Below are 46,842 nucleotides of genomic sequence, written 5' to 3'. Positions count from 1 at the left end.
GGGTGGGAGGGGGTCGACGAGATCCTCGCCGACGGGGTGGACACGTTCTTGCGCGCTTATGCCTGAGCGCGGCACGGCGGCCCGCCGTCCCCGTCGATCAAAGAAGCTCGACGATGGTGGCGTTCGCGGTGCCGCCGCCCTCGCACATGGTCTGCAGGCCGTAGCGGATGCCCTTGTCCCGCATGTGATGCAGCATCCGCGTCATCAGGATCGTGCCGGACGCGCCCAGGGGATGGCCGACGGCGATCGCCCCGCCGAGCGGGTTGAGGACCGCCTCGTCGACGCCCAGCTCGTCCTGCCAGGCCAGCGGGACCGGGGCGAACGCCTCATTGACCTCGAAGACCCCGATGTCGGAGACCGAGAGCCCGGACCTGCCCAGTACCTTCCGGGTGGCCGGAATCGGGCCGGTGAGCATCATCAGCGGATCGGCGCCGCAGACCGCACCGGAGTGGTAGCGGGCGATGGGGGTGAGCCCGAGTTCCCGCGCCCTCTCCGGGGTGGTGATCAGCGCGGCCGAGGCGCCGTCGGAGATCTGTGAGGCGTTGCCCGCGTGGATCAGCCCGTCCTCGTGGAAGGACGGCTTGAGCACCGCCAGCGTCTCGGCCGTGGTCCCACGGCGCAGGCCCTCGTCCGCGGTGAACTCCGGCTTGCCCGGGATCGGGGCGAGCTGCCCGTCGAACGCGCCCGCGTCGATCGCGGCGGCCGTGAGTTCGTGGGAGCGCGCGGCGTACTCGTCGAGCCGCCGCCGGGACAGGCCCCACCGGTGGGCGATCAGCTCGGCGCCGATGCCCTGGTGGAAATCCTCGTTCGGGAAGTCGCCGCCGGTCAGGTCCGCCGCGTACCGGGCGCGGGCCAGCGGGCCGAACGGCCGGCCGAGATCGCGGCCGGCGCCGAGCGGCACCCTGGTCATCGTCTCCACGCCGCCGGCCACCACGGCGTCGTACTGTCCGGCGATCACCATGCCGGCCGCGAAGTCGAGGGCCGACTGGCTCGACCCGCACGCGCGGTTCAGCGTGACGCCCGGTACGGTCTCCGGCCAGCCCGCCGCCAGTACGGCGTAACGGCCCACCTGCGCGGCCTGGTCGCCGACCTGGTTCACACAGCCCCAGACGACGTCGTCGATCACCTCGGGATCGATCCCGGTGCGCTTTTGCAGCGACCGGAGCACGTACGCGGACAGGTCGACGGGGTGGACGTCGGCGAGCGATCCCTTGCGCTTGCCGATAGGGGTGCGGACGGCGTCCACGATGACGGCTTCGGGCATGGTTCCTCCAGATTCATTTCATCGGCTGAGCAAATGTACGTCAATGTGAACCACCGGCCTTTCGGAGACACCGGAACGGCAGGGTGGCAGTACGGGTAATGGCATCCGTTGAATCTGTTCGGAAACGTGATCGTCCGCTAATACTTGGGTCAGTTCCGACGGAGGCTGGTGTTTATGAACGGCAGCGGACCACCCGTGCTGCTCGTCGAAGGCGACGGCCCGATACGAACGGTGACGATGAATCGTCCCGCCCGGCTCAACGCCGTCGACGAGGAGATGCACGCGGAGCTGGCGAAGGTATGGGGCCGGCTGCGCGATGACGAAGAGGTCCGGGCGGTGGTCTTCACCGGTGCGGGAAAGGCCTTCGCCGCCGGGGGCGACATGGAGTTCCTCGCCCGGGTCTCCAGCGACCCCCGGTACCGCTATCGGACGATGGCGGAGGCGCGGCGCATCGTCACCGAAATGCTGGCCTTTCCCAAGCCGATCATCGCCGCCGTCAACGGCCCGGCGGTCGGCCTGGGATGCAGTCTGGCCGTGATGTCGGACGTCGTCTACATGAGCGAGCGGGCCTTCATGGCCGATCCGCACGTGAGCCTGGGCGTCGTCGCGGCCGACGGCGGGGTGCTGGCCTGGCCTCTCATGATGAGCGTCCTTCGCGCGAAGGAGTACCTGTTCACGGGCGACCGCATCGACGCGGTCACCGCCGAGCGCATCGGCCTGGCGAACCACGTCGTGGCGGCCGGCGAAGTGCTACCGCGGGCGCATGCGCTGGCCGAGCGGCTGGTGCGGCAACCGCAACAGGCGCTCGCCGACACCAAACGCGCCATCAACATCCACATGAGCAGGGCGATCGCGAGCGTGATCGACTTCGCGTTCGCGTCCGAGAGCGAAACGTTCGCGCTACCGCAGTTCCGGGACTCGCTCGACGCCTACGTCGCCCAACGCGGCATCAGCACGCCCACCGCGACGGCACGGACGTCGTGACCACACGAATGGAGGCGATCATGGAGATTTCGCTCGACTGGCTGGTCTCTGTCGACGACCACGTGCTCGAACCACCGCATGTCTGGCAGGACCGGCTGCCGGCCGGGCTCAAGGAGGCCGGCCCGCGGATCGTGCGGGACGATCAGGGCGAGGCGTGGGTCTTCGAGGGCAAGCGGATGCCGACCACGGGGCTGTCCGCCGCCGCGGGCAAGAAGCGGGAGGAGTTCAGTCCGCTTCCGGTGACCTACGAGGACATGCGACCGGGCTGCTATGAACCGGCCGCCCGGATCGAGGACATGAACCGTGCCGGGGTGCTGGCCTCGCTGTCGTTCCCGTCGTTTCCGAGGTTCTGCGGCCAGGCGTTCACCGAGGCCGACGACCGCGAACTCGGCCTCGCGTGCGTCAAGGCCTACAACGACTGGATGATCGAGGAATGGTGCGCCACCGCGCCGGGCCGGCTGATCCCGATGATCATCCTCCCGCTCTGGGACCCGCGCCTGGCGGCCGAGGAGATCGAGCGCACCGCGGCGATGGGCGCGCGGGCGATCGCCTTCAGCGAGAATCCGTACCAGCTGGGCCTGCCGTCCATCCATGACCCGAGCGGTCACTGGGAGCCGATGATCGCCGCGGCGGCCGAGACGGGGATGCCGATTTGCATGCATCTCGGCTCGTCCTCGCGGCTGCCGGCCACGTCCCCCGACATGCCGATGGCCGGGGTCATCGCGCTGACGCCGGTCGCCAGCACGGCCGCCGCGTGCATCGACTGGCTCTTCAGCCCGTGGCTGCCGCGGTACCCCGACCTCAAGCTGTGCCTCTCCGAAGGCGGTATCGGCTGGATCCCCTACGTGCTGGAGCGCTGCGACCACGTGGTCGAGGTGCACCGGGCCTGGGCGGCCAAGGGCGACTTCGGCGGCGGTGACCTCACCACGGGCTCCGTCGGCGACCGCAGTGACCTCGGCGGCCTCGACCTGTCCGTCCTGCCGTCGGAACGGTTCCGGCAGCACATCTTCGGCTGCTTCATCGAGGACCCCTTCGGTGTCGGCGCCATCGAGAAGATCGGCGTGGACAACGTGATGATCGAGACCGACTACCCGCACACCGACTCGACGTGGCCGAACTCGATCGAGGTGGCGCACAAGGAGCTCGCGGGCCTCTCGGACGAGGTGAAGCGCAAGGTCATGCAGACCAACGCCGCGCGGGTGTTCAACCTGGAGCTGCCCGAGCCGCCCGCGACGAGGCAGTGACCGCACCGGCACGTGGGGCCGTCCGGACGGCCATGCAGGTCTGGCTCTCGCTGCCTTTCCTGCCCGCGGACGGTCTGCGGCGGCTGTCGCTCGCCGCCGAGGAGGCCGGTGTCACCGGTCTCGCGCTCTCGGATCACCCCTGTGTGCCGGGCACCTTCGCATCGCCGTATCCCTACGGTGGCGCGAAGCCGGTCACCTTGCCACCCGAGGTGTCGCTTCCCGATCCGCTCGTCGTCGCCGCCGCGCTCGCCGCCGCCACGACCCGCGCCCGGTTCATGACCGCGGTCCTCATCGCGCCGCTGCGGCACCCGGTGCCCCTGGCGAAGGGGGCGGCGACGGTGGCGGCGATGAGCGGCGGGCGTTTCGACCTGGGTGTGGGCGCCGGCTGGCTCCGCGAGGAGTTCGAGGCTCTGGGGCAGGAGAACTTCGGCAGGCGGGGCGCCGTCCTGAACGAGATGCTGCCGCTGCTGCGGCGGCTGTGGAGCGGCGATCTCGTCGCCCATGACGGCGAGCATTTCTCCTTCGCCCCGGTCGCGGTGAACCCGCCCCCGCCGGGCGCCCTCCCGATCTTCGTCGGCGGGACGTCCGATGCCGCTCTGCGGCGCTGCGCGGCGTACGCGGACGGCTGGGTCGGCGCGAACCACTCGGTGGAAGAGCTCGCCGGAATCCTCGCGCGGCTCGCCGAGGCACGCGCCGAGGCGGGCACCGAGGACCGTCCGTTCGAGATCCGGACGGGAATCCGGGGCACGGTGACACGCGCCCGGATGACCGCTCTCCGCGAGCTGGGTGTGGACTCCTTCCTGCTCGCGCCGTGGCAGATCGGGGAACGGCGCGAGTCGGTCTACGACCTTCCCGTGGACGACATCGCCGCCGCGCTCCCCGACATCGTCGAGTCGATCAGGACGGCGTAGGAGCCGCATACCCGAGGAGACCAGCCATTTTCCATGACGATCGCGACCTCTTCCGGACGTCGGTCCGCTCCTTCATCGCCCGGGAGATCACCCCTTACTTCGAAAAGTGGGAACGCGCCGGCGTCACCGACAAGGCCGTCTTCCGCAAGGCCGGGGAGGCGGGACTGCTGGCACTCGGCGTGCCGGAGGAGTTCGGCGGGGCCGGCCGCCCGGACTTCCGTTTCAACGCCATCGTGCTTGAGGAGATGTGCCGGGCCGGTGTCCTGAACGCCGGTCTCGGGATCTCCACGCACGCCGACGTCGTCGTGCCGTACTTCGTCCGATACGGGACGCCGGCTCAGCGGGAACGGTGGCTGCCCGGCCTGTGCTCCGGAGAACTCGTCGGCGCGATCGCGATGACCGAGCCGGATACCGGGTCGGATCTGGCCGCGATCGCCACACGCGCCGTGCGGGACGGCGACGACTACATCGTCCGGGGCAGCAAGGTCTTCATCTCGAACGGCATCAACAGCGACCTGGTGATCCTCGTCTGCCGCACCGGGGACCGCGAGACCGCCCGGCGCGACCTCAGCCTCCTCGTCGTCGAGTCCGGCCGGGCGGGATTCGGCCGGGGACGCAATCTCGACAAGCTCGGCCAGCACGCGGCCGACACGGCCGAGCTGTTCTTCGACGACGTGGTCGTCCCGGCCGGGAATCTCCTCGGCGAGGAGGGCCGCGGGTTCTACCACCTGATGGCGATGCTCCCACAGGAACGCCTGTCGATCGCGGTGATGGCCCTCGCGCATGCGCGGACCGCCTTCGAGCAGACCCTGGCCTACTGCAAGGAGCGCCATGCCTTCGGACGGCCCATCGGCTCCTTCCAGAACTCCCGCTTCCAGCTCGCCACGATGCGCACCGAACTGGATGTCACCCAGGCCTTCATCGACGCGCAGATCGCGGCCCATGCCGAGGGCGGGCTGTCCGCGGAGGAGGCCGCGCAGGCCAAGTGGTGGTGTGCGGACCTGAACTCCCGCGTGCTGACCGCGTGCGTCCAACTGCACGGCGCGTACGGGTACATGGAGGAGTGCGCGGTCGGGCGGGCCTGGCGGGACGGGCGCGCGATGTCGATCTACGGCGGCACCAACGAGATCATGAAGGACATCATCGGCCGCCGGATGCTGGGGGTCTGATGGACCTCGGCACACCGAACCTCCGATTCGAGCGGCAGGGCCCGATCGCCTGGTGCACGGTCGACAACCCAGCGCGACGCAACTCCCTGTCGATGGAGATGTATCTCGGTCTCGGTCGCGCGATCCGCGGTGTCGCACGTGATCCCCGGCTCGAGGCGCTCATCGTCACGGGCGTCGACGACGTCTTCATCGTCGGTGGCGACTTGGCGTCCCATGGTCCCGGCGACACGCCCCTCCGGGACGAGGACCTGCCGTTCTCGCCGCTGCGGCGGGGCGATGTCCCCGTCGTCGCCGCGGTCAACGGCCACTGCCAGGCGAGCGGTCTGTGGCTCGCCGTCCTTGCTGATGTGGCGGTCGTGAGCGAACGGGCCCGCTTCCGGCTGCCGGAACTTCGGCTCGGCGTGGCGGCGCCCTGGAGTTCGGCATTGCTGCCCTCGGTGATCGGCCTCGCGCGGGCGAAGGAGCTGGCGTTGACGTCGCGTCAATTCGACGCCGCGGAGGCGCGGGCCATGGGCCTCGTCGCACGGGTGGTCCCGCACGATGATCTTCACGACGCGGCCGAGCGCACCGCATACGAGCTGCTTGAGGCCGGCCCGCAAGCGCGGGCCGCGTGGAAGCGAGCGGTGCACGAACATCTCCCACCGGTCGACGAACGATCCGTCGCCACGTCGATCGGCACGGCCGAGGCGAAAGAGGGCTTCGCCGCATTCGCCGAGCGGCGGCTTCCGCCGTGGTCGCGCGGCGTCGGACGAGTTGAGGACAGGAGGAGCGATGAGTGACTGGGGGACCAGCTCGGTCGAGGGGCTGACGGCCGTCGGCCTCCTGCGCGACTGCGCCGAGGAGGTCGGCGACCGGCCGTTCCTGGACTTCGGCGGCGAGTCTTTCACCTACCGGGCGCTGTGGGACCGGGCGACCTCGTACGCGGAAGGGCTGCGCAAGGCGGGGCTCCGGCCCGACCAGACCGTCGTCACAATGCTCGACAACCACGCGGACGCGGTCTCGCTGTGGTTCGCGACGAACCTTCTCGGCGGTATCTGGGTGCCCGTCAACACCGCGTTGAAAGGCGGCTTCCTGTCGCATGTCGTGGCGGACTCCGCCGCTCGCGTGGTGGTGTGCGAGGCCGATTTCGTCGACCGGTTCCGAGCGGAGATCACGCGGATGCCGGACGTCGAGCGCATCCTCGTCCGCGGGCTGCGCTCGGCCGGCCACATCGGCGACGTCCCGGTCGAGCCCTTGGAGGAGTACCTCGTCGAGGGCGGCGAACGGGTCTGGTTCGACCGCGGCTCCGACGACACGGCCTTGATCATCTACACCGGCGGGACGACCGGTCCGTCCAAGGGCTGTGTCATCTCGAACGGCTATGTGTTCAGCGCCGCCCGGGGGTTCCTGGTACAGAGCGGGCGCACGAAGGACGAGCTGAACTGGAGCCCGCTGCCGATCTACCACTTCAACCTCGTGAGCGGAACGATTCTCGGCACCATGCTGCTGCGGAGCTCGGCGTCGATCGCCCCCCGTTTCTCGGTGTCGAAGTTCTGGCCCGATGTGGAGCGAACCGGTGCCGCGATGGTCAACCTGCTCGGCTCCATGGGATCGCTCATCGCGCAAATGGACGAGACGCCGGAGATGGCGCGCTGCCATGGGCGGATTCGTGTCGTCCACGGTGCGCCGTTTCCACCGGAACTACAGGAGGTGTGGCGCACCCGCTTCGGTGTGGAGCGCGTGGGCGGCAACACCTACGGGCTCACCGAGTGCTTCCCCTTGACGACGCTCGGGGCCGGCGTCCCGGCTCCTCCTGGCAGCTCGGGGAAGGCGAACTCGGCGGACTTCGATGTGAGGATCTTCGACGACGACGACCGGGAAGTGCCGGTCGGCGAGGTCGGCGAGGTCGTGTGCCGGCCCCGGCGGCCAGGGGTGATGTTCCAGGGATACTGGCGGCGACCGGCGGCGTTCGCCGAGGTCACCCGCGACCTGTGGTTCCACACCGGGGACCTCGGCCGCTTCGATGACGACGGGTTCTTCTACTTCGTCGACCGGAAGAAGGACTACCTCAGGCGCCGCGGCGAGAACATCTCCAGCCAGGAGGTGGAGCAGGCGATGCTCGCCCATCCGGCCTTGGTCGAGGCGGCCGTGCACGCGGTGCCGTCCGAGCTGACCGAGGACGACCTCAAGGTCACCGCGGTCCTGGCACCGGGCGCCGTCATGACGGAGCCCGAGCTCTTCGAATGGATGAAGGAGCGCGTCCCCTACTTCGCCCTGCCGCGGTACATCGAGTTCCGTGAGGCGCTGCCCACCAGCCCCGTCGGCCGGGTGCACAAGTACAGGCTGCGCGACGAGGGATGCACCCCCGCCACCTGGGACCGCGAGAAGAGCGACGTCGAGTGGGACCGGCGATAGTCCGTCGCCGGTCGGTACCGAGCTGCAAGGGAGAACCATGACGCGGCGATCGTTCGTCATCGGCGTCGGGATGACCAGGTTCGAGAAGCCGGGGTCGCGCCCCGGCTGGGACTACCCCGACATCGGACGGGAGGCGGCGGCGAACGCGCTCGCCGACGCGGGCGTTCCCTATCGGGCCGTCGACCACGCGTTCCTCGCCTACTGCTACGGGGATTCGACCTCCGGGCAGCGGGCCTTGTACGAAGTGGGGCTGACCGGCATTCCGATGGTGAACGTCAACAACAACTGCTCCACGGGGTCGTCGGCGCTGTATCTCGCCAACCAGTTCGTACGGGCGGGGCTCGCCGAATGCGTGCTGGCGCTCGGCTTCGAGAAGATGGAACGCGGCAGCCTGCGGGAGTACTGGAGCGACCGTGCCGCACCGACCGGACGGCACATCGAGGCGATGGCCGCCCGGCGGGGTCTCACCGAGGCGCCGGCCGCGGCGCAGATCTTCGGCAACGCCGGCCGCGAGTACATGGAGCGGTACGGGGTCAGCCGGGAGACCATCGCCAGGATCGCCGAGAAGAACCACCGCCACTCGGTGAACAACCCGTATTCGCAGTTCCGGGACGAGTACTCGCTCGCCGACATCCTCGCCTCGCCCACGGTGCACGATCCGCTCACGAAGCTCCAGTGCTGCCCGACCTCGGACGGCGGCGCGGCGGCCGTGGTGGCGAGCGAATCCTTTGTCGAGCGCCGCGACCTCGGTGCGCGGGCGGTGGAGATCGCCGGGCAGGCACTCACCACCGACACCGAGTCCACCTTCGACGGCGGTGATGCCGGACTCGTCGGATTTCACATGACCAGGGACGCCGCTCGCGCGGTGTACGACCGATCGGGCCTCGGGCCCGAGGACGTCCAGGTGATCGAGTTGCACGACTGCTTCAGCACGAACGAGCTCATCACCTACGAAGCCCTGGGGCTGTGCGAGGCGGGCGGCGCCGGCGAGCTGATCGACAAGGGCGCCGTCGACTACGGCGGCAGGTGGGTCGTGAACCCGTCCGGCGGCCTCATCTCGAAGGGGCATCCGCTAGGGGCGACGGGCCTGGCCCAGTGCGCCGAGCTCTGCTGGCAGCTCCGCGGCGAGGCGGAGGCGAGGCAGGTCACCGGCGCGGACACCGCGCTTCAGCACAACATCGGCCTCGGCGGCGCCGCGGTCGTCACGATGTACCGCGCGCCCGCATGAGGACCTGGTGATGGCACCGGCTCCGAGGGGGCCCGGAACCGGTGCCGTCATGCTGCGCCGATCGCGGCGCCTCAATGAGGGATGGGGGTACGCGGATCGGTCTTCACATCGATCAGGAGAGGCCCGCGACGGTTTTCGACCGCCTCCGCGATGCGGGGCAGGTCGTCCGGGCGCGCGATGGTCACGCCCGAGGCGCCCATCGCCCGGGCGATCGCCGCGAAGTCGGTATAGGGCAGGGCGGCGAGGTCGTGCGCCTTTCCGAGCCGGTCGGTGATCGACACCTCCGCCCCGTAGGCGCTGTCGTTGTAGACCACGAGGACGAGGTCGAGCCCGTATCTGACGGCGGTGAGCAGCTCGGGCAGCTCCATGGCGAGCCCACCGTCGCCCGCGGTGAGCAGGACGGGCCGTTCGGGCCGTCCCACGGCCGCGCCGATCGCGGTCGCGAGGCCGAGCCCGATGGAGCCGAAGTCCACGGTCTCGATGAAGGCCGACGGCTCGGGCACGTGCATCCAGGCATATCCCGGAAGCATGAACCGGCCGGAGTCGGAGACGTAGGTCCGCTGCCGGGGGAACACCCGGTCGAGGAGAAGCGTCAGCTCGCGGCCGTCGACGGAGTCGCCGTCGTGAGGCGCGAATTCCGACCGCGGATCGAACCCGGAGAGACGGGCCCGCAGCTCCTCGGTGCAGAGCGTGCTCGTGTGCGGAAGGTCGAGCTCGCCGAGATATTCGAGCAGGGTATCGGCGGCGCGTCCGGCGTCGGCCTGGACGCCGACCGTGACCTCGGTTCGCAGCCCGAGGCGGCCCGGGTCCACGTCGATGTGAACGACGCGCTTCTCCTCGACCAGTGACCCGCCGGCCGTGGTGTCGGAGTTGAGGCCGGCGCCGAAGACCAGGAGGCAGTCGGCGGCCAGGATCGTCTCGGTCGCCGGAGCGTGCGACAGCGTGCCGCAGATTCCGAGATCGAACGGCTCCCCGCGGAACAGATCCTTGGCGCGCAGCGTCGTGGCCACGGGGGCCCCGATCTTCGCGGCCAGGGCGAGAATGGACTTCGCCGCGCCGGCCAGGACGGCGCCGCGCCCGGCGATGATGACCGGCCGCCGCGCCGTGGCGATCACCCCGGCGGCCCGGTCGAGCGCGTCGAGGTCCGGTGCGACCGCCTGAGGCGCGGGCGGGCCGGCCTTCGCCGGCGCGTAGGCGACCGTGCCGCCCTGAACGTCGACCGGGGCATTGAGCACGATCGGGCGCCGTTCCGCGCGGGCGCGGCCGACCGCCCGCACGACGTCCTGGACGGCCGTGACCGGTGAGGCGATCGGCTGGAAGCCCGCCCCGGTCGGCGCCACCAGGGCCGCCTGGTCGATCCGCTGACGCCCGTGCGGCCGCGCCGCGTCGGTGTCGCCGGCGAGCAGCACGACCGGCAGGCCGGCGCGGGCGGCCTGAGTGAGCGCGGTGGTGGTGTTGGTCAGGCCCGGGCCGTGGGTCACGGTCGCGAAGCCCACCTCACCCGTCACCGACGCGTAACCGCTCGCCATGAGGACGGCACCGTCCTCGCGCGCCGCCTTCACGTAACGGACGCCGTGGTCCTCGACGAGGTCGGCGAGCACGTGAATGTTGCCTTCTCCCACGACCCCGAAGAGCGTCGTCATGCCCTGCGCGGTGAGCGCCCGGGCGATAGCTGAGTGAACGAGAACATCGGAGCTGAACATCGGGCCCATGAAATCAGGCTTACGCGGGCGTGCACTGCTTCTCGGGTGGTTCAACGAATAACAGCATAAGGAGTCCCTTGTACCGATCTATGTGGTGACGGAATATCGCCTGACAAACGGCCTGGAGGAGGAGCCCGTGACCGCAGTATTGGACGTCGACAGCCACGAGATGGCGCCGCTGGAGCTCTGGGGTGAGCTCTTCGGCGAGGAGATCGCCCGCCGCGTCGACGAGGTCGGCTTCGAAATCCACAGCCGCGCCCGCGCGAATCCGCTCTCGGTCCCCGGCCTGGTCGCCGACACCACGCCCATCACGCAGGAGACGGTATGGCGGCTGAAGGGGGCGAGCGCCCCGTCGGCCATCGACCTGCGCCGGCGCCCTGACGTCCTCGACGAGATGGGCATCACCCGGCAGCTGGTCTTCCCGACCTTCGGGCTGTTCGCGCTCATCCTCGTCAACGACCCCGACGCGCATGCCTGGCTCGGATTCGACCCGGGCCGGGTTGACGGCAGGCAACTCGGGCGCATGGCCGTCGCCGCGCACAACGACTGGGCGGCCGATATCACCAGGTCGACGTCGGACCGGGTCCGACCGGTCGGCATCGTGCTGACCGACACCTCCGTGGCGGAGATGGTGCGGCAGGCCCGTTCCATGGTCGAGCGCGGCATCAGGGCGTTGATGATCCCGGCGAACGTCCCACCGGCGGGCGCATCGCCGGCGAACCCGGACCTCGATCCGTTCTGGCGGTTCGCGGCCGAGGCCGACGTGCCGGTCACGATCCACCTCGGGACCGACTTCGGCTTTCTCGCCTCGTCTGCGTGGTCAAAGGGCGTGGAGGTGTTCCACCCCTCGGACAAGTCCACGGTCGAGCTGCCCATCGAGCCCTACCGGGCCACGACGATCCATTTCTGCGCCGAGAACCTGATCTCGACGATGGTGCTCGGCGGCGTCTTCGAACGGCACCCCACGCTGCGGTTCGGGGCGATCGAGCTGGCCGCCGGCTGGGTCGGCCCGCTGGCCGAACGGCTCGACTGCTGGGCCGAGGGCCAGTTCCGGTCGAGGCTGGACGGCACGCTGAGCATGCGTCCCTCCGAGTACCTCGCCCGCAACGTCCGCGTGACGCCCTTCTACTTCGAGCCGATCGCCCGCTATTTCGAGCGCCATCGCGAACTGTCATCCGTCTACTGCTATTCCACGGACTACCCGCACGTGGAAGGCGGCAAGGACTCCCGTGCCCTGCAGGAGGCCGCGCTGGCGCAGGCGCCGAGCGGCGCCAAGGAGCAGTTCTTCGTCACTAACGGTGAATTGCTTTTGCCCGCGTAACCAAGGGATACAAGGAAACTGGAGCGTCGCCATGCCGGAGTACTACCGTTTCGACGACCCCGACTTCTTCACGGTGATGACGCCGCCGGAAAGGAGATGGGCCGGAGAGGTCACCCGCGAGGTGATGCCCGGATGGGACCTCGGAAGCGTCTTCATGGGCGACGACCTGGACGACCCGCAGGTCCCGGTCGCGTCGCTGCTGCAGATCGCCCCCGGGGACACGCTGCCTCGGCACGCCCACGACTGCTTCCGGGTCGAGGTCATGGTGCGGGGGTCCCTCCAGGTGCCCGGCGGGCGGACGCTCGTCCCCGGCGACGTGATGGTGTCGCGGCCGGGTGAGTTCTACGGGCCGCACGTCGCCGGGCCCGAGGGGTCGCTGTCGGTGGAGATCTTCTCGGCGGCCCGCGGCGTCAACCCGATCAGTGACCCGGACGCGGAGCCGGACGAGCGGTCCGCCGCCGTCGCCGATCGCGTCAACGAGGCGATCGCCCGGCGGCAGGCGGGGCAGGCGCCATGACGAAGGACGTCCTCGCCCGGCTCGACTCCGACCAGCGCGCCCTCCGCGAGATGGTCGCGGCACTGGCCGCCGAACGATTCGCCCCGCACGCGCGGAAATGGGACTCCGGCCGCACACCGCTACCGGCGGCGGAGCGGCGCCGGCTGGCCGAACTCGGGCTGCTGGGCATCACCATCCCGGAGAAGTACGGGGGTGAGGGCCGGCCGCTGCTGGACGCGCTCATCGTGCTGGAGGAACTGGCCAAGTCCTCACCCGTCGCGGCCTGGCCCGTTTTCGAGGCGTGCACCGGCCCGGCCCGGGTGATCGAGCTGTTCGGCACCGAGGAGCAGAAGGCGCGCCTGCTGCCGCCGATCGCGGCCGGGGAGAAGACGCTCGCGGTGTCGATCTCCGAACCGGACGCGGGTTCGGCCGCGACCGACATGACCACCAGGGGGCGGATCGACGGGGACGAGATCGTCCTCGACGGCGTCAAGCGGTGGTGTTCGGGCGCCGGGCACTCCGAGTGTTATCTGGTCTACGTGCGGCTGGACGACCGGCCGGGCGCGAAGGGAATCGGTGCGGTCGTCGTCGAAGGCGACACCCCCGGGTTGACGTTCGGGCCGCAGGAGCGGCTCATGGGGTTCCGGGGGATCTGCTCGGCGGACATCGTCCTCACCGGCGCACGGGTTCCCCTCGACAACCTGATCGTTCCGGCCGGCGGGTTCTCGAAGCTGTTCACCGCGTTCTCGATCGAGCGGCTGGGGAACGCGACGATGTCGCTCGCCGTCGGCCAGTCCGCGTTGGATCGCGCCGCCCGGCACGTCGCCGAGCGCGAACAGTTCGGTCGCCGGATCGCGGACTTCCAGCTCGTCCAAGGAGCGATCGCCGACATGGTGATGCGCGTCGAGGCGGCCCGGCTGCTGATCTACGCCGCGGCCTCGGACGCCGGCCGGGCGGCGCCCAGCCCGTTGGCCGCGTCCATCGCGAAATGCACGGCGAACGAGATGGCCAAGGTGGTCTCCGATCTGTCGATCCAGCTGCACGGGGGATACGGCTATTCGGAGGAGTACGAGGTCGAGCGGCTGCATCGGGACGCGCACGGCTGGTCGCTGGCCGGGGGCACGCCGAATGTCCAGCGTGTGCGAATCGCATCGGAATACCTCGGCCTGCGCTTCGATCAACGCGCCGGCAGAACGGCGTGAACGCCGAATGCGAGCACTATTGCCACCACCCACTACGCCTTGACGCGGATTGTCGCCGATAGAGAAGCTGTGGGCAGTTATCTGAAGCGGGTCAGGGGCAGGGACTGCAAATGCAGAGCAATACCGAAAAGCGTAATGATGCGGAAGTCGACCGGCTTGCCGCCGACTTCGACCACCACGATGAAGCGCTCGACCACGAGGTTCTGACGCAGGTTTACGACCGCCTTCTCGCGGGCTGCCCGGTCGCCAGGACCACGGCGCACGACGGATTCGCGCTCATCACCCGGCATGCGGACGTCGTCGAAGTCGAGAAGGACGGCAGGAGGTTCTCCTGCGCTCAGGGCGTCGTCCACCCGCGGCACGCCGGACAGCCGCCCAACATCCCCATCGAGTTCGACGGCCCGCTCCACACCGCGTACCGCAAGCTGTTCATGGAGGTGCTCAAGGCGCCGCGGGTGCGCAGGATCGAGCCGTATCTGCGCGACCTGACCGAGCGCGTCCTCGACTCGTTCGCCGGGGGCGACGACGCCGACTTCGTGCAGAATGTCGCGGTCCAGATTCCGGTGCGGGCCGTGGGACACCTGCTGGGGTTCGGCGAGGACGCGAACGAGCAGCTCCAGGAGTTCGCGACGGCGATTCTCGAACACGCCGGCACGCCGGCGATGGCCGATGCGGTGCAGAAGCTCGGCGCTCTCACGAGCACCCACCTGAACCAGCGCCGGGAGGAGCCTCGCGGGGACTACCTCAGCACGCTCGTCCAGGCGGACTTCGGCGACCGGCCGCTCACCGATGACGAACTGCTCGGGATCATCCGGTCCTTCGTCTTCGCGGGATTCGAGACGACGTCACGGTCCATCGCGAGCCTCGTCCACCACCTGGTGACACATCCCGAGCTCCAGACCCGGATGCGGTCGGACACCGCGTTGATCGAAGGGATCGTGGAGGAGGGGCTGCGCCTTTTCCCACCCGTCCACACCATGTTCCGGACCGTGACGGAGCCGACGGAACTCCGCGACGCCCCACTGGCGGAGGGAGAGCGGCTGGTGTTGCTTTACGGGGCCGCGAACCGCGATCCCGAGCAGTTCGAGGATCCCACGACATTCAGGGTGGATCGGGCGAACGCCCGGCAGCACCTCGCATTCGGCATCGGCGCGCACTTTTGTGCCGGTGCGCCACTGGCGCGAGCCGAGATGCGCATTCTCATGGAAGCTCTCGTCGAACGGCCGCCGCTGGAGCTGGTGGGAGTCCCGCGGCACCTCCCGCACCTGATGATGGGTCAGATGATGGGCATTGATTATCTTCCGCTCCGATTCCAAGGAGACGATTGATGCGTTCCGCCGTGCTCGTGGAATTCGGAAAGGACCTCGCGGTCGAATCGCTCGAACCGCTCGCGCCCGGCCCGCGCGACGTCGTCGTCGCCGTGGGCGCGAGCGGCATTTGCCACACCGATCTCTCGGTGCGCAACGGACTGTTCCCCAGTATGGTCTCCGGGCCGATGATCGGAGGTCACGAGGGGGCCGGAACGGTCGTCGAGGTCGGGAAGCAGGTGAACCGAGTCGCCGTCGGCGACCGGGTGATCGCGTCCTTCCGCCCGGCCTGCGGCGCCTGTTCGTACTGTGCGCGCGACAGTTCGCACCTGTGCGACGCGCTGGGCCCGTTCCTGCGGAAACCGCGCGCCACCCGGCGCGACGGATCCCAGGCCGTCGCGATGAGCGGTATCGGTACGTTCAGCGACACCTTGACGTGCGATGAGGCATCGGTCGTCCGCATCGACTCGGATCTGCCCGATGCTCATCTGGCGCTGCTCGGCTGCGGCATGACCACGGGCGTCGGCGCGGCCCTGTTCACCGCGCGGGTGCGACCCGGATCGACCGTCGCCGTGGTCGGGTGCGGCGGTGTCGGCCAATCGGTGATCCAGGGCGCGGCCGTCGCCGGCGCCGCCCGGATCATCGCCGTCGACCCGGTCGCGTCCAAGCGCGAGGTCGCCGTCCGCCTCGGGGCCACCGACACCGTCGATCCGGCGACCGCGCCGCCGGAGGAGCAGGTGAAGGAACTGCTCCGGGGAAAGGGCGCCGACTGCGCCTTCGATGTCGTCGGCACGCCCGAGATCGTCGCGTCCACGTACCGCATGATCGGCAAGGGCGGAACACTGGTGCTCGTCGGCTATGGGCCGATGGACAGCGAGTTCCGGGTCCCCGCATTCGACCTGCAGGCGCAGGAGAAGACGGTGAAGGGGTGCGTGGCCGGTTCGGCGCAGATCCGGCGCGATTACCAAGTGCTCGTCGATCTGATCGAGAGCGGCCGGCTCACCACCGACGCACTCGTCTCGCAGCAGGTCGGCCTGGACGAGATCAATGTCGCCATGCAGGCGATGCTTTCAGGTGAGGTGATCCGCAGTGTCGTCACAACGTTCTGAATTCGCGGATCGCCGGCGCGAGGCGATATATGTCAACGGCGAGTGGGTGAAGTCGACAGGGCCGCTGCGCGACATCGTCTCACCGGCGTCCCTGGAGGTCATCGGATGCGCCCCGGACGGCACCGCCGACGACATGGACCGTGCCGTGGCGGCGGCTCGCCATGCCTTCGACGAAGGAACCTGGTCAGGCCTGCCGGCCGCCGAGCGGATCCGCCACCTTGAGCGGGCGGGTGAGATCTACGCCGAGCGCGCCGGAGAGCTCGCCGAACTCATCACCGCCGAGATGGGCAGCCCGATCACGTTCTCACGACGGGCCCAGGGACCCATCGCGCAGCACGTTCTCGCGTACTTCATCGAGCTCGGCAAACGGTTCGAGTTCGAGCAGGTACGCGAGGGGCTCAGCCTGCCCGCCCGCGTGGTCCACGATCCGTCGGGCGTCGTCGCCGCCATCGCGCCGTGGAACTACCCGCAGGCCCTCCTGCTGATGAAGATCGCGCCGGCTCTGGTCACCGGCTGCACCGTCGTGGCGAAACCGTCGCCCGAGACGGCGATCGACGGACTCGTCCTGGCGGAGATCTTCGACGAGGCCGGCATTCCGCCGGGAGTGCTCAACGTGGTCCCCGCCGATCGTGAGGCGGGTGAGCACCTCATCGGCCACCCCGGCGTCGACCGCGTGGCGTTCACCGGCTCCACCGCGGCCGGTCGCCGGATCGCCGAGATCTGCGGCCGCGACCTGCGGCGCTGCACGCTCGAACTGGGCGGGAAATCGGCCGCGCTCATCCTGGACGACGCGGACGTAGCGCAGACGATGGAGGGCCTGCGGGACTACGCCTTCCGCAACAGCGGGCAGACCTGCACCAACCAGACACGAATCCTGGTTCCCCGGTCGAGGCAGCGGCAGTTCACCGACGCCCTGTGCGAGATGGTGGCGTCGATGCGGGTGGGCGACCCGGTGGACCCGGCCACCGAGATCGGCCCGCTGGTCTCCGAGCGTCAGCGGGACAGGGTGGAGGGCTACGTCGGCATCGGCCGGGACGAAGGGGCGACGGTCGCCTACGGCGGCGGTCGCCCGGCGGGCCTGGACGCGGGCTGGTACGTCGAACCGACCGTCTTCGCCGGTGTCGACAACTCGATGCGCATCGCCCGTGAGGAGATCTTCGGCCCGGTCGTCGGGGTCATCCCGTACGACGACGAGGCCGACGCCGTCGCCATCGCCAACGACTCGGAGTACGGGCTCGCCGCGAGCGTGTGGAGCCTCGACGCCGAGCACGCTTCCTACGTGGCGAAGCGGATCAGGGCCGGCCTGCTCCTCGTCAACGGCCAGGGCGGCAGCTTCGACGCGCCCTTCGGCGGCTTCGGGCAGAGCGGGATCGGACGCGAATGCGGTGTCGAAGGGCTCCTCGCCTTCACCGAGACGAAGCAGCTGCCCCTCCTTCCCTGACCTGAGCGACGGTGACACGGGCGGTTCCCATCGCCGATCCGACGATCGGCTCCCCACCCACGAGGTTCACGTTGAGGCCGCATCGCGGCGGAAAGACACGGAGGACGAACCATGCCCAAGGACCTCGAAGACGCGCTGTCCCGCGACGACGTCTTCTCCGTCGGCCCCGGCGACGAGCTGCTGTTCCTCCCCGAGCCGGAGCCGAGGGACGTCTGGTGCCCGGTGATCTCGGTCGACGACCACGCGTTCGAGCCCACGACCCTCTTCGACCGGGTGCCCGCCAGGTTGCGCCAGGACGCGCCGCAGGCGGTCGAGGTCGACGGCCGGCCCGCGTGGCGGATCGGCGGGAAGGACCACTTCTTCACCGGCATGGACGGCGCGGCCAACCGGCCCATCAACCAGTGGCGGTCGATGAAGATGCGCAGGGAGGACTACCGGCGATCGGTGTACGACACCGACGCCCGCGTCCTGGACATGGACCTGGCCGGAGTGTGGGCTTCGCTGTGCTTCCCGTCCGTCACCTGGGGGTTCTCCGGCACGACGCTGTCGCGCCTGCCCGACCCGGAGGTGGCGTACGCCTGCGTGCAGGCCTACAACGACTGGGTGGTGGAGGAATGGGCCGGCTCCCATCCCGACCGGTTCATCCCGTGCCAGCTCACCTATCTGGAGAACCCGGAACTGGCCGCCAAGGAAGTCCGCCGCAACGCCGAGCGGGGTGTGCACGCCGTCTCCTTTACCGAGAACCCCGCGGCGCTCGGGTATCCCAGCGTCCACTCCGACCACTGGGAGCCGTTCTGGCGCGCCTGCGCCGAGACCGAGACGGCGATCAACCTCCATGTCGGTTCGTCGGGCCGGATCAGCTGCCCTTCTCCCGACTCGCCCGTGCCGGTGCAGGTGGCGCTGTTCCCGCTGAACGGGATCGAGACGGTCGTCGACTGGATCTTCTCCGGTGTTCCGGAGCGGTACCCCGATATCCGCATCGTGCTGTCGGAGGCCGGGATCTCCTGGGTGCCGATGGTGGTCGAGCGCCTCCACCGGGCCTACCGCCAGCGGGAGGCGGAGCCCAAGGTGTGGGCCGCGCTCCCCACGCATCCCGTCGACGTCCTGCACCGCAACTTCTGGTTCACCTCGATCGAGGACCCGTCGGCGTTCCGCCGCCTCGATGTCATCAGCGAGGACCGCATGATGCTGGAGGTCGACTTCCCGCATACGGACAGCACATGGCCCGACAGCCAGGCGCTCTTCCGCTCGGAGCTGGAGCAGCTCCCCACGGAGACCGTCAAGAAGATCTGCTTCGGGAACGCCGCCGCCCTGTACCACCACCCGGAGCCCCCGGCCCCGGTCCAGGCGGCCTCGACGCTGCTGGGGGCCTCGTAACCGACCGGGATGCCGGTCTACGAGCCGGCGTCCCCGTCGCCCTTCACGGCATGGAGAGCTTTCACCGCATGGGGAGAAGAAGACGATGACGGACGCGGTGCTCACCGAGGTGGTGAACGAGAACACCCTCGTGATCACGCTCAACCGGCCGGAGGTGAAGAACGCGATCAACTCCGACGTATCGCTGGGGCTGCGTGCCGCCTTCAAGGAACTGGACCGGGACGACGCGCTCCGTGTCGGAGTGCTCACCGGATCCGGCGGGACGTTCTGCGCCGGGATGGATCTCAAGGAGTTCGCCCGCACCGGTAAGCCGCGGGGCGTGCAAGTGCTCCTCCGGGAAGGTACGAAAAAGCCTCTGATCGCAGCCCTCGAAGGGGTCACGCTCGGCGGTGGCCTCGAACTGGCTCTCGTCGCGGACATCCTGGTCGCGGCGTCCGACGCCGCACTCGGCCTGCCGGAGGTCCGGGTGGGACTGTTCCCCAGCGGCGGCGCGCTCTACCGGCTGCCGGGCATTCTGCCCAGACCGCTGATCGCCGAGATGGCCTTCACCGGTGAGCGCATCAGCGCCGAGCGAGCCCATCATTTCGGTCTCGTCTCGCGGCTGGCGGCGCCCGGGGCCGCCCTGGACGAGGCGCTCACCATGGCGGAGATGATCACCCGCTGCGCGCCGCTCGGGGTGGCCGCGAGCAAGAACCTGCTCCGCGGCTGCCAGGGGCCGGCGGCCGACGGTTTCTGGATGCGCCAGCGGGAACTGGTCCACGCCGTGTTCTGGTCCGGGGACGCCGCCGAAGGTGTCGCCGCCTTCGCCGAGCGGCGGCGACCCCGCTGGCGCAATCGCTGAGCAGGCCGGAGGTACCGCGATGGACATGGAGTATCCGCCGGAGGCCGAAGAGTTCCGGGCGGAAGTGAAGGCCGTGCTGGCTGAGGAACTGCCGGACGGGTGGGCGGGGACCGGGGCCATCCCGACGACCGAGGAGACCCGGAGGTTCGTCCGCGAATGGCGCCGGACGATGTACCGCCGCGGACTGCTCGGGGTCGCGTGGCCCGCCGAGTACGGAGGACGCGGTCTCACCATGGTGCACCAGGTGGTGCTGGTCGAGGAGCTGACCAAGGCAGGTCTCCCGTTCGGGGAACAGCCCGCGGACTCGACGGGCGTGAAGATGCTCGGCAGCACGCTCCTGCGGTTCGGCACGGAGAAGCAGAAGCGCTCGATTCTGCCCGCGCTGCTGTCCGGTGAGCAGCGCTGGTGCCAGGGCTTCTCGGAGCCCGGTGCCGGGTCCGACCTGGCGTCGGTGAACACGCGGGCCCGCCTGGAATCGGAGGAGTGGGTGGTCGACGGCCAGAAGCTCTGGACGTCGGGAGCGCACACGGCCACCGGGATCTTCGTGCTGGCCCGCACCGACGCGGCGGCGGGTAAGCACGCCGGCCTGTCCTTCCTGTTGATTCCGCTGGACCAGCCGGGGGTCGAGGTCCGTCCGATCCGGCACGCCACCGGGGGCACCGACTTCTGCGAGGTGTTCTTCGACGGCGCCCGCACCCCGGCCGACATGATCGTCGGCAGGCCGGGCGACGGCTGGAAGGTCGCCTCGACGCTGCTCACGTTCGAGCGGGGCGAGGAGGCCGCGACCAACCCGATCCTCTTTCGGGCGGAGCTGGACCGGCTGTTCGAACTCGCCCGCCGCACGGGCCGGGACCGCGACCCGGTGATCCGGCAGCGGCTCGGCCGCGCGCGCGTCCGTGTCGAGGTGATGCACTCCCTGGGCCTTCGCATCCTGTCGGACGTGCTGGCGGGCGCCGAGCTGGGGCCCGCGTCCTCGGTCTCGAAGCTGTACTGGAGCGAGTACCACCGCGAGGTCACCGACCTGGCCCTGGACGTCCAGGGCCTCGACGGCCTGGCGCCGGCGGGGAAGGACTCCTCGCGCCCGCTGCGAACCGACGACCCCGGTGCGGACCCGTCGTCGTCACGGAGCTGGTGGAGCGTCTCCCTCAACGCGCGGGCCGGGACGATCTACGCGGGGACCTCGGAGATCCAGCGCGACATCCTGGCCGAACACTCCCTCGGCCTTCCCCGGGAGCCGCGGCCGGCCGGCTGAGCCGGATCCGGGCGATCGTCCGGCCGGGCGAACCATCACCTGACGGGACCTTCGAGAGCGAGACCACGATGCGGTTCAGATACGACCCCGAACACGAGGACCTACGCGCGAGCGTGCGGGCCGTCCTCACCGGCGCCGAGGGCTCGGCCGGGCACGACCTGGAGACGGACCGCGGCTGGTCGCCGCGCACGTGGAGCCGGCTCTGCGACGAGCTCGAGCTGCCGGCGCTGGCCGTGCCCGAGGCGAACGGCGGCACCGGTGCCGGCGTAATCGAGCTCGGTATCGTTCTCGGGGAGGCGGGCCGCAGTCTGCTCCGCGCGCCGCTTCTCTCGACCAGCCTGGCGATTCAGGCGCTGCTGCGAACACGGCCCGGCGCGGGCGTCGCGCAGTTGGCGGCCGGCCGGCGGACCGGGACGCTGGCACTGCGCGAGCCGGGCCGCGGCTGGGACGCGGAGCCGCACACCCGGGCCGCGGCCGGCCGGGACGCCTGGCGGATCACCGGCACGAAGAACTGGGTGCTCGACGGGACCACCGCGGACCTGTTCGTCGTGAGCGCGAGAACACCGTCCGGTACCTCGTTGTTCCTCGTGGAGTCCCAGAACGTGGGGGTGAAGGTCGAGGCGACCGAGACCGTCGACCCCACCCGCCGTGTCGCGCACGTGACCTTCGACGCGGCCCCCGCCGTCCTGCTCGGCCGCGACGGTGCGGCCCCGGTCGCGTCGATCCTCGACACCGCGGTGGTCCTCCTCGCGGCGGAGCAGGTCGGCGTCGCCGAGCGCTGTCTGGAGATGGCGGTCGAGTACGCGTGCCGGCGCACCCAGTTCGGCCGTCCCATCGGCTCGTTTCAGGCCGTCAAGCACAAGCTCGCCGACGTCCTGCTGGAGGTCGAGGCCGCCCGGTCGGCCGCGCTCCACGCCGCGTACGTCGCCGACCGGCGCCCGGACGACGAGCTGGGCGAGGCCGCCGCCGTCGCCGGGGTCACCTGCTCGGAGGCCGCTCTGCTCGCGGCGGGCGAGAACATCCAGGTGCATGGCGGGATCGGGATGACATGGGAGCATCCCGCGCACCTCTTCCTGAAGCGCGCCACCGTCAGCCGCATGCTGTTGCGGCACCCCCAGGACCATCTGGAGCGTGTGCTGGAACTGGCCGGGCTCTCCGCGGTGGCCGGCGAGCGGGGACGGTGATGGCCGGTCTCGATGACGAACTGGCCCGCCTCGTGAAGCCCGGGGCGCGCGTCGCGCTCGCGGACGGTCCGGGGACCCCGCGCATCCTGCACGGTCCGCTGAGCCGTGCCGCGGCGGGCCGGGGGGTGCGGCTGGTTCTCGGCTGGATGCCGTTGCCCGCCCCAGAGCTGGACCCGGGCGCGTTCGCCGACGTGCGTGTCCTCATCGGAGGCGCCGGCACACGCGCGATGGTGGAGGCGGGCCGCGCCCACGCCGTCCCCGCCCGGCTGTCGGCCGTGCCCGCGCTCCTGCGCGGGCCGCTTCGGCCGGACCTGCTGGTGGCGGCCGTCGTCCAGCGTCCGGACGGCCTGCGCTTCGGCGCCGAGGTCGGGTGGTTGCGCGGCCTGGTGGACGCCGGTGTGCCGATGGCCGCGGTCGTCTCGTCCGGCTCCCCCTGCGCGGACGCCGGGCCGCCGTTGCGCGACGCGATGGTCACCGTCATCGGTGAGACCGGCGACGGACCAGGCGAGGTGGCCGCCCCCGCACCGACCGACGCGGACATGGCGATCGCCGGACGGATCGCCCGGCTCGTGCCGGAGGGCGCACGCGTGCAGGTCGGCCCCGGGCGGCTCGCGCAGGCGATGGTGTCGGCGCTCGCGGTACCCGTCCGGATCGACTCCGGCCTGCTGCCGGATCCGGTGGTGGATCTCGACGCGAAGGGGCTGCTGTTGGACGAGCCCATCGCCGCTTACCTGAGCGGTACGCACCGGCTCCACGACTGGGCGGACGGGCGGCCGATCCTGCATCCGGTCGAGGTGACCCACGACATGACCCGGCTGTCGTCACCGGACCTCCCACCGTTGATCGCGCTCAACTCGGCGCTGGAGATCGACGTGGAAGGACAGGTGAACGTCGAGGGGGTGGGACCCGCGGCCGCCGGCATGGTCGGGGGCCACCCTGACTTCGCCGCCGCCGGGGTGTGCGGCCGCGGCCTGTCGGTGATCGCGACCGCGTCGGCGCACCGCGGCCGTTCGACGCTGGTGGAGAGGCTCTCGCGGCCCGTGACGACCGGTTCCCACGACATCGACGTCGTCGTCACCGACCGGGGGATCGCGGACCTGCGAGGCCTCGACCGTCCCGAACGGAGACGGGCGTTGCTCGACCTCTGGAACGGCGAGATCGCCCGTGTTCCCGAATGACCGTGGCGCGACGCCGCCACCCCGACCGCCCGGTGACGGGCGTTCCGCCGCGGCCAGTCGGCGCGGTCGCGACCTACGAGCGAGGAGTGTTCAGATGATGGCGATGGAGCCGGTGGGCGCCGACGACCAGATGCTGAAACAGGCCTTCGGCTGCTTCCCGTCCGGGGTGGCCGCGGTCTGCGCCCTGGCCGGGGGCGAACCCGTCGGCATGGTCGCGAGTTCGTTCACCTCGGTCTCGATGCGGCCGCCGCTCGTGTCCGTGTGCATGCAGGACACGTCCGCGACCTGGCCGCGGCTACGCGGCCTGCCGAGGCTCGGTTTGAGCATTTTGGCCGAGGACCACGAAGAAGCGTGCCTGCGGCTCGCGAGCACAGGGGGCGATCGCTTCGGTGACGTGCGCTGGGAAGCGGGACCCGAGGGAGGAGTGTTCCTTCCCGGCGCCAGCGCCTGGCTGGACTGCTCGCTGTACGCGGAACATCCCGCGGGCGACCACTCGATCGCGCTCTTGAAGATCCACCGGCTGCGGTCGGAGCCCGGTAGGCCGCCGCTGGTCTTCCACGGCAGCCGGTTCCGGCGCCTCATGGCGGTGTGAACCCGGGTGGACGTCGCCGCAGAACACCTAAGCGAAGGACAGGTAAGGGGCTGTGAATGGCTGTTGACGTGGCGGGCATCGATATCGCGTCTTTCGTCCTGCGGGTTTCCCTGGGCGGGACGCTGATCGCGCACGGCTGGAACCACGCTTTCGGCGGCGGGAAGATCGAGGGCACGGCGGGCTGGTTCGAATCGATGGGCCTGCGGCCCGGCAGGCTGCACGCGCTGATGGCGACCGGCACCGAACTCGGCGCGGGCCTCCTGCTGCTGCTCGGCCTGCTCACCCCGCTGGCCGCCGCCGGCGCGGTCGGCACCATGGTGGTCGCGTTCATCACCGCCCACCTGCGCAACGGCTTCTTCATCTTCCGTCCCGGCCAGGGCTACGAGTACGTCCTCATGATCATCCTGGTGGCGTGCGCACTCGGCGCGCTGGGGGGCGCCGGCGCGTCCCTCGACGGCGCCCTCGGGATCTCCGACGACCTGTCCGGCTGGACGGGCCTGACCATCACCGCTCTGGCCGGCGGCCTCGGCGCGGCCCTCCTCCTGGCCGCCTTCTGGCGTCCCGCCCGCCCCGAAGCGTCATAGACCTCCTGGCGACATCGGCCCTGAACCGTTTACGAGCATGGAAGGCATCGCATGCGTTTGGAAGGTGTTTCCACCGCCGTCACCGGAGGGGCCCGCGGCCTCGGCCTGGCCACGGCACGGTCGCTGGTGGCGGCGGGCGCCATGGTGACGATCATCGATCTGCCGGATTCGGGTGGCGAGGCCGTGGCAGCGGATCTGGGCGACGCGGCCCGGTTCGTCACCGCGGACGTCACCGACGCCGAGCAGTTCGCCGCCGCGCTGGACGTCGCCGAGGAGCGCGGCGGCCTGCGGGGACTCGTGCACTGCGCCGGCGCCGCCCGCAAGGTCCGGCTGCTGGACCGCGCCGGTGAGCCCGCGTCGCTGGAGGACTTCGAGTGGACCGTGCGCCTCAACCTGTTCGGCTCGTTCAACGCGCTGCGGCTGGGCGCGGCGCGCATCGCGCGGCGGGACGAGGAGGACGGCGAGCGCGGCGCGATCGTCCTGACCGCGTCGGTCGCCGCCTATGAGGGGCAGATCGGGCAGATCGCCTACACGGCGGGGAAGGCCGGCATCGTCGGCATGACGATCACCGCTGCGCGTGATCTGGCGAGCCGGTCCATCCGGGTCTGCACGATCGCCCCGGGGATCATGGACACCCGCCTTCTGTCCCGGATGCGCGACGACGTGCGGGCCGCGTTGCACGCCAGCGTCCCGCAGCCGTCCCGCCTCGGGCACGGTGACGAGTTCGCGTCGCTGGCGCTGGAGATCCTGCGGAACGGCTACCTCAACGGCGAGACGCTGCGGCTGGACGGGGCCCTGCGGATGGCGCCCCGTTAGCGTCGATCTTCACCAGCTCGAGTATTTCCTCGCGGTCGTCGACCACAGGGGAGTGAACGCGGCCGCCGCGTCGCTGGGGTGGCGCAGCCGACGATCTCGCAGGACTTGCCCAAGCTGCAACGTAAGACCTTCCCGCCAGGCTCGCCGCTACCGCCGGACGATCCGCTGTCGTTGGCTGCGCTGCCCGACCTGCCGATGGTGGTCGTCCCGCGCGGAAGGTCACAGGCCGGGGAGATCGAGCAGGTTGCTCTGGGGCTGGGAGGAGGCGCGACAGCTTGCAGTCACATCACGGTCGTGGGCAAGGCGACGCCTGAGCGTGTCCGGAACTGCCAAAGGTCTTGCTCGCCCCCGTGGTGGAATGGGGCTCAGGGCCCTGCCGCCGGTCCGTGGTCGAAGGTGTAACGCGGTCCGGGAAGCCCGCTGGGCGTAGCCGGGAAGCTCTGCGTTACACGCCGTTGGCCCAGGCGGTCGGCGACCTGGTTGCGCAACTCCGGCAGTAGCGCATACAGCACGTCGCCGGGGCAGGCGGTGGCGTTGTAGTCACGGTGTCCGACGATCGCTGCGTGCGGATCGAGCTGGTAGGTACCACATAGCCACGCACAGGTCGCGACGAGTTGCACCCACAGTTCTTCGGTGGGCTTCTCGGTCATGTAGGTGCCCTCGTTCTCGATGCCGATGGTGTGGTCGTTGTGGCTGAGGGTGTGGGCGCCCATGACGTGGTGGCCGGCGTTGAGGGCTTCCAGGGTGCGGTTGCGTCCTTCCATGAGGTGGCCGCCGCGGCTGATGGTGAGCTGCTGGCCGATGTCGTCCCAGCCCTTGTCGTCCATGTGGAAGGTCTGGATCGCGCGGGACAGTTCGAAGGCGTGTTCCAGCGACTGGTCGGTGGAGTTCGCCGAGGCGGTGTGGTGCACGACGATGTGGTCGGGGGCCCGGTCCAGCACGGTCGCTTCCACCTTGGGCGGACGGGCCTGCCACTGGTGGCGCGTGTGGATAAGGGGTGCGGCCCACGTTGAAGCCTGCGTCGGGGCCACGATGGGGTCGACGAGGAGGCCGAGCAGCGCTCCCCCCATGACCACTGCGGTATTCCCCAGCACGCCACGGCGGGTGAGGCGGATATCTGCGGGCACGAGCAGCTCCCTTCAGCCGCATATCAACCGACGATGATCTCGAGAAAAGCACTGATAGCGCGGGTGGTCGTTTTGCTCCGCCCTGCCTGACTCGTCGTCGTACATCTCGCCCTTGCGAACGGAGCCGACCTCGGCGAGACACGTTTTTCACCAGGGCTTCGTTGTCACCTGGGCCGCAGGTGGAGGACTGCGACCAACTCTTATGCACGGTCTACAGCCCTGGCTAGAGTGCGTCGCGCCCGGCCTTCAAGAACGGGTCAGCCCGGAATGCGCGCGAGGGGCGTTGATTTGTAGTCCAGCCCATGGCTCGCCATAGCCTCATGTGTCTGCGAACGAGTCGGTCTGGTGTACTGTCTCCCCCTCATCGGCGTGTGGGGCGGGCCATACGCAGATGAGGTGGTGTTCGGGCGGTTCCTGGTCGCCGGGGAACTGCCCTTCTGCGAGGTGGCCGGCGCTGCGGCCCCGCGCGTGTGCCCGAATTTTGTACTTGCCGGGCACTCCCCGCATGGGGCTGCGGCCACGCAGGTCAGGGTGCTCCTCGCCTCCAGACTTGATGATCACTGCTTCTCCCCGCGGGCTGATGTAGGTGAGGTCGACCACGATGTCCCAGTCGCTGAGGTTGAGGGGCGGCTCGCTGTCGGATGCAGTGAGTGTGAGGATGATGTCTCCGGTGTGCGTTCCGGCCATGAAGGCGGCATGGCCCTCGCCGGTGACGGTGCCGAGGGTGTTGGTGTTGAAGATCTGTTCCACTCCATTGTCTTCCAGAGGGCTTTCCTCCTCGGCGAGGAAGTAGGTGCCGAAGCTGACTGGGAGACGGACCGTGATCTGGAAGGGCGGGGGCCTCATATCGGTCAAAGATAACGAGGACCGCCCCGCTTCGCTAGAAGCGGGACGGCCCGCTTTGCCCACTCAGTGGCTCAGCCGATCATGGGTCGATGCGTACCCAGAACCAGTCGCTGTCCAGAATGTGGTCGTCCCTCATCCAATTTTTGTAGGCATTTCCTGCGCTGCGATTCTGGCTGCGGTTCAGGGGCCTGGCCGAGTACCACCGTCCCGTTGAACCGATTGTGGCCGCGTTCTGGTAGGTGGCGGCCATCGGATATTCGTCGCAGTCTCTGGCCTCACCGTTTGGTCCGGTGGTGTAGGGCTGTGTGTAGTACTGCGGGTCGGAGCAGATCCTCACCACCTGTGCCCGGGACTTGTCCTCTAGGCTGCCGTTCCCTGCGACATCGTGTGTCTGGTAGTAGTTGCGTGAGAGTTGCTGTCCGGATTTCTTCCCGCCGGGGATGATCACACCCACTGCGGGTGGCTTGGTCTTGGAACCTTGGCCGGTCTGCGCATCTTCGATGTGCTGGATCACCTCGGAGATGTTGGCGTGGGCGGTGCGGGACAGGGCGAACGTGGCGGGCACTTCGTGATAGATGCAGCCGTAAGGCTTCTTGGTTGAACCACCGCCGACGTAGACGTAGCTGGCGCGGTCGCATCGGAACGGTACTTTGTATCCGTTCCTGTTAGTCGGCCGTAGCCCGTCGGGCAGGTTGATTGACGGGGATGCCTCGTAGTAAGAGACGGCGTCCTTGTCGTTGTGCTTCCCATCGCCGCCGCCGGTCGCCTTTGAGGTATCGAAGGTCCATGTCAGCGGCTTGTTGTTGTAGGTGGACTTCCACTCCTTGCGTGGGTGGGATTCCCATCTGCTGTTTGGCTGGCAGTTGGCCCGTGGTAGCGCGAAGCAGAAGATGTCCAGTTGGAACCGGTAGTCGTTCCATGCTCCGGGGTGGGAGGTCCATTTGTCGACCGCAGCCCAGAACTTCATCTTCTGGTCGCCAGTGATGCCCTCGCCGGTGATGGTGAGCCGGAAGGTGTCGACGCCCAGCGTAATGACGTTGCCGTCTTTGTCGCGGCCCCAGTCGGTGATGGATCCGGTGCCGACGTAGCAGTAGGCGAAGTGATTCTTGTACTTCTGGAAGTCGATGTTGTCGCCCTGCAGTGCGCGGCAGGTGTCGAGGGTGTAGTAGTCGTAATTGGGTGCGAACTGCCTGGCGCCGGGACGGGTGTCGACCGGCATCGGCGTGGGATTCGCCGCTGGATTGGCGGGATCGTCGCTGTTGGCGTTGCGCTTGGTCGCCTCGGCTGATTGCGCGGCGTACTGCTTGAGGTCCGTGCCGGGCTTGACGGTTTTAGGGAGCGCTGACCAGCTTTTCAGCTCCAGCGTGGACCAGCCTTGTACCGGGTCGACCGGCGCGGCCAGGGCGGGGGTGGTGAGGCCGGCGGTGGCCACCGCGAGAATGGCGGTCGTGCCGATCGCTGCGAATGCGCGGGTGATGCGGGAGCGGATCACGGGTGCCTCCTCAGCCGCATTCGGTGTAGAACAGGTCGGCTCTGTTATCGGCGGAGGCGCCGACGTAGGAGGAGCTGGAGCGTGCTGTCATGACCCACAGCGTCGTCCAGGGGTCGGTGTCGCGATCGTAGACAGTTACCTTGTGCCTGGAGTTGTTGTGCCGGGAGCTTGCCTGGTTTTTGAATCCGTAATCTTCGAGTGACTGGGAGCCGCCGCAGTCCTGGAACTGCAGTCGCCGACCGTCCCAGTTCTTCTCTTGATAGAAGCAGTACCAGCCGCTTGGGCAGTTTGGTGTTCCTGCGACGTTGGTCTGGAAGACGACCTTGGCGGTTCCGCCGCCATAGGAGACTTCCGCTGGACCGGTCTGCACGCCACCGAAGCGGTTGATTTGGTCATTGACCTGGTTTTGCGCGGACGTGTCAGGCGCCGCCGATGCGGAGCCGGCCAAGGCCGTGCCGGCCACTAGCGCCCCGAGCGCCATACAGGTGACAGTTAGTGCACGGTCGGTTCTCATGCGCGGTCCTTTCGTAGGACTCGAACGGATGTACTAACCGCGGGGTGCGATCAAGACCGTAATCCGGCACGAAAGCCGCATCGAGAAATTGAGAGTAAAAGAAGATTTACCTAGTCCCTTGCCAGGGCTGACAATATGTGGTCATCATCGAATGTAAACCTTGGGGTGGGTGCACGCGTCGACAGATCTCATCAGCACTCTGTGCTACAAGATGCAGCTCAACGCACTGGATAGGGATTGTTTCGCCGGCCAATTCGCGGCCGGCCGGGCGCCCGGATGGTGCGGCCGGGCCTCGCGACGTGGTGGCCGCTTCGACCGCCGGCTTGATCTCCCTGGGCCACGGACGGCTGGCCGCCGGCGGACGACTGAGGCCGCCTTCGCGGGCTTCTGCAGGCGGCGCTGCGATGTGATCGCGGCACGGGAACTGGATCCTGGGAGGTGATCCAGGATCTGGTCGAGCTGCGGCAACGGCCAGCCGATGCAGCGTCAGGGCCGCTACACCTCCGAGTCGATGCGCCACCCCGGCAATACGCTGCCGCCATCGCCGCGACCGTCATCGACGCCTTCACCCGCCCCGGCGACCTGGTCGTCGACCTGATGTGCGGGACGGGCACCACGCTGATCGAAGCCGTGCATCTGGCCGCGACGCCGCCGGGGTGGAGGACGAACTCAACTTCGTCCATCTCACCGTGGGTAACCTGCGGTACGCCCGCCCGCCTGTCACCCTGTCGTCTGCCCGCCCGGAGACCCTCGATCGCCGCCACGGCGATCTCCACAACGGTCGACGCATCCGCAGCCTTGTTCTTGAGCCTGAAGGTGTGGAGCCCTACCTGGACTGGCCGTGTATCGGTCCCGACACCTCTGATTCCCAGTTGATTGGGGCTGGACGATCGGCACTTGCGCGAACACGAGGCGCACGTCACGGCCCTGGAAACCAAGATCGCGGATCTGGCTCGGCGCCGGGCGCGAGTGCTGAACTGCTTGAACAACTGGATGAGCCGAGCCAGGCGTTCGTTCAGAACGTCAACGAACGTGCCGCACAGATCGCTGGCGACCTGGAAGCTGCGCAGGCCAAGCTACAGGACGTGCGGAGTACGGCACCGTCGCGTCCGTATCCCGAACTGCTGGATCTGCTGCCGGTCGGGACGATCGATCTAGAGCGCGTTCCCGGGCCGATGCTGCGGCGGCTGCTGGACGTGTCCCGGCTGCGGATGGGCTACACCCGGAACGCCAACGAGGTGGAATGCGAAGTCACGATCACGTCCGAGATCGTGGGAACCCAGCAGGACGCGGCGGCTGCGGCGATCGGTGGTGATGGAACAGAATCGCGCGCCGGTCTGCGTGGTACCCCCTACGGGGTCCGCCGCAGACCGGCGCTCACGGTCGCCCTATCGGGCGCCCGCCTAACGATCCCGTCGCGGTTCACAGTCTTCTGATCGTCTGGATCCGTGGCCGAGGTTCTTTGAGGCGCTGGATCGGGAGAACGGCAACATCTCCCCCCGGATGTTCCATGTACGGCCTCGACTCATGGGACCCGCGGGGCGGGGCAGCGCCGACTCGGCCTTCTGGGGGTCGCTCTTTCAGCGGTAGTGCAGCGCCGGACGTTCGGAAACGAGGCAACGGTGCAGATCCCGCTCAGGCCCATTGAAAGCGGCCGGGAGTGAGCGAGTGTTGGTCACACCACTACTCGTCCTCGCGGCCTAGCTCGTCCTGGACGGGCGGACGCCGGCTATCGCGCATGTGCTCGGCGAGACCGGGCCTGCTGTGGTGACGGCGCTGGTAGTCCTGCTCGGCCGGGCTGCGCCCGGGGTCCGGTTCGAGCGGGACCGAGCGGACGACTTCAGCCACGTTGCCGTAGGTGCCGAGAGGAAGGGACGACAACGCGCGCTCCGCCTCCGTCTCCGGTCCCCTGTTATGCGCGTGCTCGACGATCTCTTGCTTGCTCGCCGGGAACGCCAGGTCCCCCAGCAACTCCTCGATCTCCCGGGTGTCTGCGAGTCTCATGATGTGCTCTCCGTGGCTTCGATGCGCGCCGTACGTGCTTCTGCGGCGGAACCGCCCGGCGCGCCACCCTCCAAACGGCCGCAGATCCCGGTTGAGCTGGGAGCCGACGGGTATGGGGCGTTCTTGGCCGGATCTGAAGACGTGGAGGTGAGCACGCATGTCAGGCAAGAAGATGGAGGGGAACGAGGCCCAGCGCAGGGCGAAGGCGCGCGAGGCTCGGGCCGCCGGGTCGACGCCGAGCGGCGAGCACGCGACCACGGGCGCGTCCAAGCAGCCGCACACCCGGCCCGAGCACGAGCCGCACCATCACGCCGAACGGCTGGAAGACATCCACAAGGGCAAGCAACAAGACGCCTCTCCCGAGCCGAAGCCCGGTTACGGTGTGGCCGGTTCCAAGCGCCACCGTGACGACTGACTGGCGCAGCCAGACGGGCAGACTGCAACGCCGGCCAGCATGCAGGAACCGGATTGGCAGCCAGCCTGCCGATCCGCGACCGCCATGAAGCATGGCCTGCCAGGTGGCTGTGCCTGGTGCGCGGAGGACCCGCTAAGGCGTTGAAGAGTCATTTGCGCGCGGGGCCTGATCTGTGAACGCGGGTTCGGTTCCGCGCTGAAACAGCGCCCCGCAGAGTCCCCGTGTGTGCGTCCATCGGATGCCCGTGCGCCGGGCCAATGAGAAACCATGCGATGGACGTCATGCTCCCGTTCAGACGGCCCGCCGTGGCCTGCCATGCCGCCAGGTGGCGGGACGACCCGGGGTTTACGGCTCGCCCCTGCGCTGCAGGAGGTGGCCAGCGGCCAGTCCGTCAGGAGGCCGAGTGGCGCATCCGGGTGAGATGTCCTCCAGCGACCACACGCTGGTGATCTTTTCCTTCATCAGGCGGTAGAGGGCGGTGGCGCAGGGCGGCCGAGGTAGCGAATCACCTCGGCCGGGTCGATGACGACAAAGCCGAGGTGATCAGCTCTTCCAGCTGCGGCAGGTAGGGGCAGGTCTTGTCGGTGACGTCCACGATGATGATTGCCAGCGTAAGGTGTTCGATCAGCGACAGGATCCGATGGTGTGGATGCCACTGGCGGCGACGAAACCTTCCAGGCCGCGGATCACGCGGGCGCTGTCAGGCCCGCCTGCGTCACGCGGTGCACCACCTCCTGGTCCCGGGCTGGTGTTGCCAGAGGTCATCCCCGGCAGGTCAGGACGTCTTGGTGATCTCCGTGCTGACCCCGCTGGGGCCGTCGTACTCCCGGTCGGGCATGGCTCGCAGCGCCCGCAGCATCTGCTCGTCGGCGCCGTGCTGCTGCGCGTGCTGGACCAGGTCGTCCCGGGACGCCGGGTAGTCCATCCCGGCCAGGCACTTCTGAACCTCGATGAACGACGGGTTGTCCGCCATGATTCCCCCTAGTTCATGATCTCGACCGAGCGGTCTTGCGGTTGTTGGCCTTCTCGATGGCCTTCACGAGCTCGCCCTTGGACATGGTCGAGCGACCCGAGATGTCGAGCCGTTTCGCCACGTCGTACAGGTGCTTCTTGGAGGCGTTGGCGTCCACACCCCCAGCGGTCTTGCGTGAGGTCGTGCGTCCGCCTTCGGCCTGCGCGTCGGACGGGCCCTCGGCGCCCTTCTCTTGGGCTCCCAATGATCGCCGACCTTCTCGTGGGTGTGCTTGAGCGCCGCATACGCGACGCGATGGGCCCGCTGCCCCTCGCCGTACTCCTCGACCGCCGAATCGTGCGCCTTGGCGAAGGTCCGCTGAGCCTTGGCGTCCGAACGCTTGATGGTGTCGCGGCGGCGCTGCCTAGCACGGCCAGCCGGAATGGGAGGCGTGGGGACGGGACCGGCGATGCCCCAGCGAACAGGGCAGCCCGAGATCGGGAAATGGACGTGCAGTGCCGCGTGCACCACGACATGTTTTATCGTGGCGTCGTAGAGCGGCGTGAAGGAAACCGCTGCCAATGTCCCGGTACTCAGCGTCAGTGTGGTCACCGGACTGGTCAGAACCCGCAGTGCCTGCCGTGCAGGGCGCAGGTCAGTCGCGGGTCCTGGCCGCGGGGCGGGGCACGCAGCAGCACTGTGATCGAGACCCCCAGCACCAGTTCCAGCGGCGTCCATATACCGGTAATCAGATGCTGGAGCATGTGACCGCGGAGGCCGCGGCTAGCACCACGTACTTGACACCGCACACCGGGACCGGTCGTTGATGTCGTCCACGGTCACCCCCGCTAGGCGGGTCGCGGTGTTCGCCTGTTCAGGGCCATCGCCGAGTTCACCGCCGAGTATGGCCGCTCGCCCACCACCGCCGAACTCGCCGACCGGGTCGGTATCGGCCACGAGGCGACCATGGACGCGTTGGGTGGCCAGCGAGGCATACCGGCCACTGTCGCTGGACGCTCCGGTCGGCGGGCCCGCCACCGAGGACCCCGGCACGTCGGTGAGCACCTGGTGTCGATGACCCCGACCTGCACCATCTAGTTGACGGCCATGCGCTGTGCCCCCTGCTCGCGCGGCTTTCCGAACGCCAACGCACCATCGTCCTGCTGCGCTATTTCGGCAACCAGACCCCGACCCAGATCGCCGCGCAGCTGTGCATCTCCCAGATGCACGTCGCCCGGCTGCTGGCCCGAAGCCTGCAACAGCTCCGCCGCGGTCTGCGGAACATGAACCGCCAGGCCGTCGGTCCGGGGATGGGGAGGACCGGCGGCCGCCGGGTCTGGAGCAGACTCAGGGACCGTGACCCCTGCCTTCGTCTGATATCTCTGGTCCATCCTGTTACCTCCCCGAATGAGCAGTGCGTTTTTGGGTCGGTCCGGGAGATCAGGTTTACGGTGCGGAGGTGGGAGATCTTCCGATTCCGTCGCCGCAGATGGTGCACGCCGCGCGCGCCCATCTGACCCGCCGCTTCGGGAAGGGAGTTGAGGCCCTGCTGTGGGAGGCTCGCGAACACCCGCTGCCGGATGTGGAAGCCGTCGACAAGGCGATCGCCGCGATCCGTGCCGCACACGCCGACGGGCAGGAGCCTCCGACCGCCACGGACTTGGGCGCGGCCCTGGTGGTGTTGCAAGCCGCCCGGCTGGATATGGACCGCTTGGAGGCTGACCTGCTGGGCGCCGTACATGAGGTAGGCCTGGACTGGGCGCAGATCGCCGCAGTACTGGACCTGCCTGACGCCGCCGCTGCCAGGGAGCGTTTCGAGAGGTTTCGGCCCCGGCTCGACGCACCGGTCGATGAGGTCCAGCCTTCCAAGCCCGGCGATGACAAGGCCCCGGGATTCTGAAGCCACCATGGCCGAGTGCAGTTGGCAGTGGGCGGTCGGTAACTCTCGTGTTCTCACAAATGACCGGTTCTCTGGAGCCGTGGTTCCGAGTCGGGCGATCGTGTGCGCGAGCCTGCGTGGCCCGGTGCGCAGCCATTCCCGCCAGGGCGAATGACTGAGGTTGTGCCGCTGGTGCCTTGGTGTCCCGGCTGTTGGCAATGGCCCCTCGGGCGGTCGTTTGTCCGCGGGGGCGCGGGAATGTCCAGGGCTGAGACAAGGGCCCGAGACCGAAAGGGTGCTCACCCCTGCCCGCTTCGGGAGGCCGCCGCCCGGCATGGCGAGAACCGGTCGATCATGAACGACACCCAGCGTGTCCTTCTCGCCGTGCGCTCGAAACCGATCCCAGCGCGGCTCGCCTCGCCGACCGGGTCGCCGGGTGCCTGCTGCTCCAGTACGGTCTGCCGTGGCCCAGATCGTCGCTCTCACCACCGGCGACAGTCCACTCTTTCCGAGTCAGCCGTCGACCAACGACGCGGACGGGCCGACCTGGACGCGACCGGCCCACCGTCTTGTTGTTCCCCGGCGGAATGCCTGGACGGTCTGTGTCGCGGCAAACAGGGGGGCGTCTGGTGACATTGGGCATTCCGTCCACCAGCTTGGCCGAGTGGTGCTCTGCTCTCCATGATCGGCAGCGTGGCCGGGAGATCCTCGCTGATCCGCTCGGCCTGCCGACAACAGAGCCGCCGCTGGAGCTCCACCGCGGCCGCAGACCGCCCCGATCGGCGCGGCAAGATGCCGAGCTGACGCGGATCGAGGCGCTGGGTGGTGATGGCGCTGGATGAGCTGCGGCATGTGGACCCTGGGGAGCCGAGCGGTGCGAATCCACATCGAGCCCGCTCCTCCTGCCAACCCCGCTGGCACCGGGCTGGATGCGGTCCCGCGTTTCCTCGGCGTGGGCCTACGGGACCGCCTGCGGCGGTTTGTGACGGGGTGAGTGCACCTTGCCGGGGCCTGTCAGACCATCTGTGGTGTCAGGCCGCCCAGGTCCGGCACCCGCCGGACGACGGGTCGTGGGTTGCGGATCCGCAGGGTGCCTGCATGCCGGTGCAGTTGGTTGCGGGTCCAGATCAGGAGCGACAGGCCGGTGCAGTCGAGGAATTGCAGTCCTGACGGTTCCAGCACGAGTGCGCGGGGCTTGTCATCCAGGCACTGCGGATGGCGGTGCGGAGCTGGCGCTCACTAGCCGTGTCGAGTTAACCGGGTTGGCAACAACACGATGGGTCGCCGCGGTGGTTGGTGGTGATGCCGGCGGTCAGGATCGGTTGGACGTGTCGGCGTTCCGAGTGGCGGGGTCATGCTGAGGCTCGTGCCAGGGTGAGCGTGCCGCCGCGGTCGATGTGGCGCAGGCGGGTTCCCATGCCGAGCCGGGTGACCTCGCGTTCGAAGTCGGAAAGCGGTGACTTCATCACGGTGTAGTCGTCGTAGTGGACGGGGATCCCGGTGGCGCAGCCGGTGGTCTGGAGCCACTGCGCGCCCTGGCGGCCGTCCATGGTCACGGTGAGCAAGCCCAGAAGCCTGGTACCGCCCAGGTGGACGAGTCCGGCGTCGATGTCGGGGTAGCGGCGGCGGATCTCGGCGAGTTCGTCGTACATGAGTGTGTCGCCGCTGATGTAGAGCCGGAATCGGGGGTCGCCCCCGGGCGGGCAGAACTCAAGAAGAGAGCCCATGACGGGCGGCAGCAGGCGGCGCAGAGGGCCGGGCCCGTGGCGGCCGGGCAGTGCGGTGATCTGGATCTGGTGGCCGTCCTTGGAGAGGGTCCCGGTCTGCCAGGTGCGCAGGCCCGCGGCCTCGCGGAATCCGCGGTCGCGTAGCGCGCGGGCTGCTGCGCCCGTGGTGAGGATCGGGAGGCGGCGGTCGAGGTGCTGCTCGGCCACCTGGTCCCAATGGTCGTCGTGCAGGTGCGACAGGACGACACCGTCGAGCGGGGGCAGGCCGTCGACGGGGATAGCAGGGTCCTTCAAGCGCTTGCTGGTGATGCCGTAGCCGAGATGGGCCCGCTGGCCCCGGCGCAGGAAGTTCGGATCGGTCAGCAGTGTCAGCCCGCCGTACCGGATGATTGTCGTCGCGTTCCCTATGAAGGTGAGGGTGATCGCATCATCAGGCATGATTACCCCATTTCCGCTCCGTCGGCGCCCCCTACCCGGGACGGGACGCCCCATGCGGCGGGTTCCTCGGGTGCGGCCTGGCCCCAGCGACGCGACACACGACCATCTCGGCGTACATCGCTTGGCCGGCGGGTGGGGCCTGTCGTGTGAGAGCTCCTGACGCGGCCCGGAGACGGCACGGAGTTCGGCTCGTCCGGTTGCCTTAGTGTGGACGCGGTAGGAAGTCCGTGCGGTTCTGTTGGCCGAACGATCAGCGGGAAGCGGCCGACCGGCAGTCGGCGCTCCGGACGCCCAGAAGGCGGGTGGGTTTGATGGCCGGATCGGGCCGCGGGCATCGGGTGTGGGAGCTGATCGGGGAGCGGGCCGGCGGCCGCGGGAACGCGACCGCGGGGGACGTGTGCGCGGCCTGCGTTTCGGCGGTGGGCGTGTCGGGAGCCGGACTGTGGGTCGGCGACACGGTGGACCGGCGCATCATGGCGCACTGCACAGACCCGGTTGCGGAACGGCTGGAGGATCTTCAGTTCGTACTGGGTGAGGGACCGTGCACGCAGGCGTGGACTAGCGGTGCGCCGGTGCTGGTCGAGGATCTGGGCGCCCGCCAGTGGCAGCAGGCGTGGCCGGGCTTCGCGGCGGCGGCGGTGCGGCTGGGCGCGGGGGCTGTTTTCGCCTTTCCGCTGCAGGCTGGTGCGGTACGCGCCGGCACCCTGGACCTCTACCGGGATGAGACGGGGCCGCTGGAGCCTGCCCAGCTGGCCGACGCGCTGGCGTTCGCGTCGGCGGCGTTGACGGTGATGCTGGCGCTTCCGGAGCTGCTGGTGCCTGAGAGCGTCCTCAGCGTCGACGGGATCGGGCAGGATGCTTCAGTGATCCACCGCGCCGCCGGGATGGTCTCGGTCCAACTCGCGGTCGACATCGACGCGGCCTATGCACGGATACGCGCCTACGCGTTCGCCCACGATCTGCCGTTGCGTGAGGTCGCGCGCCGGATCGAGGGACGGGAGCTGCGGTTCGAGCCCGAGAACCAGGAGGACGGATGATCGCCCTGGGTCAGAGCACCATCGTCCCAGGGCTGCGTGCCCTCGACACCGGCAGGAGAGCGACATGTCCTTGACAGAACCGCCACAGCCGGATGCCACGGACCGGTCTCCGGAACCGGCCAGCCTGGCCGCGGTGTTCATCGAGCTGGCCGACGTGCTGGTCACCGACTTCGATGTGATCGATTTCCTGGATTTGCTCGTGCAACGGTGTACGAGATTGCTCGGGGTGGACGCGGTCGGAGTGCTGGTGTCCAACCAGCAGGACCAGCTCCAGCTGATCGCCGCCTCCACCGCACAGGCCACCGCGATGGAGCAGGTCCAGTTGGACAGCAAAGACGGGCCGGGCCCCGACTGCTACAGCGCCGGGGTACGTATCGACTGTCCGGACCTGCGGGACGAGCCCGGCCGGTGGCCCACATTTCAGGTGGTCGCCGCGAAGGCGGGCTACCGCGCGGTGCACGCGCTGCCGATGCGGCTGCGCGATCAGATGATCGGGACCTTGAACCTCTTCAGCCTCGCTCCCGGAGGCTTGGACACCGGCCTCCTGCACATCGGCCAGGCGCTGGCCGACATCTCCACTCTCGGCATCGCGAGCCAGCCTTACCTCAACCGGCAGGCGACATTGACAGCCCAGCTCCAAGCAGCGCTCACCAGCCGAGTGACGATCGAGCAGGCCAAGGGCATCATGGCCGAACGCCATCAGCTCACGCCGGACGAGGCGTTCGACCGGCTCCGCGCCTTCGCCCACGACCGTGGGCTCAGGATGTCGGATCTCGCCCGTGCCGTGGTGAGCGGCGACGGCGCGTCCGCCGACTTCACCGTCTACCTCCAGACCGCCTCTCAGTGACCGGGCGTCAGTACGTCGGGACGCCATGCCGAATGGCCCGGGAAGGTCCGTCGTCTCGTCCAACGGCCGGGTCGATGTGCTCCTCGGCTGTGGTACGAGCCGGGTCGGGAGCACAGCCGCGGTGTTCGACCGGCACCGCAACCCGGCGGCCGGGAGACGCTATGGTGCCGCGTCGTCAGGTTGTGGCTGCGCCAGCTGGACATCGGCCAGCAGTGACCGTGCCACATCGCGGAGTTTGACATTGACGTGCTGTGACCGCTGGACCAGCAACTCGAACGCCTCATCCGCATCGATGCCGTGGACGGCCATGAGGACACCCTTGGCCTGGTCGATCTCCGCGCGCGAAGCGAGCGCCGTCCGCAGTTGCTCGACCATCTCAACAGCCTGAATTCCGCGGCGGGCGTTGACGATGGCAGCCGACGCGGCCGCGGTGAAGAGGCGCAACAGCGCCTCGTCGACGGGATCGAAGAGACCTCGGCCCCGCCCGTACAGGTTCAAGGCACCCACCACGGGCCCCTGCTCGTCGAGAATCAACGGCACCGACAGGTACGAGTTGAACCCCGCTGCCGCCGCCGCATCGGCGAATGCAGGCCACGTTTGCCGAGCCTCCTGCACGCTCGCCCGCACCGGACGCCGCCCACGGGCCGCCTCCAGGCACGGCCCCTCACCAGCCTCATACTGGCCGTCATCGATGGCCACCACCGACTCGTGTGTCGCGGTCGCCGTCCGTGCCCCCTCCGGTGACACCACGGTGACCGAGACCGCCCAGACGTCATCGATCGATGACCGCACAGTCTCGGCCAGCCGGCCCAGGACCATCTCCAGCGACTCCCCCTCGGCCAGGACGTGCTGCAGGTTCCGCAGCTGCAGGGTCACTTCAACCAGCGGGTCTACCTCGACGTTCAGCCGGGCCCCCGACGGCCCTGATCCGTCTGCCTTCACCGTCCGCACCTCCGCTAGCGAAATCCGACCACAGGAAACCACCGATTCAGGACTCAAAGACGGCGATGTGCCTCCGACCCAAGCTACAGACCGAGACCCGCCCGGTCACCGCAGTTCAAGGCCCTCTGAGCGCCGGAAGGGCCGGCGCGGTAGATGCCGGGCGCGGTCTTCGAATGGTCGAATGCTGGCATATCGATACAGGCATCATCCAGCATCCGAATGCAGACCACGCGACCTTCGAGGGGGCGACCGGTCCCTGAGACCCGCCAGCGTCCTCGCCGTTAACGTGAGTGCGATCGGGTGAAAGCTCAGGCTTGGCTTCACGCGCGGCGGATCAGGCGGGTGTCATGTCGGCAGCATGCCGCGGCCGTAGCTGTTGCAGGGACCTGCTGAGCAGGCGCGAGACCTGCATTCCCTCAAGTGCCGCCGCACCCTACAAGGACGACGGGGTAGGCGTGGCCCTCAGCCGGCTCCGGCGCTCGGAGAAACACGCGGTGCGGCGATTCCAGAACAGGCGTTCAGCGACGGAACCGCCCCCCGGCTGAGCGGAGACGGCAGCGGGGAACCCGGCCGTCAGCCGCTTCGGCCTCTTCAAGGGGGAGGATGCGGGTCACGCCCGTGATGGCGCAGACACGTCGCACGATGCCGGACGGCGGCAGCCGCAGGGCCAGGGGCGTGTTCCGCACCCCGGCGTGGAGGTAGGTGCGCAGAATGGCGTCCACAGTGGTGGAGTCACAGAATCTGCAGCCGGTCAGATCGAGGATCATGGCGGGGACGCCGACGTCCAGCAGCCGTTGCGCGCAGGTGCGGAGATCTTCGTAATTCGTGAGATCGACTTCGGTCGGCAGATGGGTAGCGAGCCAAGGTGGCCATCGGCGCTTCTCCCCACGACAGCGGATCCGGCTCGGATCCCCGTGCTGCCGCGGACCACGTTTTCGACGGTTCACCCGGTGCCCGGTTCGGAGAGGTTCGCCTGCATTTTGGCCTTGGCCGTCTCGGGCATGCCTCTGGCCGCCGCGACCTGGGCCTTGTTCTTGAGGGAGCCGGTGACGACGTGGTCCTTGCCTGCCATGAGCGCCTGGTAGCTCTCCCGCGCGACGTCCGTGGGATCGTCCTTGGATACCTGACCGAGCTTGGTGTCGAGGACGCCCGCATGTTCGAAGAAGGCGGTCTCGGTGGGGCCGGGAAGGACCGCTGTGACGGTTACGCCGGTGTCGCGCAGTTCGTAGCGGAGCGCTTCGGCGAAGGAGTACAGGAAAGCCTTGGACGCGGCATAGGTCGCCAGGAAGGGGCCCGGCGCCGTTCCGGCGATAGAGGACGTGAACAGAAGCCGTCCCTGCTTCCGGCGGACCATGTCGCCTAGGACGAGCTTGGCCAGATGCACCGACGACCTGACGTTGAGATCGATCAGGTTGAGCTCGTCGGTGAGGGCGTTGTCGCGGGCGAAATCGCCGCCGACCCCGACGCCGGCGTTGATCGCAGCGGCGGCAAGGGGCCGTCCTGTCGCCTTCACCGCCGCGTACAGCTCCTCCACCCCTTCCGGGTGCGCCAAGTCCACGCGTATTGGCGTGGCCTCGCGCTGAGACGCGGCGCCGATGGCCTGTGCGGCGGTCACGATCTCCTCGTTCTCGGCGGCGATCAGCACGTCGAAGTCGTGGTGGGCGAACTCCGCCGCGAGCTCACGGCCGATCCCGCTGGACGCACCGGTGACCAAGGCCAACGGCCTATCGCTCTTGCTCATGGCGATCCTCCGTTCAATGCCATGTGGGCAGCTTCCGGTGCCGCGTCGCCCACGGATCGTTCGTGTGCATCAGGGGCTCCGTTCCCCCATCGCGCTGTCGCTCGCCGGACAAGGGGCCGAGGTGCCCGGCCGAGGCTCCGCGCTGTGGCCGTCATGTCGTCCTCGCCTTGGGGTCCGGACCGAACCGTATGCCCCGCATTCGGCGCGCCTAACGAAGTCGTTCGGCCACGGGTCCGGGCCATTGGTGGCTGTGGTGCCGTTTACTCGGCAGGCTCCGGGTATCGCCTGCGGATGGGAGAAACTCGTTCCCGGGAGCTGCTGGGGATCTATCTGCACGACCATCTCGCGGCGGCGGTCGGCGGTGTGGGCCTGGCCCGCAGGGTCGCGCAGGTACATAGCCGCTCGGAAGACGCCGAGCGGCTGAGGAGGCTGGCGGACGACGTCGCCGCCGACCGGGGGCCCTGTTGTCGATTGTGCGGTAGCTCGGGTTGCCGGTCCGCCGGTACAAGAGCCTGGCGGTGTGGACGGCCGAGAAGGTGGGACGGCTCAAACTCAAGGGCGCTCGCCGGTCTGGAGCAACTCCGGAAGGCGGCGGTCGCCGACGTGTTCCGCCGGGCGGGAACCGCAGAGTCGGCTGCCGTCAGGCCGCAATGAAGGCGACGAACCGGACCCCTCCATCGCGGTGCGCAAGGAGCAGGCACGTGGCACGTGATCCCGCGGGGCTGGCACGCGGTCAGGGTCTGTTCAATGTGGTGGGCGGGGCGTGGCCTTTGGTGAGCATGAGGAGTTTTGAGTGGGTCTTCGGGCCCAAACAGGACAGGTGGCTTGAGCAGACCGTGGCCGGTCTGCTGATATCGGCTGGCTGGACCCAGCTGCGCGCGGGCACCTCACCGGACGGCCTGGGCCACGCCCGCCGGATCGGCCTCGGCGCGGCCGCGACGCTCTTGACCATCGACCTCGTTCACGTCGCCCGAGGGACGCTTCGGTGGACCTATCTGCTGGACGGCGTCATGGAGGCGGCCTGGATCGTCGCCTGGCTGCGATCGGAGAGTGCCGCGGGCAGACGCCGCAACCGGAGAACAAGCTCAATCGGCTTGGGTCGACCGGCGGTCCGTGGACGAGGTCCACGCCCTGGGGCCTTTGCTGCTCGCGGCGCGCGATCGACCCGGCCAGCGCCCGCGCGAGCACGCAAGAACTGACGGGCCCCAAGTCCTGTCGATCACGGCGAGTCTGTCGAGGTGGGTCGCGCTCCCCATGTCGCGGATCTGCCCTTCCAGATAGCCCTGGTCGGCGACGCTTGGGGGGCCCAGGTCGGGCCGGGCACGACGACGTTCGCACGGACGCCCTTCTTGGCCGGGTGGAGGTATCGACTTGGTGAACGCCACCATCGCGGTCTTTGACGCGTCGTAGTCGATCACCCCCGCACTGCCTCCAAGAACGTTCTCCGACGCGGTGGCGGAGCTGCACCAGTTGCTGCTGGCCACCGAGGGCGTAGAAGGGTTCCACGCTGGACATCGCGCAGTTGGCCGCCGGGACGATCGGCGAGGGCCTGTTGTGCGGGATCACCATGAAGACCGACGGCCGGCCGGCGACGGTGGCGTCCTCGGACGCGCTCGCAGAGAAGGTCGACGGAGGTGCCGTACAGCCTGGACCGCGGGCGTGCCTGTACTCGATTCGCACCGATGAAACAGGTGCTCCTCAAAGGTCTGCATCATCCCGACCGTTGGGGCGATTACGCCGCCCATGCGCTGGAGCACGGTGTGCGGTCCTCGCTGTCGATACCACTGCATCCCGGTGGCGACAGCCAAGGCCGGGGGGCGCTGAACATCTACGCCCCAACATCGACGCCTTCGGGCCGGAGCAGATCAGTCAGGCCCGCGGGTACTCCCAGATCCTGTCCGGGGCTGTGGCGTTGGCGGTGCGCATCGGCGACCCGGGCGGCCTGACCGGGCATCTTCGCACGGCGCTGACCTCGCGGGCACCACCATCGACCCAGCCATCGGCGTCATCATGCCCGCCCTCGCTGCCCGCTCGAACGGGCCTGTGAGGTCCTGCGGCAGACGTCGCAGAACTCCTCCTCCAGGCCACTCAAGCCGCCCGCGACCGTGACCTTCCCGACCTCGCCACCGCATGCCGTGAGATCACCGAAACACGCGGAAATGGCTCCGCACCCGCATCAAGGTCTCCGCCCCCAAGTCCTCGGCCTACAAGTCCAGATGTACCTGCCTGTAACTCAAACCACCGGACGGCGGTGTGGCGGATGCGCACCGGTGTCGCGCCTGCGGGGTTGGAGAGCCTCGGGCTCGTCCCGGTGGTAGGCGTTCTGTTGGCGGCATGCACCTGACGGCGACACTGGGCAAGCGCGGCCCCGCTGCTGGAACGCACGAGCGGGGCCGACTCCGCCCTACCCGAGACGGCGTTGTACCAGCCGTCGACCGTTGCCAGGGCGAGCGTGCCGGCCCGGTGGCTGCGGCCGGGGCCATCGCCCGTGCCACACAAGAGCCGGAGCAACGGTCAGCACGGAACATGATGGTGCAGCAGGCGGGTAGGTGAGGCCGATGGAATTGGATGACTCGGCTTCCGACGGCCGTCGCGCAGTAGTAGAGCCGGTCACGCGCTCTCCGCCACGCGAGATTTCACTGGCGGTGTCAACGCAAGCTTGGCGGGACGTGGTGTTCCTGCATTGGCCTTACGAGCCGAGCGTTCTGGAGCATTTGGTGCCTGCCGGTACGAAACTGGATGTGCGTCAAGGGAAGACATGGGTCGGGGTGGTGGGACTTCGGTTGACGGAAGTCCGCATCGGTGGCCTTCTGCGGCTCCCCTATATGGGTGATTTCGACGAGCTCAACGTGCGCCTCTACACCGTCGGTGCGGACGGCCGTCGCAGCACGGTGTTCCTGGCGATGGAGGCGGGACGGCTGCCTGTGGTCACGGCCGCCCGCGCACTGCTGCGGCTGCCCTACTCGTGGTCGACAGTGGTCCGATATCGCTATGGCGACATCGTCGGCTACAAATCCTCGCGGCGGCTGCCCGGCCCGGCGGGGGCCGGCATCGGGTTCACATTGCGGATCCAAGAACCCCACCAGGCCAGTACCGCCGAGGACTTCGTCACCGCCCGGTGGGGCACGCATACCCCTTGGTACGGAATGCCGCTGTATTTGCCGTTCGCCCATGAGCCGTGGCCGTTGCGATCGGCTGAGCTGCTCGACTATGCCGACGAAGGGCTGTTCGCCGCGGTGGGCGTACCGGCGCCTGACGGGCCGCCGACCAGCGTGCTGTATGCCGCCCAGGTGCGACCGCGTAGCGGTTTTCCTCTGCCCGTGACCGGCGCCGGGCAGTCCGGCCCGAGTTCACATGAGGGGGATCAGAGCGCCCGCTGACCACCGACATCAGGGTCGTCGAGCCGCCCGGCGCGGCTGCGTGCGAGGGCTGTTGTGGACGGTGGTCTCGGGCGGTATGTGAGCCCACCTGGCCGGTTGGTCGTATGCCGCTGGGTGCATTCGACGTGGTGCCTTGATCACCGGCTTCCTCGTCGCGGGGCCGGTTCTGGGGATGTAGAACGACTTTTGTGGGGTATCGGGGCGCCATGATGAAACGTGCGGTGGGGGAGGGCCTGGTCGCCGGAACGGCAGGGACGGTGGTGATGACGCTGGGGGAGAAGCTGGAGCAGCGGTTGACCGGGCGGCCGGACTCCCACGTCCCCGCGCGGGTCCTGGAGCGTCTTGCGGGCATGGCGGAGCGTCCGGGGCGCCAGCCGGTGCCGCTGAACTGGGTCATGCATTACGGTCAGGGGGCGCTGCTGGGGGTCTTGCGTTCGGCGATGGCGCATGCGGGGTTGCGGGGCCCGTGGTCCTCGGCGAAGTTCACCGTGGTGCGGCTCACTAATGATCAGTTGTTGGAGAACGCCACCGGTGTCGGTGCGCCTCCGGCGTCCTGGCCTCGCCTCGAACTGGGCGTGGACGTGCTGCATAAGGCGGTTTACGGCTTCGTGACGGGTGCCGTCGCCGATGCCCTGGCTTCTCGATCCGGACCTGGCCCTGGGCAGCGTCACGCTGCCAGGCGCATGGGCCGGCACACCGATGTGGGCCCGCTGTCTCGCGATGAGGCTTACGGCCGGCGGCCACCCGATCGTCGTAGCCGGCGTAGGTCAGGGCGTGGATGAGCCTGTAGGAACCCGTGGCCGCAGTCCGGGCGAGCGGGCCCGCCGCGCACGGTGGGAAAGGCGTTTCTGAAGGCTACGAGCCTGACACGTGGGAGATTTCGGGACGGTATTTCAGGTGCGGTGTCAGGGCTCGGCCGAGGAGGTCGGTACCCGGTTGCAGGAGACCGTCGTCGCCGTTGGCGTACTGGCCCGTGCGTTCGAGTGGCGGCGAGTAGGCGTGGATGGTGACCGTGCGCCCTGCCCGGGGCTCGTAGCGCATGCAGTGGATGTGGGTTTCGTCGAAAGAGAAGGTGTGCCTTTCCTCCACCAGTTCACTGGAGTGTTCGGTTCCGGTGCCGTCCAGCCGCAGACGCTCGTGGCGGATGGCGCCTCGTGCCACGCGTACGGCACCGCGGGACACGTCATGATCATGGAATCCGGTGTCGTGGTCGGCGGCCGTCCAGCAGATGGCCCACACTCCGAGATGACCCGAGCTGCAGGAGGTGACCGGCGGCGAGCAGCGCGGCGCCCAGGACGAGGAACCCGACGTCCCACCAGGTCTGGTGGGGGCCGCCGCGGACAGGGTGGACGCCGAGAACGTGATGGTCGACGATTCCCTCGACGAGGTTGAACAGCCCCCACCCCGCCAAAATCCACCCCCACAGCACCCGCGACGTCCACACCCGGCGCCGGTGGCGGGTGACCCGCGCGTACAGCACCGCCAGCCCGGCCAGCACCGCCAGCCAGCACACCACGTGGAAGATCCCGTCCCACACGGTGTTCATCTCCAGCCCGGAGACGGTGTGCGGGGAGTAGTACCTCACGCCGATGTTGTCGGTGTCGGTGCTGGTCAGCATGTGGTGCCATTGCAGCACCTGGTGCAGAAGGATCCCGTCGACGAACCCGCACAGCCCCACTCCCAGTACGATCCCCGGCAGGATCCCCGGCAGGAGCAGGCTCACCGGCTCGGCGTCCGAGCGTCTCCGGGCCACAGCGGGCACGGCTAGGACGACGCGGGCTTGTCGCGGAGACTTTCGACGGGGTGGGGGCCTTCGGTGGCCAGGCGGTACTCGTCGCCGAACTTGTCGCGGTGCTCGTCGATGACCTGCTCGGACGGCGGCCGCTCCGCGTTGATCTTGTCCT

General features: G+C 68.9%; 45 protein-coding genes and 1 pseudogene. 29 read left to right on the top strand and 17 right to left on the bottom strand.

From position 1 onward, the window contains the following. Positions 1–97: 97 nt before the first annotated feature. On the bottom strand, positions 98–1,264 hold the full coding sequence (locus E1287_RS20665) for a thiolase family protein (protein WP_131966677.1): 1,167 nt from the start codon (positions 1,262–1,264) through the stop codon (positions 98–100). A gap of 174 nt (positions 1,265–1,438) precedes the next feature. Here E1287_RS20665 and E1287_RS20660 point away from each other — a divergent pair, with 174 nt between their 5' ends. Genes E1287_RS20660 through E1287_RS20630 form a run of 7 tightly spaced genes read left to right on the top strand, consistent with a single transcriptional unit; the run spans position 1,439 to position 9,194 of the window. Further along, the gene (locus tag E1287_RS20660) at positions 1,439–2,248 is read left to right on the top strand and encodes an enoyl-CoA hydratase/isomerase family protein (RefSeq protein ID WP_131966676.1); all 810 of its coding nucleotides are present in this window, start codon (positions 1,439–1,441) and stop codon (positions 2,246–2,248) included. A gap of 20 nt (positions 2,249–2,268) precedes the next feature. Beyond that, positions 2,269–3,492, top strand: coding sequence for an amidohydrolase family protein (locus E1287_RS20655; protein WP_207934340.1), 1,224 nt, complete (start codon positions 2,269–2,271; stop codon positions 3,490–3,492). After that, the gene (locus tag E1287_RS20650; RefSeq protein WP_131966675.1) at positions 3,489–4,403 is read left to right on the top strand and encodes a TIGR03619 family F420-dependent LLM class oxidoreductase; all 915 of its coding nucleotides are present in this window, start codon (positions 3,489–3,491) and stop codon (positions 4,401–4,403) included. Before E1287_RS20655 ends, E1287_RS20650 begins: the two co-directional genes overlap by 4 nt. 26 nt (positions 4,404–4,429) lie before the next feature. Next, a complete protein-coding gene (locus E1287_RS20645) occupies positions 4,430–5,572 on the top strand; it encodes an acyl-CoA dehydrogenase family protein (protein WP_131966684.1) in 1,143 nt (380 codons plus the stop codon). Then, positions 5,572–6,351 (top strand): enoyl-CoA hydratase/isomerase family protein, encoded by a 780-nt coding sequence (locus tag E1287_RS20640; protein ID WP_131966683.1) that lies wholly within the window; start codon positions 5,572–5,574, stop codon positions 6,349–6,351. The genes E1287_RS20645 and E1287_RS20640 overlap by 1 nt, the downstream gene beginning before the upstream one ends. Further along, positions 6,344–7,966 carry an AMP-binding protein gene (locus tag E1287_RS20635; protein WP_131966674.1) on the top strand — a complete coding sequence of 541 codons (1,623 nt, stop codon included), beginning with the start codon at positions 6,344–6,346 and terminating at the stop codon, positions 7,964–7,966. The genes E1287_RS20640 and E1287_RS20635 overlap by 8 nt, the downstream gene beginning before the upstream one ends. A gap of 37 nt (positions 7,967–8,003) precedes the next feature. Next, positions 8,004–9,194 carry a lipid-transfer protein gene (locus tag E1287_RS20630; protein WP_131966673.1) on the top strand — a complete coding sequence of 397 codons (1,191 nt, stop codon included), beginning with the start codon at positions 8,004–8,006 and terminating at the stop codon, positions 9,192–9,194. A 71-nt stretch (positions 9,195–9,265) separates the two neighbouring features. Here the strand turns inward: E1287_RS20630 and E1287_RS20625 are convergent, their stop codons facing one another. Next, positions 9,266–10,897 (bottom strand): thiamine pyrophosphate-binding protein, encoded by a 1,632-nt coding sequence (locus E1287_RS20625; RefSeq protein ID WP_165969109.1) that lies wholly within the window; start codon positions 10,895–10,897, stop codon positions 9,266–9,268. A 136-nt stretch (positions 10,898–11,033) separates the two neighbouring features. Here E1287_RS20625 and E1287_RS20620 point away from each other — a divergent pair, with 136 nt between their 5' ends. From E1287_RS20620 to E1287_RS20555, 14 genes are all read left to right on the top strand, one after another. Beyond that, entirely contained in the window at positions 11,034–12,218 is a 1,185-nt protein-coding gene (locus tag E1287_RS20620; RefSeq protein WP_131966671.1) for an amidohydrolase family protein, read from the top strand. A gap of 31 nt (positions 12,219–12,249) precedes the next feature. Beyond that, positions 12,250–12,735 (top strand): hypothetical protein, encoded by a 486-nt coding sequence (locus E1287_RS20615; protein WP_131966670.1) that lies wholly within the window; start codon positions 12,250–12,252, stop codon positions 12,733–12,735. Continuing rightward, the gene (locus tag E1287_RS20610; RefSeq protein WP_131966669.1) at positions 12,732–13,916 is read left to right on the top strand and encodes an acyl-CoA dehydrogenase family protein; all 1,185 of its coding nucleotides are present in this window, start codon (positions 12,732–12,734) and stop codon (positions 13,914–13,916) included. The genes E1287_RS20615 and E1287_RS20610 overlap by 4 nt, the downstream gene beginning before the upstream one ends. A 110-nt stretch (positions 13,917–14,026) precedes the next feature. Continuing rightward, a complete protein-coding gene (locus tag E1287_RS20605) occupies positions 14,027–15,244 on the top strand; it encodes a cytochrome P450 (protein ID WP_131966668.1) in 1,218 nt (405 codons plus the stop codon). Further along, complete coding sequence (locus tag E1287_RS20600) at positions 15,244–16,332, top strand: zinc-binding dehydrogenase (protein WP_131966667.1); 1,089 nt, start codon at positions 15,244–15,246, stop codon at positions 16,330–16,332. The genes E1287_RS20605 and E1287_RS20600 overlap by 1 nt, the downstream gene beginning before the upstream one ends. A gap of 46 nt (positions 16,333–16,378) precedes the next feature. Beyond that, complete coding sequence (locus E1287_RS20595) at positions 16,379–17,773, top strand: aldehyde dehydrogenase (RefSeq protein ID WP_243719249.1); 1,395 nt, start codon at positions 16,379–16,381, stop codon at positions 17,771–17,773. Positions 17,774–17,884: 111 nt separating this feature from the next. Next, a complete protein-coding gene (locus E1287_RS20590; protein WP_131966665.1) occupies positions 17,885–19,150 on the top strand; it encodes an amidohydrolase family protein in 1,266 nt (421 codons plus the stop codon). Positions 19,151–19,247: 97 nt separating this feature from the next. Further along, a complete protein-coding gene (locus E1287_RS20585) occupies positions 19,248–19,991 on the top strand; it encodes an enoyl-CoA hydratase-related protein (protein ID WP_207934339.1) in 744 nt (247 codons plus the stop codon). A gap of 25 nt (positions 19,992–20,016) precedes the next feature. Next, positions 20,017–21,243, top strand: coding sequence for an acyl-CoA dehydrogenase family protein (locus tag E1287_RS20580; protein ID WP_207934338.1), 1,227 nt, complete (start codon positions 20,017–20,019; stop codon positions 21,241–21,243). Positions 21,244–21,311: 68 nt separating this feature from the next. Continuing rightward, complete coding sequence (locus E1287_RS20575; RefSeq protein WP_131966662.1) at positions 21,312–22,427, top strand: acyl-CoA dehydrogenase family protein; 1,116 nt, start codon at positions 21,312–21,314, stop codon at positions 22,425–22,427. Continuing rightward, positions 22,427–23,605: an acetyl-CoA hydrolase/transferase C-terminal domain-containing protein gene (locus tag E1287_RS20570; protein ID WP_131966661.1), complete on the top strand. Its 1,179-nt coding sequence runs from the start codon at positions 22,427–22,429 to the stop codon at positions 23,603–23,605. Before E1287_RS20575 ends, E1287_RS20570 begins: the two co-directional genes overlap by 1 nt. Before the next feature lie 94 nt (positions 23,606–23,699). After that, positions 23,700–24,197, top strand: a complete 498-nt coding sequence (locus E1287_RS20565) for a flavin reductase family protein (RefSeq protein ID WP_131966660.1) — start codon at positions 23,700–23,702, stop codon at positions 24,195–24,197. A 56-nt stretch (positions 24,198–24,253) separates the two neighbouring features. Next, the gene (locus E1287_RS20560) at positions 24,254–24,781 is read left to right on the top strand and encodes a DoxX family protein (protein WP_207934337.1); all 528 of its coding nucleotides are present in this window, start codon (positions 24,254–24,256) and stop codon (positions 24,779–24,781) included. Positions 24,782–24,832: 51 nt separating this feature from the next. Further along, the gene (locus E1287_RS20555) at positions 24,833–25,597 is read left to right on the top strand and encodes an SDR family NAD(P)-dependent oxidoreductase (protein WP_131966659.1); all 765 of its coding nucleotides are present in this window, start codon (positions 24,833–24,835) and stop codon (positions 25,595–25,597) included. Between the two features lie 365 nt (positions 25,598–25,962). Here E1287_RS20555 and E1287_RS20550 read toward each other — a convergent pair whose 3' ends face one another. From E1287_RS20550 to E1287_RS20535, 4 genes are all read right to left on the bottom strand, one after another. After that, on the bottom strand, positions 25,963–26,724 hold the full coding sequence (locus E1287_RS20550; protein ID WP_243719247.1) for a peptidoglycan recognition family protein: 762 nt from the start codon (positions 26,722–26,724) through the stop codon (positions 25,963–25,965). A 318-nt stretch (positions 26,725–27,042) separates the two neighbouring features. Further along, on the bottom strand, positions 27,043–27,570 hold the full coding sequence (locus tag E1287_RS20545) for a hypothetical protein (protein ID WP_131966658.1): 528 nt from the start codon (positions 27,568–27,570) through the stop codon (positions 27,043–27,045). A gap of 79 nt (positions 27,571–27,649) precedes the next feature. After that, positions 27,650–29,062 carry a hypothetical protein gene (locus tag E1287_RS20540; protein WP_131966657.1) on the bottom strand — a complete coding sequence of 471 codons (1,413 nt, stop codon included), beginning with the start codon at positions 29,060–29,062 and terminating at the stop codon, positions 27,650–27,652. Positions 29,063–29,072: 10 nt separating this feature from the next. After that, entirely contained in the window at positions 29,073–29,576 is a 504-nt protein-coding gene (locus E1287_RS20535) for a peptidase inhibitor family I36 protein (protein WP_131966656.1), read from the bottom strand. Between the two features lie 656 nt (positions 29,577–30,232). Here E1287_RS20535 and E1287_RS43855 point away from each other — a divergent pair. After that, positions 30,233–31,012: a hypothetical protein gene (locus E1287_RS43855; protein ID WP_165969108.1), complete on the top strand. Its 780-nt coding sequence runs from the start codon at positions 30,233–30,235 to the stop codon at positions 31,010–31,012. A 247-nt stretch (positions 31,013–31,259) separates the two neighbouring features. Here E1287_RS43855 and E1287_RS20520 read toward each other — a convergent pair whose 3' ends face one another. Further along, entirely contained in the window at positions 31,260–31,580 is a 321-nt protein-coding gene (locus tag E1287_RS20520) for a DUF2795 domain-containing protein (protein WP_131966654.1), read from the bottom strand. Between the two features lie 157 nt (positions 31,581–31,737). On the opposite strand from E1287_RS20520, the gene E1287_RS20515 reads away from it, so the two are divergent. Then, positions 31,738–31,995 carry a hypothetical protein gene (locus E1287_RS20515; RefSeq protein WP_131966653.1) on the top strand — a complete coding sequence of 86 codons (258 nt, stop codon included), beginning with the start codon at positions 31,738–31,740 and terminating at the stop codon, positions 31,993–31,995. A gap of 775 nt (positions 31,996–32,770) precedes the next feature. Here the strand turns inward: E1287_RS20515 and E1287_RS20510 are convergent. The 3 genes and pseudogenes from E1287_RS20510 to E1287_RS45750 all read right to left on the bottom strand — a co-directional run bounded on the left by E1287_RS20510 (position 32,771) and on the right by E1287_RS45750 (position 33,711). Next, positions 32,771–32,968 (bottom strand): DUF2795 domain-containing protein, encoded by a 198-nt coding sequence (locus E1287_RS20510; protein ID WP_131966652.1) that lies wholly within the window; start codon positions 32,966–32,968, stop codon positions 32,771–32,773. A 13-nt stretch (positions 32,969–32,981) separates the two neighbouring features. Continuing rightward, positions 32,982–33,391: pseudogene (locus E1287_RS20505) on the bottom strand (ChaB family protein). Between the two features lie 176 nt (positions 33,392–33,567). After that, complete coding sequence (locus tag E1287_RS45750) at positions 33,568–33,711, bottom strand: cytochrome c oxidase assembly protein (protein WP_243719245.1); 144 nt, start codon at positions 33,709–33,711, stop codon at positions 33,568–33,570. Between the two features lie 321 nt (positions 33,712–34,032). On the opposite strand from E1287_RS45750, the gene E1287_RS20495 reads away from it, so the two are divergent. Together E1287_RS20495 and E1287_RS20490 are read left to right on the top strand one after the other, a co-directional pair. Further along, the gene (locus E1287_RS20495) at positions 34,033–34,464 is read left to right on the top strand and encodes a sigma-70 family RNA polymerase sigma factor (RefSeq protein WP_131966680.1); all 432 of its coding nucleotides are present in this window, start codon (positions 34,033–34,035) and stop codon (positions 34,462–34,464) included. After that, the gene (locus tag E1287_RS20490) at positions 34,407–34,847 is read left to right on the top strand and encodes a hypothetical protein (RefSeq protein ID WP_131966651.1); all 441 of its coding nucleotides are present in this window, start codon (positions 34,407–34,409) and stop codon (positions 34,845–34,847) included. Before E1287_RS20495 ends, E1287_RS20490 begins: the two co-directional genes overlap by 58 nt. A 993-nt stretch (positions 34,848–35,840) precedes the next feature. Here the strand turns inward: E1287_RS20490 and E1287_RS20485 are convergent. Both E1287_RS20485 and E1287_RS20480 read right to left on the bottom strand, forming a co-directional pair. Continuing rightward, positions 35,841–36,032: an STAS domain-containing protein gene (locus tag E1287_RS20485; RefSeq protein ID WP_131966650.1), complete on the bottom strand. Its 192-nt coding sequence runs from the start codon at positions 36,030–36,032 to the stop codon at positions 35,841–35,843. 146 nt (positions 36,033–36,178) lie between these two features. After that, positions 36,179–36,991: an MBL fold metallo-hydrolase gene (locus tag E1287_RS20480; RefSeq protein ID WP_131966649.1), complete on the bottom strand. Its 813-nt coding sequence runs from the start codon at positions 36,989–36,991 to the stop codon at positions 36,179–36,181. 311 nt (positions 36,992–37,302) lie between these two features. Between E1287_RS20480 and E1287_RS20475 the strand changes: the two genes are divergently transcribed. Then, complete coding sequence (locus tag E1287_RS20475) at positions 37,303–38,028, top strand: GAF domain-containing protein (RefSeq protein ID WP_131966648.1); 726 nt, start codon at positions 37,303–37,305, stop codon at positions 38,026–38,028. 64 nt (positions 38,029–38,092) lie between these two features. Further along, positions 38,093–38,875, top strand: a complete 783-nt coding sequence (locus E1287_RS20470) for a GAF and ANTAR domain-containing protein (protein ID WP_131966647.1) — start codon at positions 38,093–38,095, stop codon at positions 38,873–38,875. Between the two features lie 159 nt (positions 38,876–39,034). Here the strand turns inward: E1287_RS20470 and E1287_RS20465 are convergent, their stop codons facing one another. From E1287_RS20465 to E1287_RS20455, 3 genes are all read right to left on the bottom strand, one after another. Beyond that, entirely contained in the window at positions 39,035–39,817 is a 783-nt protein-coding gene (locus tag E1287_RS20465) for a GAF and ANTAR domain-containing protein (protein WP_207934336.1), read from the bottom strand. A gap of 518 nt (positions 39,818–40,335) precedes the next feature. Beyond that, positions 40,336–40,764, bottom strand: coding sequence for an STAS domain-containing protein (locus E1287_RS46625; RefSeq protein WP_131966646.1), 429 nt, complete (start codon positions 40,762–40,764; stop codon positions 40,336–40,338). Next, positions 40,761–41,558, bottom strand: a complete 798-nt coding sequence (locus tag E1287_RS20455; RefSeq protein WP_131966645.1) for an SDR family NAD(P)-dependent oxidoreductase — start codon at positions 41,556–41,558, stop codon at positions 40,761–40,763. Before E1287_RS20455 ends, E1287_RS46625 begins: the two co-directional genes overlap by 4 nt. Positions 41,559–44,116: 2,558 nt before the next feature. Here E1287_RS20455 and E1287_RS20445 point away from each other — a divergent pair. Continuing rightward, on the top strand, positions 44,117–44,938 hold the full coding sequence (locus tag E1287_RS20445) for a DUF2071 domain-containing protein (protein ID WP_131966644.1): 822 nt from the start codon (positions 44,117–44,119) through the stop codon (positions 44,936–44,938). 206 nt (positions 44,939–45,144) lie between these two features. Further along, complete coding sequence (locus E1287_RS20440; RefSeq protein ID WP_131966643.1) at positions 45,145–45,720, top strand: hypothetical protein; 576 nt, start codon at positions 45,145–45,147, stop codon at positions 45,718–45,720. Positions 45,721–45,793: 73 nt separating this feature from the next. Here the strand turns inward: E1287_RS20440 and E1287_RS20435 are convergent, their stop codons facing one another. Together E1287_RS20435 and E1287_RS20430 are read right to left on the bottom strand one after the other, a co-directional pair. Next, positions 45,794–46,177 (bottom strand): hypothetical protein, encoded by a 384-nt coding sequence (locus tag E1287_RS20435; protein WP_131966642.1) that lies wholly within the window; start codon positions 46,175–46,177, stop codon positions 45,794–45,796. Further along, positions 46,128–46,700 (bottom strand): DUF2243 domain-containing protein, encoded by a 573-nt coding sequence (locus tag E1287_RS20430; protein ID WP_243719241.1) that lies wholly within the window; start codon positions 46,698–46,700, stop codon positions 46,128–46,130. Before E1287_RS20430 ends, E1287_RS20435 begins: the two co-directional genes overlap by 50 nt. Positions 46,701–46,842: the final 142 nt, after the last annotated feature.

This window comes from Actinomadura sp. KC06 (assembly GCF_004348735.1).
In the GTDB taxonomy this organism is placed as follows: Bacteria; Actinomycetota; Actinomycetes; order Streptosporangiales; family Streptosporangiaceae; genus Spirillospora.
The sequence above is the reverse complement of the archived record's forward strand: the minus strand, read 5'-3'. Positions and strand labels throughout refer to the sequence as shown.

What these genes read in the sequence shown, in the direction of transcription:
- E1287_RS20665 (WP_131966677.1), bottom strand. Translation starts at nt 1,264, where the DNA reads ATGCCCGAAGCCGTCATCGTGGACGCCGTCCGCACCCCTATCGGCAAG.
- E1287_RS20660 (WP_131966676.1), top strand. Translation starts at nt 1,439, where the DNA reads ATGAACGGCAGCGGACCACCCGTGCTGCTCGTCGAAGGCGACGGCCCG.
- E1287_RS20655 (WP_207934340.1), top strand. Translation starts at nt 2,269, where the DNA reads ATGGAGATTTCGCTCGACTGGCTGGTCTCTGTCGACGACCACGTGCTC.
- E1287_RS20640 (WP_131966683.1), top strand. Translation starts at nt 5,572, where the DNA reads ATGGACCTCGGCACACCGAACCTCCGATTCGAGCGGCAGGGCCCGATC.
- E1287_RS20635 (WP_131966674.1), top strand. Translation starts at nt 6,344, where the DNA reads ATGAGTGACTGGGGGACCAGCTCGGTCGAGGGGCTGACGGCCGTCGGC.
- E1287_RS20630 (WP_131966673.1), top strand. Translation starts at nt 8,004, where the DNA reads ATGACGCGGCGATCGTTCGTCATCGGCGTCGGGATGACCAGGTTCGAG.
- E1287_RS20625 (WP_165969109.1), bottom strand. Translation starts at nt 10,897, where the DNA reads ATGTTCAGCTCCGATGTTCTCGTTCACTCAGCTATCGCCCGGGCGCTC.
- E1287_RS20615 (WP_131966670.1), top strand. Translation starts at nt 12,250, where the DNA reads ATGCCGGAGTACTACCGTTTCGACGACCCCGACTTCTTCACGGTGATG.
- E1287_RS20610 (WP_131966669.1), top strand. Translation starts at nt 12,732, where the DNA reads ATGACGAAGGACGTCCTCGCCCGGCTCGACTCCGACCAGCGCGCCCTC.
- E1287_RS20605 (WP_131966668.1), top strand. Translation starts at nt 14,027, where the DNA reads ATGCAGAGCAATACCGAAAAGCGTAATGATGCGGAAGTCGACCGGCTT.
- E1287_RS20600 (WP_131966667.1), top strand. Translation starts at nt 15,244, where the DNA reads ATGCGTTCCGCCGTGCTCGTGGAATTCGGAAAGGACCTCGCGGTCGAA.
- E1287_RS20590 (WP_131966665.1), top strand. Translation starts at nt 17,885, where the DNA reads ATGCCCAAGGACCTCGAAGACGCGCTGTCCCGCGACGACGTCTTCTCC.
- E1287_RS20580 (WP_207934338.1), top strand. Translation starts at nt 20,017, where the DNA reads ATGGAGTATCCGCCGGAGGCCGAAGAGTTCCGGGCGGAAGTGAAGGCC.
- E1287_RS20575 (WP_131966662.1), top strand. Translation starts at nt 21,312, where the DNA reads ATGCGGTTCAGATACGACCCCGAACACGAGGACCTACGCGCGAGCGTG.
- E1287_RS20570 (WP_131966661.1), top strand. Translation starts at nt 22,427, where the DNA reads ATGGCCGGTCTCGATGACGAACTGGCCCGCCTCGTGAAGCCCGGGGCG.
- E1287_RS20565 (WP_131966660.1), top strand. Translation starts at nt 23,700, where the DNA reads ATGATGGCGATGGAGCCGGTGGGCGCCGACGACCAGATGCTGAAACAG.
- E1287_RS20560 (WP_207934337.1), top strand. Translation starts at nt 24,254, where the DNA reads ATGGCTGTTGACGTGGCGGGCATCGATATCGCGTCTTTCGTCCTGCGG.
- E1287_RS20555 (WP_131966659.1), top strand. Translation starts at nt 24,833, where the DNA reads ATGCGTTTGGAAGGTGTTTCCACCGCCGTCACCGGAGGGGCCCGCGGC.
- E1287_RS20545 (WP_131966658.1), bottom strand. Translation starts at nt 27,570, where the DNA reads ATGAGGCCCCCGCCCTTCCAGATCACGGTCCGTCTCCCAGTCAGCTTC.
- E1287_RS20535 (WP_131966656.1), bottom strand. Translation starts at nt 29,576, where the DNA reads ATGAGAACCGACCGTGCACTAACTGTCACCTGTATGGCGCTCGGGGCG.
- E1287_RS20520 (WP_131966654.1), bottom strand. Translation starts at nt 31,580, where the DNA reads ATGAGACTCGCAGACACCCGGGAGATCGAGGAGTTGCTGGGGGACCTG.
- E1287_RS20515 (WP_131966653.1), top strand. Translation starts at nt 31,738, where the DNA reads ATGTCAGGCAAGAAGATGGAGGGGAACGAGGCCCAGCGCAGGGCGAAG.
- E1287_RS20510 (WP_131966652.1), bottom strand. Translation starts at nt 32,968, where the DNA reads ATGGCGGACAACCCGTCGTTCATCGAGGTTCAGAAGTGCCTGGCCGGG.
- E1287_RS45750 (WP_243719245.1), bottom strand. Translation starts at nt 33,711, where the DNA reads ATGCTCCAGCATCTGATTACCGGTATATGGACGCCGCTGGAACTGGTG.
- E1287_RS20480 (WP_131966649.1), bottom strand. Translation starts at nt 36,991, where the DNA reads ATGCCTGATGATGCGATCACCCTCACCTTCATAGGGAACGCGACGACA.
- E1287_RS20475 (WP_131966648.1), top strand. Translation starts at nt 37,303, where the DNA reads ATGGCCGGATCGGGCCGCGGGCATCGGGTGTGGGAGCTGATCGGGGAG.
- E1287_RS20470 (WP_131966647.1), top strand. Translation starts at nt 38,093, where the DNA reads ATGTCCTTGACAGAACCGCCACAGCCGGATGCCACGGACCGGTCTCCG.
- E1287_RS20455 (WP_131966645.1), bottom strand. Translation starts at nt 41,558, where the DNA reads ATGAGCAAGAGCGATAGGCCGTTGGCCTTGGTCACCGGTGCGTCCAGC.
- E1287_RS20445 (WP_131966644.1), top strand. Translation starts at nt 44,117, where the DNA reads ATGGAATTGGATGACTCGGCTTCCGACGGCCGTCGCGCAGTAGTAGAG.
- E1287_RS20440 (WP_131966643.1), top strand. Translation starts at nt 45,145, where the DNA reads ATGATGAAACGTGCGGTGGGGGAGGGCCTGGTCGCCGGAACGGCAGGG.